This is a genomic window from Streptomyces griseus (genome assembly GCF_900460065.1).
GTDB lineage: Bacteria > Actinomycetota > Actinomycetes > Streptomycetales > Streptomycetaceae > Streptomyces > Streptomyces griseus.
On the sequence record NZ_UAVD01000031.1, the window covers coordinates 1 to 57,671 of the forward strand.

General features: G+C 72.0%; 42 protein-coding genes and 1 pseudogene (1 of these 43 running past the window's edge). 39 read left to right on the plus strand and 4 right to left on the minus strand.

The window, feature by feature from the left end; genetic code table 11:
• Window positions 1–1,215, minus strand: a pseudogene (locus DTB53_RS22750) (ATP-binding protein); the annotation flags it as partial.
• Between the two features lie 222 nt (window positions 1,216–1,437).
• Between DTB53_RS22750 and DTB53_RS22755 the strand changes: the two are divergent.
• From DTB53_RS22755 to nusB, 13 genes are all read left to right on the plus strand, one after another.
• A complete protein-coding gene (locus DTB53_RS22755) occupies window positions 1,438–1,899 on the plus strand; it encodes a DUF948 domain-containing protein (protein ID WP_030704446.1) in 462 nt (153 codons plus the stop codon).
• 7 nt (window positions 1,900–1,906) lie between these two features.
• The gene (locus DTB53_RS22760) at window positions 1,907–2,254 is read left to right on the plus strand and encodes a DUF6167 family protein (protein WP_042497530.1); all 348 of its coding nucleotides are present in this window, start codon (window positions 1,907–1,909) and stop codon (window positions 2,252–2,254) included.
• Window positions 2,254–4,923, plus strand: a complete 2,670-nt coding sequence (gene alaS, locus DTB53_RS22765) for an alanine--tRNA ligase (protein ID WP_003970347.1) — start codon at window positions 2,254–2,256, stop codon at window positions 4,921–4,923. Before DTB53_RS22760 ends, alaS begins: the two co-directional genes overlap by 1 nt.
• 8 nt (window positions 4,924–4,931) lie before the next feature.
• Window positions 4,932–5,405 carry a Holliday junction resolvase RuvX gene (ruvX, locus tag DTB53_RS22770; protein WP_030704444.1) on the plus strand — a complete coding sequence of 158 codons (474 nt, stop codon included), beginning with the start codon at window positions 4,932–4,934 and terminating at the stop codon, window positions 5,403–5,405.
• Between the two features lie 100 nt (window positions 5,406–5,505).
• The gene (gene mltG, locus DTB53_RS22780; RefSeq protein ID WP_012381679.1) at window positions 5,506–7,299 is read left to right on the plus strand and encodes an endolytic transglycosylase MltG; all 1,794 of its coding nucleotides are present in this window, start codon (window positions 5,506–5,508) and stop codon (window positions 7,297–7,299) included.
• Window positions 7,292–8,122: a shikimate dehydrogenase gene (locus tag DTB53_RS22785; protein ID WP_012381680.1), complete on the plus strand. Its 831-nt coding sequence runs from the start codon at window positions 7,292–7,294 to the stop codon at window positions 8,120–8,122. The genes mltG and DTB53_RS22785 overlap by 8 nt, the downstream gene beginning before the upstream one ends.
• 145 nt (window positions 8,123–8,267) lie before the next feature.
• The gene (gene aroC / locus DTB53_RS22790; protein ID WP_012381681.1) at window positions 8,268–9,452 is read left to right on the plus strand and encodes a chorismate synthase; all 1,185 of its coding nucleotides are present in this window, start codon (window positions 8,268–8,270) and stop codon (window positions 9,450–9,452) included.
• Complete coding sequence (gene aroB, locus DTB53_RS22795) at window positions 9,449–11,086, plus strand: 3-dehydroquinate synthase (RefSeq protein ID WP_012381682.1); 1,638 nt, start codon at window positions 9,449–9,451, stop codon at window positions 11,084–11,086. The genes aroC and aroB overlap by 4 nt, the downstream gene beginning before the upstream one ends.
• Window positions 11,083–11,523 (plus strand): type II 3-dehydroquinate dehydratase, encoded by a 441-nt coding sequence (gene aroQ / locus DTB53_RS22800; RefSeq protein WP_003970353.1) that lies wholly within the window; start codon window positions 11,083–11,085, stop codon window positions 11,521–11,523. The genes aroB and aroQ overlap by 4 nt, the downstream gene beginning before the upstream one ends.
• A 142-nt stretch (window positions 11,524–11,665) precedes the next feature.
• On the plus strand, window positions 11,666–12,583 hold the full coding sequence (locus tag DTB53_RS22805; RefSeq protein ID WP_012381683.1) for a Pro-rich N-terminal domain-containing protein: 918 nt from the start codon (window positions 11,666–11,668) through the stop codon (window positions 12,581–12,583).
• A 129-nt stretch (window positions 12,584–12,712) separates the two neighbouring features.
• Window positions 12,713–13,819, plus strand: a complete 1,107-nt coding sequence (locus tag DTB53_RS22810; protein WP_003970355.1) for a M24 family metallopeptidase — start codon at window positions 12,713–12,715, stop codon at window positions 13,817–13,819.
• A gap of 50 nt (window positions 13,820–13,869) precedes the next feature.
• Window positions 13,870–14,436, plus strand: a complete 567-nt coding sequence (gene efp, locus DTB53_RS22815; protein WP_003970356.1) for an elongation factor P — start codon at window positions 13,870–13,872, stop codon at window positions 14,434–14,436.
• A 2-nt stretch (window positions 14,437–14,438) separates the two neighbouring features.
• On the plus strand, window positions 14,439–14,870 hold the full coding sequence (gene nusB, locus DTB53_RS22820; RefSeq protein WP_003970357.1) for a transcription antitermination factor NusB: 432 nt from the start codon (window positions 14,439–14,441) through the stop codon (window positions 14,868–14,870).
• 227 nt (window positions 14,871–15,097) lie between these two features.
• On the opposite strand, the gene bldD is transcribed toward nusB, so the two are convergent.
• Entirely contained in the window at window positions 15,098–15,598 is a 501-nt protein-coding gene (bldD, locus tag DTB53_RS22825) for a transcriptional regulator BldD (RefSeq protein WP_003970358.1), read from the minus strand.
• Window positions 15,599–15,820: 222 nt separating this feature from the next.
• Here bldD and pyrR point away from each other — a divergent pair, with 222 nt between their 5' ends.
• From pyrR to DTB53_RS22895, 14 genes are all read left to right on the plus strand, one after another.
• Window positions 15,821–16,405 carry a bifunctional pyr operon transcriptional regulator/uracil phosphoribosyltransferase PyrR gene (gene pyrR / locus DTB53_RS22830; protein ID WP_003970359.1) on the plus strand — a complete coding sequence of 195 codons (585 nt, stop codon included), beginning with the start codon at window positions 15,821–15,823 and terminating at the stop codon, window positions 16,403–16,405.
• 94 nt (window positions 16,406–16,499) lie between these two features.
• Window positions 16,500–17,486, plus strand: a complete 987-nt coding sequence (locus tag DTB53_RS22835) for an aspartate carbamoyltransferase catalytic subunit (protein WP_003970360.1) — start codon at window positions 16,500–16,502, stop codon at window positions 17,484–17,486.
• Between the two features lie 2 nt (window positions 17,487–17,488).
• Entirely contained in the window at window positions 17,489–18,775 is a 1,287-nt protein-coding gene (locus tag DTB53_RS22840; RefSeq protein ID WP_003970361.1) for a dihydroorotase, read from the plus strand.
• Complete coding sequence (locus DTB53_RS22845; protein ID WP_012381684.1) at window positions 18,772–19,383, plus strand: PH-like domain-containing protein; 612 nt, start codon at window positions 18,772–18,774, stop codon at window positions 19,381–19,383. Before DTB53_RS22840 ends, DTB53_RS22845 begins: the two co-directional genes overlap by 4 nt.
• The gene (carA, locus tag DTB53_RS22850) at window positions 19,380–20,519 is read left to right on the plus strand and encodes a glutamine-hydrolyzing carbamoyl-phosphate synthase small subunit (RefSeq protein WP_003970363.1); all 1,140 of its coding nucleotides are present in this window, start codon (window positions 19,380–19,382) and stop codon (window positions 20,517–20,519) included. The genes DTB53_RS22845 and carA overlap by 4 nt, the downstream gene beginning before the upstream one ends.
• Window positions 20,512–23,820, plus strand: a complete 3,309-nt coding sequence (gene carB / locus DTB53_RS22855) for a carbamoyl-phosphate synthase large subunit (RefSeq protein ID WP_003970364.1) — start codon at window positions 20,512–20,514, stop codon at window positions 23,818–23,820. Before carA ends, carB begins: the two co-directional genes overlap by 8 nt.
• Before the next feature lie 92 nt (window positions 23,821–23,912).
• On the plus strand, window positions 23,913–25,025 hold the full coding sequence (locus tag DTB53_RS22860) for a quinone-dependent dihydroorotate dehydrogenase (RefSeq protein WP_003970365.1): 1,113 nt from the start codon (window positions 23,913–23,915) through the stop codon (window positions 25,023–25,025).
• The gene (gene pyrF / locus DTB53_RS22865) at window positions 25,022–25,861 is read left to right on the plus strand and encodes an orotidine-5'-phosphate decarboxylase (protein ID WP_012381685.1); all 840 of its coding nucleotides are present in this window, start codon (window positions 25,022–25,024) and stop codon (window positions 25,859–25,861) included. The genes DTB53_RS22860 and pyrF overlap by 4 nt, the downstream gene beginning before the upstream one ends.
• A gap of 244 nt (window positions 25,862–26,105) precedes the next feature.
• Window positions 26,106–26,429, plus strand: coding sequence for an integration host factor (locus tag DTB53_RS22870; protein WP_003970367.1), 324 nt, complete (start codon window positions 26,106–26,108; stop codon window positions 26,427–26,429).
• Window positions 26,430–26,467: 38 nt separating this feature from the next.
• On the plus strand, window positions 26,468–27,061 hold the full coding sequence (gene gmk / locus DTB53_RS22875; RefSeq protein WP_003970368.1) for a guanylate kinase: 594 nt from the start codon (window positions 26,468–26,470) through the stop codon (window positions 27,059–27,061).
• Window positions 27,062–27,122: 61 nt separating this feature from the next.
• A complete protein-coding gene (gene rpoZ, locus DTB53_RS22880) occupies window positions 27,123–27,395 on the plus strand; it encodes a DNA-directed RNA polymerase subunit omega (protein WP_003970369.1) in 273 nt (90 codons plus the stop codon).
• 148 nt (window positions 27,396–27,543) lie between these two features.
• Window positions 27,544–28,788: a bifunctional phosphopantothenoylcysteine decarboxylase/phosphopantothenate--cysteine ligase CoaBC gene (coaBC, locus tag DTB53_RS22885; protein WP_003970370.1), complete on the plus strand. Its 1,245-nt coding sequence runs from the start codon at window positions 27,544–27,546 to the stop codon at window positions 28,786–28,788.
• A 199-nt stretch (window positions 28,789–28,987) separates the two neighbouring features.
• Window positions 28,988–30,196 carry a methionine adenosyltransferase gene (metK, locus tag DTB53_RS22890; protein ID WP_003970371.1) on the plus strand — a complete coding sequence of 403 codons (1,209 nt, stop codon included), beginning with the start codon at window positions 28,988–28,990 and terminating at the stop codon, window positions 30,194–30,196.
• Window positions 30,197–30,329: 133 nt separating this feature from the next.
• Entirely contained in the window at window positions 30,330–32,474 is a 2,145-nt protein-coding gene (locus DTB53_RS22895) for a primosomal protein N' (protein ID WP_003970372.1), read from the plus strand.
• A gap of 111 nt (window positions 32,475–32,585) precedes the next feature.
• Here the strand turns inward: DTB53_RS22895 and DTB53_RS22900 are convergent, their stop codons facing one another.
• Window positions 32,586–33,149 carry a hypothetical protein gene (locus DTB53_RS22900; RefSeq protein ID WP_003970373.1) on the minus strand — a complete coding sequence of 188 codons (564 nt, stop codon included), beginning with the start codon at window positions 33,147–33,149 and terminating at the stop codon, window positions 32,586–32,588.
• A 331-nt stretch (window positions 33,150–33,480) separates the two neighbouring features.
• Between DTB53_RS22900 and fmt the strand changes: the two genes are divergently transcribed.
• The 4 genes from fmt (at window position 33,481) to DTB53_RS22920 (ending at window position 37,929) form a co-directional block, all read left to right on the plus strand.
• A complete protein-coding gene (gene fmt, locus DTB53_RS22905; RefSeq protein WP_012381687.1) occupies window positions 33,481–34,413 on the plus strand; it encodes a methionyl-tRNA formyltransferase in 933 nt (310 codons plus the stop codon).
• A gap of 121 nt (window positions 34,414–34,534) precedes the next feature.
• Window positions 34,535–35,968, plus strand: coding sequence for an RsmB/NOP family class I SAM-dependent RNA methyltransferase (locus tag DTB53_RS22910; RefSeq protein ID WP_012381688.1), 1,434 nt, complete (start codon window positions 34,535–34,537; stop codon window positions 35,966–35,968).
• 148 nt (window positions 35,969–36,116) lie between these two features.
• The gene (rpe, locus tag DTB53_RS22915) at window positions 36,117–36,800 is read left to right on the plus strand and encodes a ribulose-phosphate 3-epimerase (RefSeq protein ID WP_003970377.1); all 684 of its coding nucleotides are present in this window, start codon (window positions 36,117–36,119) and stop codon (window positions 36,798–36,800) included.
• A 133-nt stretch (window positions 36,801–36,933) separates the two neighbouring features.
• Entirely contained in the window at window positions 36,934–37,929 is a 996-nt protein-coding gene (locus tag DTB53_RS22920) for a sugar-binding transcriptional regulator (protein WP_030704417.1), read from the plus strand.
• Window positions 37,930–37,999: 70 nt separating this feature from the next.
• On the opposite strand, the gene DTB53_RS22925 is transcribed toward DTB53_RS22920, so the two are convergent.
• Window positions 38,000–39,076, minus strand: coding sequence for a terpene synthase family protein (locus DTB53_RS22925; protein WP_003970379.1), 1,077 nt, complete (start codon window positions 39,074–39,076; stop codon window positions 38,000–38,002).
• Window positions 39,077–39,374: 298 nt separating this feature from the next.
• Here DTB53_RS22925 and DTB53_RS22930 point away from each other — a divergent pair, with 298 nt between their 5' ends.
• The 8 genes from DTB53_RS22930 to DTB53_RS22970 all read left to right on the plus strand — a co-directional run.
• A complete protein-coding gene (locus DTB53_RS22930) occupies window positions 39,375–40,841 on the plus strand; it encodes a GuaB1 family IMP dehydrogenase-related protein (protein WP_030704411.1) in 1,467 nt (488 codons plus the stop codon).
• Window positions 40,842–41,007: 166 nt separating this feature from the next.
• Window positions 41,008–42,465, plus strand: a complete 1,458-nt coding sequence (locus tag DTB53_RS22935) for an aldehyde dehydrogenase family protein (RefSeq protein WP_012381691.1) — start codon at window positions 41,008–41,010, stop codon at window positions 42,463–42,465.
• A 140-nt stretch (window positions 42,466–42,605) separates the two neighbouring features.
• Window positions 42,606–43,064, plus strand: coding sequence for an Lrp/AsnC family transcriptional regulator (locus DTB53_RS22940; protein WP_003970382.1), 459 nt, complete (start codon window positions 42,606–42,608; stop codon window positions 43,062–43,064).
• A 184-nt stretch (window positions 43,065–43,248) separates the two neighbouring features.
• Window positions 43,249–44,046 carry a carbon-nitrogen hydrolase family protein gene (locus DTB53_RS22945; RefSeq protein WP_012381692.1) on the plus strand — a complete coding sequence of 266 codons (798 nt, stop codon included), beginning with the start codon at window positions 43,249–43,251 and terminating at the stop codon, window positions 44,044–44,046.
• Between the two features lie 46 nt (window positions 44,047–44,092).
• Window positions 44,093–45,787, plus strand: a complete 1,695-nt coding sequence (locus tag DTB53_RS22950) for a flavin monoamine oxidase family protein (RefSeq protein WP_012381693.1) — start codon at window positions 44,093–44,095, stop codon at window positions 45,785–45,787.
• Window positions 45,788–46,842: 1,055 nt separating this feature from the next.
• Window positions 46,843–49,704, plus strand: coding sequence for a helix-turn-helix transcriptional regulator (locus tag DTB53_RS22955; RefSeq protein WP_003970385.1), 2,862 nt, complete (start codon window positions 46,843–46,845; stop codon window positions 49,702–49,704).
• A 263-nt stretch (window positions 49,705–49,967) separates the two neighbouring features.
• The gene (locus tag DTB53_RS22960) at window positions 49,968–50,369 is read left to right on the plus strand and encodes a nuclear transport factor 2 family protein (protein ID WP_003970386.1); all 402 of its coding nucleotides are present in this window, start codon (window positions 49,968–49,970) and stop codon (window positions 50,367–50,369) included.
• Window positions 50,370–50,991: 622 nt separating this feature from the next.
• A protein-coding gene (locus DTB53_RS22970; protein WP_440862149.1) for a type I polyketide synthase crosses the window boundary here: on the plus strand, window positions 50,992–57,671 show its 5' end (the start). 8,746 nt of this gene lie beyond the right edge of the window; the window shows 6,680 of its 15,426 coding nt (coding positions 1–6,680); its start codon is at window positions 50,992–50,994; its stop codon lies beyond the right edge, outside the window.

Below are 57,671 nucleotides of genomic sequence, written 5' to 3' on the forward strand. Positions count from 1 at the left end.
GGGATCTCCATCGAACACTCCATCGCCCGGCGGAGATTGGGCAGCTCGCTGTCGACGCGCGCGGCCACCTCCGCCTGGCGCGGACTGAACCAGTCCAGCTCGCACCAGGTCGCGAGACCCAGGAACCAGTCCCGGTGGCGCCGCCGCAGACGCGGGGTGTCCCCGGCCGCCGCCAGCCACTGCGCCCCGTACTCGCTGACCGTGTCCAGCAGTCGGTAGCGGGCGCCGGCCGGGGCGTCCTCGCGCTCCACCACCGACTGGGCGAGCAGCTCGTCCAGCACATCGAGCACCGATTCGGCCGGCAGGTCCGGCCCGCCCGCAGATGTACTCGGCGGCCTCCAGGTCGAACTGTCCCGCGAACACGGAGAGCCGCGCCCACAGCAGCCGCTGCTCGGGGGTGCACAGCTCATGGCTCCAGCCGATCGCCGTACGCAGCGTCTGGTGGCGGGGCGGCGCACCCCGACGGCCCCCCGTCAGCAGCCGGAACCGGTCGTCCAGGCGCAGGAGCACCTGTTCCACCGAGAGGGCGCGCAGCCGCCCGGCCGCCAGTTCGAGGGCCAGGGGGATCCCGTCGAGGCGGCGGCAGAGCTCCAGCACGGACGTCCGCTCGGCCGCCGTCGGCTCCCAGCCCGGCCGGACCCCGCGCGCCCGCTCGGTGAAGAGTTCCACCGCGTCCCCGTCGGACATCGGGGCGAGCGGGAACGTCCGCTCCCCGTCCACCCGGAGGGGGCAGCGTCCGGCCGCGAGCACCTGGAGGCGCGGGGCCCGCCGCAGGAGTTCGGCGACGAGGTCGGCGCAGGCGTCGACGAGGTGCTCGAAGCCGTCGATCACCAGCAGCGTCCGGCGCTCGGAGAGGTGTTCGACGAGGACGGCGCGCGGGGGCCTGTTGGTGTGGTCGGTCAGGCCCAGGGCGTCGACCAGGGCGTGTTCCAGCAGATCGGGGTGGCCGACGGCGGACACCTCGGCCAGCAGCACCCCGTCGCAGTACCGTTTCTCCCGAAGCGCGGCCAGCCGGATGACGCACCGGGTCTTGCCCACGCCCGCCACCCCGGCGACGGTGACGAGCCTGGCCCCCTCCAGCAGCCCGCCCAGCTCGGCCAGTTCTGCCTCGCGCCCCACGAAGGGGTTCAGTTCGGCCGGGAGGTTGCCGGGCGCCGGTGCGGGGAGGGCGTCCGGATTGTCGGGATGCGGGCAGGGGTCGTGCAGGCGCCTCATGAAACACGGAGCGTACTGGCTTGAAAGCTCTCCGTACAATCTCGTTATGGCAACTCCCGCCCGGCCCGCGGAGAATGCGGTAGGGGAGGAGTTGCGCGGCGCGATAGGCTCGTGTGACGACGATCGGGCGTCGGGCCGGGGGCCCGGACGCGACCGACGGAGACAAGGCCCGGCAGGGCCCGAGCGACGAACAGAGAGCGGTGCACAGTGTCCGGTGGAGAGGTGGCCGGGATCCTCGTGGCCGTCTTCTGGGCGATCCTGGTCTCGTTCCTCGCCGTGGTGCTGGTGAGGCTCGCCCAGACGCTCAGGGCGACCACCAAGCTCGTGGCGGACGTGACCGATCAGGCCGTTCCGCTGCTGGCCGACGCGTCGGCGACGGTGCGCTCCGCGCAGACCCAGCTGGACAAGGTCGACGCCATCGCGAGCGACGTCCAGGAGGTCACCTCGAACGCCTCCGCGCTCTCCACGACGGTCGCCTCCACCTTCGGCGGCCCCCTCGTCAAGGTCGCCGCCTTCGGCTACGGCGTGCGCCAGGCCCTCGGCCGCCGCACCGCACCCGAGCCCGAGCCGGAACCGGCGCGGGGCCGCGGCTCCGCCCGCCGCACGGTGATCGTCGGCCGAACCGTACCCCCGGCGCGCGGACGCAGGCGCGAACGCCGAAACGCCCGCGGACAGAAGGACTGATCGAGCGATGTTCCGCCGCACCTTCTGGTTCACGGCCGGCGCAGCCGCCGGTGTGTGGGCCACCACCAAGGTCAACCGCAAGCTCAAGCAGCTGACCCCCGAGAGCCTCGCGGCGCAGGCCGCTGACAAGGCGATCGAGACCGGTCACAAGCTCAAGGACTTCGCCCTCGACGTACGCGAGGGCATGGTCCGGCGCGAAGCCGAACTCGGCGGCGCCCTGGGCCTGGAGGCGCCGGTCGACCCCGACCTCCCCGTACAGCGGTACTACGCCGTCGAAGCGGCCGAGCCGCCCGCCGACACGAACACGTACCGCAAGCTCCCCTACAACTCGAACAACCGGAATGAGGACCACTGATGGAGTCGGCCGAAATTCGCCGCCGCTGGCTGAGCTTCTTCGAGGAGCGCGGTCACACCGCCGTGCCTTCGGCGTCGCTCATCGCGGACGACCCGACTCTGCTGCTGGTCCCCGCGGGCATGGTCCCCTTCAAGCCGTACTTCCTCGGCGAGGTCAAGCCGCCCGCCCCGCGCGTCACCAGCGTGCAGAAGTGCGTCCGCACGCCGGACATCGAAGAGGTCGGCAAGACCACCCGCCACGGCACCTTCTTCCAGATGTGCGGCAACTTCTCCTTCGGCGACTACTTCAAGGAAGGCGCCATCCAGCTCGCCTGGGAGGCGCTGACCAACTCCGTCGAGGACGGCGGCTACGGCCTCGACCCCGAGAAGCTCTGGATCACGGTCTACCTCGACGACGACGAGGCCGAGCAGATCTGGCGCGACAAGATCGGCGTACCCGCCGAGCGCATCCAGCGCCTGGGCAAGAAGGACAACTTCTGGTCCATGGGCGTCCCCGGACCCTGCGGCCCCTGCTCGGAGATCAACTACGACCGGGGCCCCGAGTTCGGCGTCGAGGGCGGCCCGGCCGTCAACGACGAGCGCTATGTGGAGATCTGGAACCTGGTCTTCATGCAGTACGAGCGCGGCGCGGGCGACGGCAAGGAGGACTTCCCGATCCTCGGGGACCTGCCGTCCAAGAACATCGACACCGGCCTCGGCCTCGAACGCCTGGCGATGATCCTCCAGGGCGTACAGAACATGTACGAGACCGACACCCTGCGCGTCGTCATGGACAAGGCCACCGAGCTGACCGGCGTCCGCTACGGCGCCGAGAACTCCACGGACGTCTCCCTCCGCGTCGTCGCCGACCACATCCGTACGTCGGTGATGCTCATCGGCGACGGCGTCACCCCGGGCAACGAGGGCCGCGGTTACGTGCTGCGCCGCATCATGCGCCGCGCCATCCGCAACATGCGTCTGCTGGGCGCGACCGGCACGGTCGTCAAGGACCTCATCGACGTCGTGATCGACACCATGGGGCAGCAGTACCCGGAGCTGATCACCGACCGCAAGCGCATCGAGACGGTCGCGCTCGCCGAGGAGGCCGCTTTCCTCAAGGCCCTCAAGGGCGGCACCAACATCCTGGAGACCGCCGTCACCGAGACCAAGGCCGCAGGCGGCCAGGTCCTCGCCGGCGACAAGGCGTTCCTGCTCCACGACACCTGGGGCTTCCCGATCGACCTGACCCTGGAGATGGCCGCCGAGCAGGGGCTCTCCGTGGACGAGGACGGCTTCCGCCGCCTGATGCAGGAGCAGCGCGACAAGGCCAAGGCGGACGCCCGCGCCAAGAAGACCGGTCACGCCGACCTCTCCGCCTACCGCGAGGTCGCCGACACCGCCGGCGCCACCGAGTTCACCGGTTACGCCAGCCTCGCCGGCGAGTCCACCATCGTCGGCCTGCTGGTCGACGGCGTGCCCTCGCCCGCCGCCACCGAGGGCGACGAGGTCGAGGTCGTCCTCGACCGCACCCCCTTCTACGCCGAGGGCGGCGGCCAGCTCGCCGACACCGGCCGCATCCGGCTGGACACGGGCGCCGTGATCGAGGTCCGCGACGTCCAGAAGCCGGTCCCCGGCGTCCACGTCCACAAGGGCGTCGTCCAGGTCGGCGAGGTGACGGTGGGTGCCCCCGTCTTCGCCTCCATCGACGCCACCCGCCGCCGGGCCATCGCCCGCGCCCACAGCGCCACCCACCTCACGCACCAGGCGCTGCGCGACGCGCTCGGCCCGACGGCCGCCCAGGCCGGCTCCGAGAACTCGCCCGGCCGCTTCCGCTTCGACTTCGGTTCGCCCGCCGCCGTCCCCGGCACGGTCCTCACCGACGTCGAGCAGCGGATCAACGAGGTCCTCTCGCGGGAACTCGACGTCCAGGCCGAGGTCATGTCCATCGACGAGGCCAAGAAGCAGGGCGCCATCGCCGAGTTCGGCGAGAAGTACGGCGAGCGGGTCCGCGTCGTCACCATCGGCGACTTCTCCAAGGAGCTGTGCGGCGGCACGCACGTCGGCAACACCGCCCAGCTGGGTCTGGTGAAGCTGCTCGGCGAGTCCTCCATCGGCTCCGGCGTGCGCCGTATCGAGGCCCTGGTGGGCGTGGACGCGTACAACTTCCTCGCCAAGGAGCACACGGTCGTCGCCCAGCTCCAGGAGCTGGTCAAGGGCCGCCCCGAGGAGCTTCCGGAGAAGATCGCGGGCATGCTCGGCAAGCTCAAGGACGCCGAGAAGGAGATCGAGAAGTTCCGCGCGGAGAAGGTCCTCGCGGCCGCCGCCGGACTCGTCGAGTCGGCCAAGGACGTCCGGGGCACCGCCCTGGTCACCGGCCAGGTCCCCGACGGCACCTCCGCCGACGACCTGCGCAAGCTGGTCCTGGACGTGCGCGGGCGGATCCAGGGCGGCCGGCCGGCCGTCGTGGCCCTGTTCACCACCGCCAACGGCCGCCCGCTCACCGTCATCGCCACCAACGAGGCCGCCCGCGAGCGCGGTCTCAAGGCCGGTGACCTGGTGCGCACCGCCGCCAAGACGCTCGGTGGCGGTGGCGGCGGCAAGCCGGACGTCGCCCAGGGCGGCGGCACGAACCCGGCCGCCATCGGCGACGCGGTCGCCGCGGTCGAACGCCTCGTCACCGAGACGGCGTGACGGGCGGGATGACGGCGATGCGACGGGGCCGACGGCTCGCCGTCGACGTCGGGGACGCCCGGATCGGGGTCGCCTCGTGCGACCCCGACGGGATCCTGGCCACGCCGGTGGAGACCGTGCCGGGACGCGATGTCCCGGCCGCCCACCGGCGGCTCCGCCAGATCGTGGACGAGTACGAGCCGATCGAGGTCGTCCTCGGTCTGCCGCGCTCGCTCGGCGGCGGCGAGGGCCCGGCTGCGGCCAAGGTCCGGGAGTTCGCCCAGGTGTTCGCCCGCTCGATCGCACCCGTTCCGGTGCGCCTGGTGGACGAGAGGATGACCACAGTGACGGCCGCCCAGGGGATGCGCGCCTCGGGCGTGAAGTCCAAGAAGGGCCGGTCTGTCATCGACCAGGCTGCCGCTGTGGTGATCCTTCAGAACGCTCTGGAGTCCGAACGGGCGTCAGGCAATCCACCGGGTGAGGGCGTCGAAGTGGTTGTCTGATCGCGATACGGTAACGTTCCGCGCGATGCGGCGGTGTTCGAACAAACACCGCACAGCGAAGCGAAGAGACGGAACGTCGTCTCGCGGCTCTAGGGGATCGATGACTGAGTATGGCCGGGGCCCCGGCTCCGAACCGTGGCATCCCGAGGACCCCTTGTACGGGGACCAGGGATGGGGAGGCCGGCAGGCCGCCCACGGCCAGGGCCAGTACGGCGACCAGCAGCAGTCCTTTCCGCAGGACCCGTATGCCCAGCAGCACCAGAACCATCAGCAGGACCCGTACGCCCAGCAGCACCAGCAGCACCAGAACCATCAGCAGTACCCGCAGCAGCAGCCGTACGACCCGCACCAGCAGTACGGCCAGCAGCAGAGTCACCAGCAGCAGTACGGCGCGCCCCAGCAGGACCCGTACGCCCAGCAGCCGGGTTCCCAGCCGCAGTACAACGGCGGCTGGGACACCGGACAGCAGGCCGCCATGCCGTACGGGGCCGAGCCCCAGGACCCGTACGGCCAGCAGCCCGGCGGCTACGACCCGTCGCAGGACTACTACGGCACCCCGGACGCCTACCCGCCGCCGCAGCCCCCGGGCCGCCGCGACGCCGCGGCCGAGCAGCAGCGGCAGCAGCAGGACCAGCAGGCATCGACGGACTGGGACCCGGACGGGCCGCAGGAGGAGACGCACCCCTTCTTCACCGGTGCGGACGAACCGGCGGGCCGTGAGCCGCGCGACGACGACGATGACCCGGACGACGACGGATCGCGCGCCTCGCGCCGCGACCGCGGCGGCAGCGACCGCCGGGGCGGGAAGGGCAAGAAGAAGAGCCGCAGCGGTGTGGCCTGTCTGGTGGTCTCCGTCGTCCTGATCGGCGGCGTCGGCGGCGTCGGTTACGTCGGCTACACCTTCTGGAAGAAGCAGTTCGGCGCTCCGGCCGACTACGCCGGGACGGGAACAGGTGAGGTCGAGGTCGAGATCCCCGAGGGGTCGTTCGGCTACGACATCGCCAACATCCTGCGCAAGAACGGCGTCATCAAGTCCTCCGACGCCTTCGTCGCCGCGCAGAACGACAACCCCAAGGGCAAGCTGCTCCAGGCCGGCGTCTACCTCCTGAAGAAGGAGATGTCCGCCGCCAGCGCGATCGACCTGATGCTCGACCCCAAGAGCCAGAACGCCTTCGTGATCCCCGAGGGCACCCGTAACGTCGCGGTCTACGCGAAGATCGACGAACGGCTGGAGCTGGAGAAGGGCACCACGGCGAAGATCGCCAAGACCAAGGCGGAGTCCCTGGGACTGCCCGACTGGGTGGACGACAACCCGGACGTGAAGGACCCGCTCGAAGGCTTCCTGTATCCAGCGGCCTACCCCGTGTCCAAGGGGTCAAAACCCGAGGACGCGCTCAAGCGGATGGTCGCGCGGGCCAACAAGGAGTACGCGGACATCGACTTCGAGGCCACGGCCAAGAAGTACAACCTCGACGGACCGTGGCAGGTGCTCACGGTGGCGAGCCTGGTGCAGGCCGAGGGCCTCACACACGACGACTTCCGCAAGATGGCGGAAGTCGTCTACAACCGGCTCGAACCCGACAACATCGTCACCAACCGCAAGCTCGAATTCGACTCCGCCTTCAACTACCTGATGAAGCAGAGCAAGATCAAGATCAGCTCCAGGGAGATCCGGACCAACCCGGACCCGTACAACACCTATTACCACGCGGGTCTCCCGCCGGGGCCCATCAGCAACCCGGGCATGGACGCCATCAAGGCCTCGCTCAACCCGACCACGAACGGCTGGATGTTCTTCATCTCGCTCGACGGCAAGAAGACCGACTTCACGAAGACCGTCGAGGAGCACGAGAAGCTGAACGACAAGTTCAAGGAGCAGCAGGGACTTGGCTGAAATTCGCCGCCGGGCCGCAGTCCTCGGCTCGCCCATCGCCCACTCCCTCTCCCCGGTCCTGCACCGTGCCGCGTACGCCGAGCTCGGCCTCGACGACTGGTCCTACGACCGGTTCGAGGTCGACGAGGCGGCGCTGCCGGGCTTCGTCGCGGGGCTGGACGCCTCCTGGGCCGGGCTGTCGCTGACCATGCCGCTCAAGCGGGCGATCATCCCGCTGCTCGACGAGATCAGCGCGGCGGCGGCATCGGTGGAGGCCGTCAACACGGTCGTGTTCACCGAGGACGGCCGGCGGGTCGGCGACAACACCGACATCCCCGGCATGATCGCCGCCCTCCGGGAGCGCGGTGTCGACAAGGTCGAATCCGCCGCCGTCCTCGGAGCCGGAGCCACCGCCTCCTCCGCGGTCGCGGCGCTCGCCGCGGTCTGTACGGGCCCGGTCACCGCCTATGTGCGGGGCCCCGAGCGCGCGGCGGAGATGCGGGCCTGGGGGGATCGGCTCGGCGTCGACGTCGTGACCGCGGACTGGGCGGACGCGGCGGCGGCACTGACCGCGCCGCTCGTCGTCGCCACCACCCCGGCGGGCGCCACCGACGCCCTGGCCGGAGCGGTGCCGACAGCCCCGGGCATCCTCTTCGACGTGCTGTACGAGCCGTGGCCCACGGCACTCGCCGCCGCCTGGTCGGCGCGCGGCGGGGCCGTGGTCGGCGGCCTTGACCTCCTCGTGCACCAGGCCCTGCTCCAGGTCGAGCAGATGACCGGCCGGGCCCCGGCGCCGCTGGCCGCCATGCGGCAGGCCGGGGAAGCCGCGCTCGCGGCCCGCTGACGGGCCCGCCTGCCGGTACCGCCCGTCCGTCTGCTGGACCGGCGGCCGGATCGTGCCCCCGGTCGTGGGAGGATCAAAGGCGGCGGGCCAGGGCCGCGCACCCGGTGGCGCCGTTGGATTTCAGGCGCGAGCATGAGGAGCACCGTTGAGCAGGTTGCGCTGGCTGACCGCGGGGGAGTCGCACGGCCCCGCACTGGTGGCGACGCTGGAGGGCCTTCCCGCCGGCGTCCCGATCACCACGGAGATGGTGGCGGAGGCGCTGGCCCGGCGACGGCTCGGTTACGGCCGCGGCGCGCGGATGAAGTTCGAGAAGGACGAGGTCACCTTCATCGGCGGCGTACGCCACGGCCTCACCATGGGCTCCCCGGTCGCCGTCATGGTCGGCAACACCGAGTGGCCCAAGTGGGAGCAGGTCATGTCGGCCGACCCGGTCGACCCCGACGAGCTGGCCCAGCTCGCCCGCAACGCACCGCTGACCCGTCCCCGGCCCGGCCACGCCGACCTCGCCGGGATGCAGAAGTACGGCTTCGACGAGGCCCGGCCGGTCCTGGAGCGCGCCAGCGCCCGGGAGACCGCCGCGCGCGTCGCCCTCGGAGCCGTCGCCCGCTCCTACCTGAAGGAGACCGCGGGCATCGAGATCGTCAGCCATGTCGTCGAGCTGGCCGCAGCCAAGGCCCCGTACGGGGTCGTCCCCGTCCCCGGCGACGTGGAGAAGCTGGACGCCGACCCGGTCCGCTGCCTGGACGCCGACGCGTCCAAGGCGATGGTGGCCGAGATCGACCAGGCCCACAAGGACGGCGACACCCTCGGCGGGGTCGTCGAGGTGCTGGCCTACGGGGTGCCCGTCGGGCTCGGCTCGCACGTGCACTGGGACCGGCGCCTCGACGCCCGGCTCGCCGCCGCGCTCATGGGCATCCAGGCCATCAAGGGCGTCGAGGTCGGCGACGGCTTCGAGCTGGCCCGGGTCCCCGGCTCCCAGGCGCACGACGAGATCGTCGCCACCGAGGACGGCATCAAGCGCACCTCCGGGCGGTCCGGCGGCACCGAGGGCGGGCTCACCACCGGTGAGCTGCTGCGCGTGCGCGCGGCGATGAAGCCCATCGCGACCGTGCCGCGCGCCCTGGCCACCGTGGACGTCGTCACCGGCGAGGCCACCAAGGCCCACCACCAGCGCTCCGACGTCTGCGCCGTCCCGGCCGCGGGCATCGTCGCGGAGGCCATGGTCGCCCTGGTCCTGGCCGACGCGGTCGCGGAGAAGTTCGGCGGCGACAGCGTCGCCGAGACCCACCGCAACGTCCAGTCGTACCTCGACCACCTCCAGATCCGATGAGCGGCCCCCTGGTCGTCCTCGTCGGCCCGATGGGCGTCGGCAAGTCCACCGTCGGCGAACTGCTCGCCGCCCGGCTCGGCACCACCTACCGGGACACCGACGCCGATGTCGTCGCCGCGGCCGGCAAGCCGATCGCGGAGATCTTCTACGACGAGGGCGAGGAGCACTTCCGCGCCCTGGAGCGCCGGGCGGTCGAGGCGGCCGTCGCCGGACACACGGGCGTCCTCGCCCTGGGCGGCGGTGCCGTCCTGGACGCGGCGACCAGGGAGCTGCTGGCCGGCCGTCCGGTCGCCTACCTCTCCATGGACGTGGACGAGGCCGTCCGCCGTGTCGGTCTCGGCGCCGCCCGCCCCCTGCTCGCGGTCAACCCGCGCCGGCAGTGGCGCGAGCTGATGGACGCCCGCCGCCCCCTCTACGAAGAGGTCGCCCGGACCGTCGTCGCCACCGACGAGACAACCCCCGACGAGGTCGCCCAGGCGATCATCGACGCACTGGAACTGCCGGAGGGCGAAGCCGCCCCCGGCGTGGAGAACACCGGTATGACGCAGCAGGGCCCCACCCGCATCCAGGTCGCAGGCTCCGCGGGCTCCGACCCGTACGAGGTCCTCGTCGGCCACCAGCTGCTGGGCGAACTGCCCCAGCTGATCGGCGACCGCGCCCGGCGCGTCGCCGTGCTGCACCCGGAGGCGCTCGCCGAGACCGGTGAGGCGGTCCGTCAGGACCTCGCCGACCAGGGGTACGAGGCCATCGCCATCCAGCTGCCGAACGCCGAGGAGGCCAAGACCGTCGAGGTCGCCGCCTACTGCTGGAAGGCGCTCGGCCAGACCGGATTCACCCGCACCGACGTCGTCGTCGGCATCGGCGGCGGCGCCACCACGGACGTCGCCGGGTTCGTCGCCGCCAGCTGGCTGCGCGGGGTGCGCTGGATCGCGATCCCGACCACCGTGCTCGGCATGGTCGACGCGGCCGTCGGCGGCAAGACCGGCATCAACACCGCCGAGGGCAAGAACCTCGTCGGCGCCTTCCACCCGCCCGCCGGGGTCCTCTGCGACCTCGCCGCGCTGGACTCGCTGCCGGTCAACGACTACGTCTCCGGCATGGCCGAGATCATCAAGGCCGGCTTCATCGCCGACCCGGTCATCCTCGACCTCGTCGAGGCCGACCCCGAGGGCGCGCGCACCCCGGCCGGGCCGCACACCGCCGAGCTGATCGAGCGCTCCATCCGGGTCAAGGCCGAGGTCGTCTCCAGCGACCTCAAGGAGTCCGGACTCCGCGAGATCCTCAACTACGGCCACACCCTGGCCCACGCCATCGAGAAGAACGAGCGCTACAAGTGGCGCCACGGGGCGGCCGTCTCCATCGGCATGGTCTTCGCCGCCGAGCTGGGCCGGCTCGCCGGGCGCCTCGACGACGCCACCGCCGACCGGCACCGCACGGTCCTGGAGTCGGTGGGCCTGCCGCTCACCTACCGCGGCGACCAGTGGCCCAAGCTGCTGGAGAACATGAAGGTCGACAAGAAGTCCCGCGGGGACCTGCTGCGCTTCATCGTCCTCGACGGCATCGGCAAGCCCACCGTCCTGGAGGGCCCCGACCCGGCCGTGCTGCTCGCCGCCTACGGGGAGGTCTCCGCGTGACCCGCCGGGTCCTCGTCCTCAACGGCCCCAACCTCGGCCGGCTCGGCTCGCGCGAACCCGACGTCTACGGGGCCACCTCCTACGCCGGGCTCGTCGAGACCTGCACCGCGCTCGGCAAGGAGCTCGGCTTCGACGTCGAGGTCCGGGAGACCAACGACGAGGGCGAGCTGATCCGCTGGCTCCACGAGGCGGCGGACGGATCGATTCCGGTCGTCCTCAACCCGGGCGCCTTCACGCACTACTCGTACGGGATGCGGGACGCGGCCGCCCAGCGCACCGCCCCGCTGATCGAGGTGCACATCTCCAACCCGTACACCCGCGAGGAGTTCCGGCACACGTCCGTGGTCGCCGCGGTGGCCACGGGCACGGTGGCCGGGTTCGGCATCGGCTCCTACCGGCTCGCCCTGCGCGCCCTGGCCGACGAACTGACGGACTGACACCACGCGGATGCCCGTCGGCCCGCCGCGCGGCCGACGGGCACTTCGCACCCTCCCGGGCCGTTCACCCCGAGACGGCCCGGGAAGGTACGGTGGCCGTCCCATCAGCGTCAGTCGCAGTTACGAGACGGAGTGGCACCGGATGCAGCACGCAGTGGGGGCCCCGCTGCCGCCGCCCCACGGCCCCGGTATCGGGCACGTCGGCCGGCCGTACCAGGCCCAGCACGCCGGCCACCCCGGCCCGCCCCCCATATCCCCGCCGCCCGGCCAGGCCCCGCCTCCGCCGCCCGGCCAGGCGCCCCCCGCTCCCGGCCAGGCTCCGCCGGCTCCGGGCCGGCCCCAGCAGCCCCCCGCCCCGGGCCAGGCCCCGCAGCCGGGCTGGAGCGGCACCGGACCCACGCCGCCGCCCGCCGGGCAGACCGCCGGGCACACCGGGCACGTCCAACTGCCCCCGGGCGGCCCCGTGCCGCTGCCCGCGCCGCCCGCCGGGGCGGGCACCGGCGGCGCCACGCTCGCCGTCCTGCTCATCGGCCCGGCCGGAGCGGGCAAGACCACCGTCGCCAAGCTCTGGGCCGCGCGCCGCCGCGTGCCCACCGCCCATGTCTCGCTGGACGACGTCCGCGAGTGGGTCCGCTCCGGCTTCGCCGACCCGCAGGCCGGCTGGAACGACCACTCCGAGGCCCAGTACCGGCTGGCCCGCCGCACCTGCGGCTTCGCCGCCCGCAACTTCCTCGCCAACGGCATCTCCTGCATCCTCGACGACGCCGTCTTCCCCGACCGCCCGGTCGTCGGCCTCGGCGGCTGGAAGCGCCACGTGGGCCCCGGCCTGCTGCCCGTGGTCCTGCTGCCCGGCCTGGAGATCGTCCTGGAGCGCAACGCGGAGCGCAGCGGCAACCGCAGGCTCTCCGACGAGGAGGTCGCCCGCATCCACGGCCGGATGGCCGGCTGGTACGGCTCCGGCCTCCCGATCATCGACAACTCCACGTACGACGTCGAGACCACCGCCCGCGTCCTGGACGACGTGCTGGCCCGCTCCATCGCGAGCCCGCCCGCCTGGTAGCCGCCGACGGGCCCGCCCGGCCCGGCGGAGGCCCCTCGACGGCGGCCGGGCGCGCGGGGCCGGGGTCCCGGAACCCCGGTCGGGTGCGCTGGCCGGGCGGGCCGCCGCCCCCGCTCGTACGCTCGAACCATGTCAGAGGTGCACGCCGTCCGACGCGGGCTGCTCCGCGACCGGTGCGCCGCCGCGGGCTCCGCGGCCGCCCTGGTCTCCCGCCCCGCCAACGTCCGCTATCTCGCGGGCGGAGCGCCGCCCGGCGCCGCGCTGCTGCTCGGCCCCGGCGAGGACGTTCTGCTCTGCCCCCGCGCCCCGACCGGCGAAGGCGCCCACGGGCGGCCCGACGAGGCGCTCCGGATCGATCTCCTGCCGCTCCCGGACGGGGATCCGGTGGTCGCCGCCGCGGGCCTCGCCGCCTCGGCGGGCGCCGATGCGCTCGCCGTCGAGGAGCACGATCTGACCGTGGCCCGGCACCGCGCGATGGGGAAGGCCGCCCCACGCCTCCGGCTGGCCGACCTGGGCTTCACCGTGGAGCAGCAGCGGATCGTCAAGGACGAGGAGGAGATCGGCTGCCTCCGGATCGCCGCCGAGATCACCGACCAGGCACTCGGCGAGCTCCTCGAATCGATCCTGGTCGGCCGCACCGAGCGGCACCTCGCCCTCGAACTGGAACGCCGCCTCGTCGACCACGGGGCGGACGGCCCCGCCTTCGCCACCTCCGTGGCCACCGGTCCCCACTCCGGCCAGGGCCGCCACCGGCCCTCGGACCGCAGGGTGGAGGAGGGCGATTTCCTCTCCGTCCGGCTCGGCGCGAGCTACCACGGCTACCGCTGCGAGATCGGCCGGACCTTCGTCATCGGCACCGCCCCCGCCGACTGGCAGATCGAGCTCTACGACCTCGTTTTCGCCGCTCAGCGGGCCGGCCGGGAGGCGCTGGCGCCGGGAGCCGCCTACCGGGAGGTGGACCGCGCCGCCCGGCATCCGCTGGAGTCGGCGGGGCACGGAGAGGGGCTCCAACCGTGGACCGGGCACGGTGTGGGGCTCGAAATCGAGGAGGACCCGCAACTGGCACCGACAGCCATGGGTAAACTGGACGCTTGTGTGCCGGTCACCGTCGAACCGGGGGTCCACCTCCCGGGCCGGGGCGGTGTCCGGATCGATGACACGCTCGTCGTGCGCCCCGAGGCGGACGGCGGACCCGAGCTACTCACCATGACGACCAAGGAACTGCTCGCGCTCTAGCGCGCATCCCCGGTCGTTCCACCAGCTTCAGTCCAGGAGATTCCGCAACCGTGGCTTCCACGAACGACCTCAAGAACGGCCTGGTGCTCAAGCTCGACGGAGGCCAGCTCTGGTCCGTCGTCGAGTTCCAGCACGTCAAGCCCGGCAAGGGCCCCGCCTTCGTGCGCACCAAGCTCAAGAACGTGCTCTCCGGCAAGGTCGTCGACAAGACGTTCAACGCCGGCGTGAAGGTCGACACGGCCACCATCGACCGCCGTGACATGCAGTTCTCGTACATGGACGGCGAGTACTTCGTCTTCATGGACATGGACACCTACGACCAGCTCATGGTCGACCGCAAGGCCGTCGGCGACGCCGCCAACTTCCTGATCGAGGGCTTCACCGCCTCCGTCGCCCAGCACGAGGGCGAGGTGCTCTACGTCGAGCTGCCCGCCGCGGTCGAGCTGACGATCCAGCACACGGACCCGGGCGTCCAGGGCGACCGCTCCACCGGCGGCACCAAGCCCGCCACGCTGGAGACCGGTTACGAGATCGGCGTGCCCCTCTTCATCACCACCGGCGAGAAGATCAAGGTCGACACCCGCTCGGGCGACTACCTCGGCCGGGTGAACAGCTAACCGTGGCTGCCCGGAACAAGGCCCGCAAGCGCGCCTTCCAGATCCTCTTCGAGGCCGACCAGCGCGGCGAGTCCGTGCAGAGCGTGCTCGCGGACTGGGTTCGGCTCTCGCGGACCGACGACCGTCAGCCGCCGGTCGGGGAGTTCACGATGGAGCTCGTCGAGGGGTACGCGCAGTACGCGGACCGGATCGACGACCTCATCGTCACCTACGCCGTGGACTGGGAGATCGACCGTATGCCGGTCGTCGACCGGAGCATCCTGCGGCTCGGTGCGTACGAGTTGATCTGGATGGACGGGACCCCGGACGCCGTGGTGATCGACGAGGCCGTCCAGCTCGCCAAGGAGTTCTCGACCGATGACTCCCCGTCCTTCGTGAACGGCCTGCTGGCCCGTTTCAAGGACCTGAAGCCGAACCTCCGCCGGGAGCAGTAGCCCCGTCCGCGGCGGTTCGGTCGCACACCTGACGAAGGGCCCGTGGTCGGCCGACCACGGGCCCTTCGTCGTGTCCGGACGCCGCCCGTGCCGGGGCGGCCGTCCCCGGACAGGGGCGTGACACGGAGAAACCGGGTGGGCGGGGGCCACGGAAACGCCGGGCGGGCGGGGACCCGAAGGTCCCCGCCCGCCCGGCGGCACGTTTCTGCTGTGGGGTCCCGCCCCGCTCAGCCCTCGTCGTGGGAGACGGCGCGACGCGCGTCAGCGTCCAGCACGCCCCAGCTGATGAGCTGCTCCGTGAGCACGGAAGGCGACTGGTCGTAGATGACGGCGAGCGTGCGCAGGTCGTCCTGGCGGATCGAGAGCACCTTGCCGTTGTAGTCACCGCGCTGGCTCTGGATGGTCGCCGCGTAGCGCTGCAGCGGACCGGCCTTCTCCGGCGGGACGTGGGCGAGGCGCTCCAGGTCCAGGACGAGCTTCGGCGGCGGCTCGGCGGCCCCGCCCGGCGTCGTACCCGGCAGCAGCTCCTGCACCGGGACCCCGTAGAAATCCGCCAGCTCGGCGAGGCGCTGCACGGTCACGGCACGGTCGCCGCGCTCGTACGAACCGACCACGACGGCCTTCCAGCGACCCTGGGACTTCTCCTCCACGCCGTGGAGGGAAAGGCCCTGCTGGGTGCGGATGGCACGGAGTTTGGCCCCGAGCTGTTTTGCGTATTCGCTGGACATATGGCTCCCCGGACGCTGGAACAGTGTGCGGCTCCGCCGCGTGGCTGGTAACTCACTGTGAGGTTACGCAGCGTTACTTGGATGCGTCAAGCCGAATGGTCCGGACCGGCACCTCCCGGGGGCGGGGCCAGGGCCGAGCGCAAGCCCTGGTAGCGTGGATGACGCAATTTCGACGTCCTTTAACGATCCGTCCCGTGAGGCGGAGAAGGAGGTCCGTTTCTTATGGACGCACAGCACGACGACACCGGCAAGGCGGCACGCCCCGTTCTCGAGGCCCCCGACATCGCCCGTGTTCTGACCCGTATCGCCCACGAGATCGTCGAACGCGCCAAGGGCGCCGACGACGTGGTGCTGCTCGGCATCCCGACCCGGGGCGTCTTCCTCGCCCGCCGGCTGGCCGAGAAACTCCAGGAGATCACCGGCCGGAAGACGCCGGTCGGCTCGCTCGACATCACCATGTACCGCGACGACCTGCGGATGCGCCCGGCGCGCGCCCTGGCCCGTACCGACATCCCCGGCGAGGGGATCGAGGGCAGCCTGGTCGTCCTGGTCGACGACGTCCTCTTCTCCGGCCGCACGATCCGCGCCGCCCTCGACGCGCTCGGCGACATCGGCCGCCCCCGCGCGGTGCAGCTCGCGGTCCTCGTCGACCGCGGCCACAGGGAACTCCCGATCCGCGCGGACTACGTCGGCAAGAATCTCCCCACGTCGCTGCGGGAGACGGTCAAGGTCCAGCTCGCCGAGGAGGACGGCCGCGACGCCGTGCTGCTGGGCGTCAAGCAGGCCACCCCCGCGGACACGCAGTAGCCCGAGCCCTCCCGTACGCCCTTCCGGGGACGTACGGCGGCTCCCGCGCGCCCGCATGCCTGAAACCCCCTCCAGCAACCCGGAGAACCCCCAGATGAAGCGTCACCTCATCTCGGCCGCCGACCTCACCCGCGACGACGCCGTCCTGATCCTCGACACCGCCGAGGAGATGGCCAGGGTCGCGGACCGGCCGATCAAGAAGCTCCCCACCCTGCGCGGCCGCACCGTCGTCAACCTCTTCTTCGAGGACTCGACCCGCACCCGCATCTCCTTCGAGGCGGCTGCCAAGCGGCTGTCCGCCGACGTCATCAACTTCTCCGCCAAGGGCTCCTCCGTCTCCAAGGGCGAGTCCCTGAAGGACACCGCGCTGACCCTGGAGGCGATGGGCGCCGACGCCGTCGTCATCCGGCACGGCGCCTCCGGCGCCCCCTACCGGCTCGCCACCTCCGGCTGGATCGACGGCGCCGTGGTCAACGCCGGGGACGGCACCCACGAGCACCCCACCCAGGCCCTGCTGGACGCCTTCACGATGCGCCGCCGGCTCGTCGGCGCCGACACCGGACTCGGCCGCGACCTGGACGGCCGCCGCATCACGATCGTCGGCGACATCCTGCACAGCCGGGTCGCCCGCTCCAACGTCCACCTGCTCACCACGCTCGGCGCGCACGTCACCCTGGTGGCCCCGCCCACCCTCGTCCCCGTGGGCGTCGAGAAGTGGCCCTGCGACGTCAGCTACAGCCTCGACGACGTGCTGGCGAAGTCCGACGCGGTGATGATGCTGCGTGTGCAGCGCGAACGGATGAACGCCGCGTACTTCCCGACCGAGCGCGAGTACTCCCGCCGCTACGGCCTGGACGGCGAGCGGATGGCGAAGATGCCCGAACACGCCATCGTCATGCACCCCGGCCCGATGGTCCGCGGCATGGAGATCACCGCCGAGGTCGCCGACTCCGACCGCTGCACGGTCGTCGAGCAGGTCGCCAACGGCGTCTCCATCCGCATGGCCGTGCTCTACCTGCTGCTCGGCGGCTCCGACACCGCACTGTCCGCCGCTCCCGCCCGTACCGAGGAGAACAAGTAACCATGAGCAAGATCATCATCCGCGGAGCGCGGATCCTCGGCGGCGAGCCCGGGGACGTCCTGATCGACGGCGAGACCATCGCCGAGGTCGGTACCGGCATCGAGGCCGAGGGCGCCACCGTGATCGAGGCCGAGGGGCAGATCCTGCTGCCCGGCCTGGTCGACCTGCACACCCATCTGCGCGAGCCCGGCCGCGAGGACTCCGAGACCGTCCTCACCGGCACCAAGGCCGCGGCCGTCGGCGGCTTCACCGCCGTGCACGCCATGGCCAACACCTTCCCCGTCGCCGACACCGCCGGCGTCGTCGAGCAGGTCTGGCGCCTCGGCAAGGAGTCCGGCTACTGCGACGTCCAGCCCGTCGGCGCCGTCACCGTCGGCCTGGAGGGCAAGCAGCTCGCCGAGCTCGGCGCGATGCACGACTCCGCCGCCGGGGTGAAGGTCTTCTCCGACGACGGCAAGTGCGTCGACGACGCCGTGATCATGCGCCGCGCCCTGGAGTACGTGAAGGCCTTCGACGGCGTCGTCGCCCAGCACGCCCAGGAGCCCCGCCTCACCGAGGGCGCCCAGATGAACGAGGGCATCGTCTCGGCCGAGCTGGGACTCGGCGGCTGGCCCGCCGTCGCCGAGGAGTCGATCATCGCCCGCGACGTCCTCCTCGCCGCCCACGTCGGCTCCCGCGTCCACATCTGCCACCTCTCCACCGCCGGCTCCGTGGAGATCGTCCGCTGGGCCAAGTCCAAGGGCTGGAACGTCACCGCCGAGGTCACCCCGCACCACCTCCTCCTCACCGACGAGCTGGTCCGCACCTACAACCCGGTCTACAAGGTGAACCCGCCGCTGCGCACCGAGGCCGACGTCCTGGCCCTGCGCGAGGCGCTCGCCGACGGCACGATCGACTGCGTCGCCACCGACCACGCCCCGCACCCGCACGAGGACAAGGACTGCGAGTGGGCCGCGGCCGCCATGGGCATGGTGGGCCTGGAGACCGCGCTCTCCGTCGTCCAGCAGACGATGGTGGACACCGGCCTGATCGACTGGGCGGGCGTCGCCGACCGCATGTCCTTCCGCCCCGCGGCCATCGGCCGGCTCGAAGGACACGGCCGCCCCGTCTCGGCGGGTGAGCCCGCCAACCTCACTCTGGTCGATCCGGCATACCGTGGAGCCGTGGACCCCGCGGGCTTCGCGTCCCGCAGCCGCAACACCCCCTACGAGGGCCGTGAGCTGCCGGGCCGCGTCACCCACACCTTCCTGCGGGGCCGTGCCACGGTCGTCGACGGGAAGCTCGCGTGACAACTCTGACCCCCCTGTACCACCTGGCCGCCGAGCAGAAGTCGGCGGAAGTGACGGACTGGGCCGCCCGCATCGCCTGGGTGATCGGCCTCTTCGTCTTCATCGCCTTCGTCTACTGGCTGATGCGCCAGGGCTGGAAGTGGCGCGCCAGCCTCCAGTCGGACCTGCCGGAGCTCCCGGTCACCCCCGAGGACTTCACCGACGACGAGACCCTGCTGACGCTCCAGGGGCGCTACCACGCCTCCACCACCGCCGGCCAGTGGCTCGACCGGATCGTCGCGCACGGCCTCGGCACCCGCAGCCGCACCGAGCTCACGCTCACCGCCCGCGGCCTGGACGTCGTACGCCCCGGAGCGGCCGACTTCTTCATCCCGGCCGGCGCCCTGCGCGAGGCCCGCCTCGACAAGGCGCTCGCGGGCAAGGTCCTCCCCGAGGGCGGCCTGCTGATCATCACCTGGGCGCACGGCGAGACGCTGATCGACTCCGGCTTCCGCTCCGACCGCGCCGCCGAGCACCAGGCCTGGGTCGACGCCGTCGACCGGCTCACCGGCGCCCCGGCCGCCGCGGCACTCACCAGCACCACCACTACGGAAGGCACCGCACGATGACCCTCTCCACCCGGGGGGACCAGACCCCCGCCGTACTCGTCCTGGAGGACGGCCGCGCCTTCCGCGGCCGCGCCTACGGGGCCGTGGGGGAGACCTTCGGCGAAGCGGTGTTCTCCACCGGCATGACCGGCTACCAGGAGACGCTGACCGACCCCTCGTACCACCGCCAGGTCGTCGTCATGACGGCCCCGCACGTCGGGAACACCGGCGTCAACGACGAGGACCCCGAGTCCGCCCGCATCTGGGTCTCCGGCTACGTCGTCCGCGACCCCGCCCGCAAGCCCTCCAACTGGCGCTCGCAGCGCTCGCTGGACGAGGAGCTGGCCGCCCAGGGCGTCGTCGGCATCAGCGGCGTCGACACCCGCGCCCTCACCCGCCACCTGCGCGAGCGCGGCGCGATGCGCGTCGGGATCTTCTCCGGCAACGCGATCCCCGACGAGGGCACCCTCCTCGCCCGGGTCCGCCAGGCCCCCGAGATGACCGGCGCCGACCTCTCCGCCGAGGTGGCGACGAAGGAGGCCTACGTCGTCCCCGCGATCGGCACGAAGAAGTTCACCGTCGCCGCGATCGACCTCGGCATCAAGGGCATGACCCCGCACCGGATGGCCGAGCGCGGCATCGAGGTGCACGTGCTGCCCGCCACCGCCACCCTGGAGGAGGTGTACGCGGTCGCCCCCGACGGCGTCTTCTTCTCCAACGGACCCGGCGACCCGTCCACCGCCGACCACCCCGTCGCCCTCATGCGCGGCGTACTGGAGCGGAAGACCCCGCTGTTCGGCATCTGCTTCGGCAACCAGATCCTCGGCCGCGCGCTCGGTTTCGGCACCTACAAGCTGAAGTACGGCCACCGCGGGATCAACCAGCCGGTGCAGGACCGCACCACCGGCAAGGTCGAGGTCACCGCGCACAACCACGGCTTCGCCGTCGACGCCCCGCTCGACCAGGTCTCCGACACGGAGTTCGGCCGCGCCGAGGTCTCCCACGTCTGCCTGAACGACCAGGTTGTCGAGGGCCTCCAGCTCCTGGACCGGCCCGCCTTCAGCGTCCAGTACCACCCCGAGGCGGCCGCGGGCCCGCACGACGCCGCGTACCTCTTCGACCGCTTCGTTTCCCTGATGGAGGGCCAGCGTGCCTAAGCGCTCCGATATCCAGTCCGTCCTGGTCATCGGCTCCGGTCCGATCGTCATCGGCCAGGCCGCCGAGTTCGACTACTCCGGCACCCAGGCCTGCCGCGTCCTCAAGGCCGAGGGCCTGCGCGTCATCCTGGTGAACTCCAACCCGGCGACGATCATGACCGACCCGGAGATCGCCGACGCCACCTACGTCGAGCCGATCACCCCCGAGTTCGTCGAGAAGATCATCGCCAAGGAGCGCCCCGACGCGCTCCTGCCCACCCTCGGCGGCCAGACCGCGCTGAACACCGCGATCTCCATGCACGACAACGGCGTCCTGGAGAAGTACGGCGTCGAGCTCATCGGCGCCAACGTCGAGGCGATCAACAAGGGCGAGGACCGCGACCTCTTCAAGGGCGTCGTCGAGGCCGTCAAGGAGAAGATCGGCTACGGCGAGTCCGCCCGCTCCGTCATCTGCCACTCCATGGACGACGTCATCGCCGGCGTCGACACCCTCGGCGGCTACCCCGTCGTCGTCCGCCCCTCCTTCACCATGGGCGGCGCCGGCTCCGGCTTCGCCCACGACGAGGAGGAGCTGCGCCGCATCGCCGGACAGGGCCTCACGCTCTCCCCGACCACCGAGGTGCTCCTGGAGGAGTCCATCCTCGGCTGGAAGGAGTACGAGCTGGAGCTGATGCGCGACCGGAACGACAACGTCGTGGTCGTCTGCTCCATCGAGAACTTCGACCCGATGGGCGTCCACACCGGCGACTCCATCACCGTCGCCCCGGCGATGACGCTCACCGACCGCGAGTACCAGCGGCTGCGCGACGTCGGCATCGCGATCATCCGAGAGGTCGGCGTCGACACCGGCGGCTGCAACATCCAGTTCGCCATCGACCCCACCGACGGCCGGGTCATCGTCATCGAGATGAACCCGCGCGTCTCCCGCTCCTCGGCGCTCGCCTCCAAGGCCACCGGCTTCCCGATCGCCAAGATCGCCGCCAAGCTGGCCGTCGGCTACACCCTGGACGAGATCCCCAACGACATCACCGAGAAGACGCCGGCCTCCTTCGAGCCGACCCTCGACTACGTCGTCGTCAAGGCCCCGCGCTTCGCCTTCGAGAAGTTCCCCTCCGCCGACTCCAGCCTCACCACCACCATGAAGTCGGTCGGCGAGGCCATGGCCATCGGCCGGAACTTCACCGAGGCACTCCAGAAGGCCCTGCGCTCGCTGGAGAAGAAGGGCTCGCAGTTCGCCTTCACCGGCCCCGTCGGCGACAAGGCCGAGCTCCTCGCGGAAGCGGTGCGCCCGACCGACGGCCGCATCAACACCGTCATGCAGGCGATCCGGGCCGGCGCCACCCAGGAGGAGGTCTTCGACGCCACGAAGATCGACCCCTGGTTCGTCGACCAGCTGTTCCTGATCAAGGAGATCGCCGACGAGCTGGCCTCCGCCGAACGCCTGGACGCCGGCCTGATCGCCGAGGCCAAGCGGCACGGCTTCTCCGACGCCCAGATCGGCGGGATCCGCGGGCTGCGCGAGGACGTCGTCCGCGAGGTCCGGCACGCGCTCGGCATCCGCCCCGTCTACAAGACGGTCGACACCTGCGCCGCCGAGTTCGCCGCGAAGACGCCGTACTTCTACTCCTCCTACGACGAGGAGAGCGAGGTCGCGCCCCGCACCAAGCCGGCCGTGATCATCCTCGGCTCGGGCCCCAACCGCATCGGCCAGGGCATCGAGTTCGACTACTCCTGTGTGCACGCCTCCTTCGCCCTGAGCGACGCCGGCTACGAGACCGTCATGGTCAACTGCAACCCGGAGACGGTCTCCACCGACTACGACACCTCCGACCGGCTCTACTTCGAGCCGCTCACCCTGGAGGACGTCCTGGAGATCGTGCACGCCGAGTCGCTGGCGGGCCCGATCGCCGGCGTCATCGTGCAGCTCGGCGGCCAGACCCCGCTCGGCCTCTCCCAGGCGCTCAAGGACAACGGCGTACCCGTCGTCGGCACCTCCCCGGAGGCGATCCACGCCGCCGAGGACCGGGGCGCCTTCGGCCGGGTCCTGGCCGAGGCCGGACTGCCCGCGCCCAAGCACGGCACCGCCACCACCTTCGCCGAGGCCAAGGCCATCGCCGACGAGATCGGCTACCCGGTCCTGGTCCGCCCGAGCTACGTGCTCGGCGGGCGCGGCATGGAGATCGTGTACGACGAGACGCGCCTCGCCTCGTACATCTCCGAGTCCACCGAGATCAGCCCCACCCGGCCGGTCCTGGTCGACCGCTTCCTCGACGACGCCATCGAGATCGACGTGGACGCCCTCTACGACGGCACCGAGCTCTACCTCGGCGGCGTCATGGAGCACATCGAGGAAGCCGGCATCCACTCCGGCGACTCGGCCTGCGCCCTGCCCCCGATCACCCTCGGCGGCTTCGACATCAAGCGGCTGCGCGCCTCCACCGAGGGCATCGCCAAGGGCGTCGGCGTGCTCGGACTGATCAACATCCAGTTCGCGCTCTCCGGCGACATCCTCTACGTCCTGGAGGCCAACCCGCGCGCCTCCCGCACGGTGCCCTTCACCTCGAAGGCCACCGCCGTACCGCTCGCCAAGGCCGCCGCCCGCATCTCGCTGGGCGCGACCATCGCCGAGCTGCGCGCGGAGGGCCTGCTGCCGAGGACCGGCGACGGCGGCACCCTGCCGCTGGACGCGCCGATCTCCGTCAAGGAGGCCGTGATGCCGTGGTCGCGCTTCCGCGACATCCACGGCCGGGGCGTCGACACGGTCCTCGGCCCGGAGATGCGCTCCACCGGCGAGGTCATGGGCATCGACTCGGTCTTCGGCACGGCGTACGCCAAGTCGCAGGCCGGCGCCTACGGCCCGCTGCCCACCGCGGGCCGCGCCTTCATCTCGGTCGCCAACCGCGACAAGCGCTCGATGATCTTCCCGGCCCGCGAGCTGGTCGCCCACGGCTTCGAGCTGATGGCCACCTCCGGCACGGCCGAGGTCCTCAAGCGCAACGGCATCAACGCCACCGTCGTGCGCAAGCAGTCCGAGGGCACCGGCCCCAACGGCGAGAAGACGATCGTCCAGCACATCCACGACGGCGAGGTCGACCTCATCGTCAACACGCCGTACGGCACCGGCGGCCGGCTCGACGGCTACGAGATCCGCACCGCGGCCGTCGCCCGCTCCGTCCCGTGCCTGACCACGGTGCAGGCGCTCGCCGCCGCCGTCCAGGGCATCGACGCCCTCAACCACGGCGGTGTGGGGGTCCGTTCCCTCCAGGAACACGCGGAGCATCTGACCGCGGCGCGCGACTAGCCGCCCGAGAGGGGGACACCGGAAACGGTGTCCCCCTCTTCGCGAGCCCCGTCGAACCCCGCGAGCACCCCGAGCACCAAGGACATCTCCCCATGTACAAGATCTTCTTCCGGCTGGTCTTCAAGCGGATGGACCCCGAACGGGCCCACTACGCCGCCTTCCGCTGGATCCGCCTCGCCGCCCGGATCCCCGTCCTGCGCACCTTCGTGGCCGCCGCCCTCGCGCCCCGCCACAAGGAGCTGCGCACCGAGGCCCTCGGCCTGCGGATGCACGGCCCCTTCGGGCTCGCCGCCGGCTTCGACAAGAACGCGATCGCGATCGACGGCATGGCCATGCTCGGCTTCGACCACGTCGAGATCGGCACCGTCACCGGCGAACCGCAGCCGGGCAACCCCAAGAAGCGCCTCTTCCGCCTCGTCGCTGACCGCGCGCTGATCAACCGCATGGGCTTCAACAACGAGGGCTCCGCCGCCGTCGCCGCCCGCCTCGCCGCCCGCAACCCGGTCTTCCGCACCACGGTCGGCGTCAACATCGGCAAGACCAAGGTCGTCCCGGAGGACGAGGCCGCCGCCGACTACGTGAAGTCCACCGAGCGGCTCGCCGCCCACGCCGACTACCTGGTCGTCAACGTCTCCTCGCCCAACACCCCCGGCCTGCGCAACCTCCAGGCCACCGAGTCGCTGCGCCCGCTGCTCACGGCCGTGCGCGAGGCCGCCGACCGCACCGTCACCACCCGACGGGTCCCGCTGCTCGTCAAGATCGCCCCGGACCTCGCGGACGAGGACGTCGACGCCGTCGCCGACCTCGCCGTGGAGCTGGGCCTGGACGGCGTCATCGCCACCAACACCACCGTCGCCCGCGAGGGCCTCGGCCTGAAGTCGCACCCCGACCTGGTGGGGGAGGCCGGCGGACTGTCCGGCGCTCCGCTCAAGGACCGCTCGCTGGAGGTCCTGAGCCGCCTGTACGCCCGCGTGGGCGACCGGATCACGCTGGTCGGCGTCGGGGGCGTCGAGAACGCCGAGGACGCCTGGCAGCGCATCCTCGCCGGAGCCACCCTCGTCCAGGGCTACAGCGCCTTCATCTACGAAGGCCCCGCCTACGCCCGCGCGATCCACCAGGGCCTCGCCGCCCGGCTCGCCGCCTCCCCGTACGCCACCCTCGCCGAGGCCGTCGGCGCCGAGACCCGGAAGCAGGCCGCCGCGTGACCCCCGAACCCTTCGGCGCCCGCCTGCGCCACGCCATGGACACCCGGGGGCCGCTCTGCGTCGGCATCGACCCGCACGCCTCCCTGCTCACCTCCTGGGGGCTGAACGACGACATCGCGGGCCTGGAGCGCTTCACGCGGACCGTCGTGGAGGCGCTGGCCGACCGGGTCGCCGTGCTCAAGCCGCAGTCCGCGTTCTTCGAGCGCTTCGGCTCGCGCGGCATCGCCGTCCTGGAGAAGGCCGTCGAGGAGGCCCGGGCCGCCGGGGCCCTCGTCCTGATGGACGCCAAGCGCGGCGACATCGGCTCCACCATGGGCGCCTACGCGGCGACCTACCTGGACCAGGAGTCCCCCCTCTTCTCCGACGCGGTCACCGTCTCGCCCTACCTGGGCTTCGGCTCGCTGCGCCCGGCGCTGGACGCCGCCGCCGCCTCCGGCGCGGGCGTCTTCGTGCTCGCCCTCACCTCCAACCCGGAGGGCGCCGAGGTCCAGCGGGCCACCGCCGCCGACGGCCGGCCGCTCGCCCAGCTGATGCTCGACCACATGGCGGCGGAGAACGAGGGGGCCGCTCCGCTCGGCTCCGTCGGCGCGGTGGTCGGGGCGACGCTCGGCGACGCGGGAGTGAACCTGGCGATCAACGGACCGCTCCTCGCGCCCGGCATCGGCGCCCAGGGCGCGACCCCGGCGGATCTCCCGGCGGTGTTCGGCGACGCGGTGGGCAACGTGGTGCCCAGCGTGAGCCGGGGCGTGCTGCGCCACGGCCCGGACGCGTCCGGGCTGCGCGAAGCCGCCGAACGGTTCGCGGACGAGGTCCGCGGGGCCGTATCCGGCAGCTGACCCTGACACGTTTACAGCGTGTTGACGAATTACTGACGAGAAACCTGGTCGATATGTCGCGAAAATCCTGGTCGGCCACAGCTGACCAGGACTTTTCGTCTGTTCTCGCTGACTACAGCGGTCCTTGGCGCTAGTCTCCGTCGAGAGCGGCCGAGCACAGTGTGTTCTCCGCTCACCTGGTGGGTGGCGTCCAGCTTCCCCGCCGGTCCGTATCCGACAGATCGACATCCGAGGTGACGTAGGCGTGGCTCTTCCGCCCCTTACCCCTGAACAGCGCGCAGCCGCGCTCGAAAAGGCCGCCGCGGCTCGCCGGGAGCGGGCCGAGGTCAAGAATCGACTCAAGCACTCCGGCGCTTCCCTCCACGAGGTCATCAAGCAGGGCCAGGAGAACGACGTCATCGGGAAGATGAAGGTCTCCGCACTGCTGGAATCCCTGCCGGGCGTCGGCAAGGTCCGCGCCAAGCAGATCATGGAGCGTCTCGGCATTTCCGAGAGCCGCCGGGTCAGGGGTCTTGGCTCCAATCAGATCGCATCCCTGGAGCGTGAGTTCGGCGGCAGCCCCGCCTGACGTTCTCAGGCACTCCTGAGAACGGGGATAATCGCCCCATGGCTGCAACATCCCGGGGGACGTCCCCCGTACCCCCGGACGTACGTCCGCGGCTGACCGTGCTCTCCGGCCCCTCAGGGGTCGGCAAGAGCACGGTCGTCGCTCATATGCGCACCGTGCACCCCGAGGTCTGGCTCTCCGTGTCGGCGACGACGCGCAAGCCGCGCCCCGGGGAGCGCAACGGCGTGCACTACTTCTTCGTGGACGACGAGGAGTTCGACAAGCTCGTCGCCAACGGCGAACTGCTGGAGTGGGCCGAGTTCGCGGGCAACCGCTACGGCACGCCCCGGCGCGCCGTGCTCGACCGCCTGGAGGCCGGTGAACCGGTCCTGCTGGAGATCGACCTCCAGGGCGCCCGGCTGGTCCGCCAGTCGATGGACGACGCGCGTCTGGTCTTCCTGGCCCCGCCGAGCTGGGAGGAGCTGGTGCGCCGGCTCACCGGCCGGGGCACCGAGGCCCCCGAGGTCATCGAGCGCCGGCTCGCCGCCGCGAAGATCGAACTGGCCGCCGAGGCCGAGTTCGACACCACGCTCGTCAACACCTCCGTCGAGGACGTGGCGCGTGAGCTGCTAACGTTGATGCTTCAGGCCTAGATCTCTGCGATCGTCCAGATCACTTTGATCTTTGATCTACATCCCCTTCGGAAGGCAGAGAGTGTCCTCTTCCATCACCACGCCCGAGGGCATCATCAACCCGCCGATTGATGAGCTCCTCGAGGCCACCGACTCGAAGTACAGCCTGGTGATCTACGCGGCCAAGCGCGCCCGCCAGATCAACGCGTACTACTCGCAGCTCGGTGAAGGCCTCCTCGAGTACGTCGGTCCGCTCGTCGACACCCACGTGCACGAGAAGCCGCTGTCGATCGCACTCCGCGAGATCAACGCGGGCCTGCTGACCTCCGAGGCCATCGAGGGCCCCGCGCAGTAACGCAGGAGCACCACGGCACCCTCACTCCAGGCCCGGCGGCCCGTCCGCCGGGCCTGAGGTGTGTCCGGGGCCGGATGAACGCGTTCCGTGCGGTGAGGCAGCATGGGGCGCACACGTTGCCTTACGTTGCCGAGTGCGGGGAGACGCAGTGGACAAGCCGAAGGTCGTCCTGGGGGTCAGCGGGGGCATCGCCGCCTACAAGGCGTGCGAACTGCTGCGCCGGCTGACCGAGTCCGGCCACGACGTACGGGTCGTCCCGACCGCCGCGTCGTTGCACTTCGTGGGGGCCGCCACCTGGTCGGCGCTCTCCGGCCACCCCGTGTCCGACGAGGTCTGGCAGGACGTCCACGAGGTCCCGCACGTGCGGATCGGCCAGGGCGCCGACCTCGTGGTGGTCGCCCCGGCCACCGCGGACATGCTGGCCAAGGCGGCCCACGGGCTCGCCGACGACCTGCTCACCAACACGCTCCTGACGGCCCGCTGTCCGGTGGTCTTCGCCCCCGCGATGCACACCGAGATGTGGGAGCACCCGGCCACCCAGGAGAACGTCGCCACCCTGCGCCGCCGGGGAGCCGTCGTCATCGAGCCCGCCGTCGGGCGGCTCACCGGAGTCGACACCGGCAAGGGCCGGCTCCCCGACCCGGGTGAGATCTTCGAGGTCTGCCGCCGGGTGCTGGCGCGCGGTGTCACCGAGCCCGACCTCGCGGGCCGCCATGTGGTGATCAGCGCCGGCGGCACGCGCGAGCCGCTCGACCCGGTGCGCTTCCTGGGCAACCGCTCCTCCGGAAAGCAGGGGTACGCGCTGGCGCGCACCGCCGTGGCCCGGGGGGCGCGGGTCACCCTGATCGAAGCCAACACCGGTCTGCCCGACCCGGCCGGGGCGGACGTGCTCCGTGTCGGCACGGCGGTCCAACTGCGCGAGGCCGTGCTGAAGGCGGCTCCCGACGCGGACGTCATCGTGATGGCGGCGGCGGTGGCCGACTTCCGCCCCGCCGAGTACGCCTCAGGCAAGATCAAGAAGAAGGACGGCGAGGAGGCGCCCGCCGTCACCCTGGTCCGCAACCCCGACATCCTCGCCGAGGTCTCCGGTGACCGGGCCCGTCCGGACCAGCTTGTCGTGGGATTCGCCGCCGAGACCGACGACGTGCTGGTCAACGGCCGTGCGAAGCTCCGCCGCAAGGGCTGCGACCTCCTCGTGGTCAACGAGGTGGGGGAGCGCAAGACCTTCGGCTCGGAGGAGAACGAAGCGGTCGTCCTCGCCGCCGACGGCCAGGAGACACCGGTCCCGTACGGGCCGAAGGAGGCGCTTGCCGACACGGTCTGGGATCTGGTTTCGGGAAGGTTCCGGCCGATTTCACAATCAACCCTCCGGGCGAGCGAAATCGTCCCATAAAGCCCAAAACGCAGGCCGGGAAGGGCGGATTGTCCTACTGGAGCCCCGCGTGGCGCACGTCACGAACCTCCCAAAGGGCGAGACACCTGACCCGGTCACCGGATGCGACCGATAAACTGGCCGACGGTACGGCCCGAGCGCAGCTCTCGGACGTGCCACCCATGATCAGCCAGCAGCCGCTGCAACCCCAGGGAGCGATGTGTCCCGCCGTCTCTTCACCTCGGAATCCGTCACCGAGGGTCACCCCGACAAGATCGCTGACCAGATCAGCGACACGATTCTCGACGCGCTCCTGCGCGAGGACCCCACCTCGCGCGTCGCCGTCGAGACCTTGATCACCACAGGCCTGGTGCATGTCGCCGGCGAGGTCACCACCAAGGCCTACGCCGACATCCCCAACCTCGTGCGCAACAAGGTTCTGGAGATCGGCTACGACTCCTCCAAAAAGGGCTTCGACGGTGCTTCCTGTGGCGTCTCGGTGTCGATCGGCGCGCAGTCGCCGGACATCGCCCAGGGCGTCGACACCGCGTACGAGAAGCGGGTCGAGGGCGACGAGGACGAGCTCGACAAGCAGGGCGCCGGCGACCAGGGCCTGATGTTCGGCTACGCCTGCGACGAGACCCCGGAGCTGATGCCGCTCCCGATCCACGTCGCGCACCGCCTCTCCCGGCGGCTGTCCGAGGTGCGCAAGAACGGGACCATCCCCTACCTGCGCCCCGACGGCAAGACCCAGGTCACCATCGAGTACGACGGTGACAAGGCGGTCCGGCTGGACACGGTGGTCGTCTCCTCGCAGCACGCCTCCGACATCGACCTGGACTCGCTGCTCGCGCCCGACATCCGCGAGTTCGTCGTCGAGCACGTGCTCGCACAGCTCGTCGAGGACGGCATCAAGCTGGACACCGAGGGCTACCGCCTCCTGGTGAACCCCACCGGCCGCTTCGAGATCGGCGGCCCGATGGGCGACGCCGGTCTCACCGGCCGCAAGATCATCATCGACACCTACGGCGGCATGGCCCGGCACGGCGGCGGCGCCTTCTCCGGCAAGGACCCGTCCAAGGTCGACCGCTCCGCCGCGTACGCCATGCGCTGGGTCGCCAAGAACGTGGTGGCCGCCGGTCTCGCCGCCCGCTGCGAGGTCCAGGTCGCGTACGCGATCGGCAAGGCCGAGCCCGTCGGTCTCTTCGTGGAGACCTTCGGCACCGCCGCCGTCGACACCGAGAAGATCGAGAACGCGATCGGCGAGGTCTTCGACCTCCGCCCGGCCGCGATCATCCGTGACCTCGACCTGCTCCGCCCGATCTACGCCCAGACCGCCGCCTACGGCCACTTCGGCCGTGAGCTGCCCGACTTCACCTGGGAGCGCACCGACCGCGTCGACGCCCTGCGCGCCGCCGCCGGTCTGTAGCGGGACCCGCCCGCGTACGACAGCGGGGCGGGCGCCATCGAGCACGGCAGCGGGGCCCGGACACCGAACGCGGTGTCCGGGCCCCGCTGGCGTGCCCCCGCCGCTGTCCGTGCCCTCTGGTAGGAATGCAGCTGTGAGCAGCGAGAACGAGCGGTCCGCCGAACCGGGCGCCGGGGCGCCGGAGCAGCTTGCGCTGATCCGGGAGACCGTGCGCCGGGCCAAGGTGCCGCGTGCCAAGCCGCGGACCTGGCGCGGCGCCGCCCTCGCCGAGGAGCTGCCCGTCGCCCGCGTCCTGGTCAACAAGGGCGTCCTCCACCTCGACCAGTACTTCGACTACGCGGTCCCCGAGGAACTGGACGCCGACGCCCAGCCGGGCGTCCGGGTGCGGGTCCGGTTCGGCGCCGGAGGACGCAACATCCAGGGCGGACGGCGCGAGGGCGGCGGGCTGATCGACGGGTTCATCGTCGAGCGCCGCGCCGACTCCGACTACCAGGGCGCACTGGCCGCCCTCGCCTCCGTGGTCTCCCCGGAACCGGTCCTCGGCCCCGACCTGCTGGCCCTCTGCCGCGCCGTCGCCGACCGCTACGCGGGCAGCCTCGCGGACGTCCTCCAGCTCGCCGTCCCGCCCCGCAACGGCCGCGCCGAGTCCAAGCCCTCCCCGGACCCGCTGCCCCCGCCGCCCGCCCCGGAGCCGGGCACCTGGGAGCGGTACGGCCAGGGCCCGGCCTTCCTGCGCGCACTGGCCGAGGGCGGTGCGCCCCGCGCGGTGTGGACGGCCCTGCCCGGCCCGCACTGGCCCGCCGAGATCGCCGGAGCCGTCGCCGCGACGCTCTCCTCGGGGCGCGGCGCGCTCGTCGTCGTCCCGGACGGCCGGGCCGCCGGACGGGTCGACGCGGCCCTGACCGAGGCGCTCGGCACCGGCCGGCACGCCCTGCTGACCGCCGAATCCGGCCCCGAGAAGCGCTACCGGCAGTGGCTCGCGGTGCGCCGGGGCTCGGTGCGGGCGGTCGTGGGGACCCGGGCCGCCATGTTCGCCCCCGTCCGGGACCTCGGGCTGGTCGTCGTCTGGGACGACGGGGACTCCAGCCACAGCGACGACAACGCCCCCTTCCCGCACGTCCGCGAGGTCCTGGAGCTGCGGTCGGCCCAGGGCCGCTGCGGCTTCCTGCTCGGCGGGCACAGCTGCACGGTCGAGGCCGCCCAGCTCGTGGAGAGCGGCTGGGCGCTGCCCCTCCTCGCGGACCGCGAACGGCTGCGCCGGGCGGCGCCCCTCATCCGTACGGTCGGGGACGGCGAGCTGGCCCGGGACGGCGCCGCCCGTACCGCCCGGCTGCCCAGCCTCGCCTGGGGGGCCGTGCGCGACGGGCTGCGCAGCGGTCCGGTCCTGGTCCAGGTGCCCCGCCGGGGTTACGCCCCCCGCCTCGCCTGCGAACGCTGCCGCACCCCGGCCCGCTGCCGGCACTGCGCGGGTCCCCTGGAGGCGCCGGACCAGCAGGATCTGAACTGCGCCTGGTGCGGGCGGGCCGAGCGGGCCTGGCAGTGCGCGGAGTGCGGCTCCGTCCGGCTGCGGGCCCGGATCGTCGGCGCCCGCCGCACGGCGGAGGAGCTGGGCCGCGCCTTTCCGGCCGTGCCCGTCCGCACCTCGGGGCGCGACCACATCCTGGACGCGGTGCCGGACTCCCCGGCCCTCGTCGTCTCCACGCCCGGCGCAGAGCCCGTCGCCGAGGGCGGCTACGCGGCGGCCCTGCTCCTGGACGGCTGGGCCATGCTCGGCCGGCCCGATCTGCGGGCCGGGGAGGAGGCGCTGCGCCGGTGGACGGCGGCGGGCGCGCTCGTCCGGGGCCAGGACGAGGGCGGCACGGTGGTGATCGTGGCCGAGCCGACCGAGCGCGCGGTGCAGGCGCTGGTCCGCTGGGACCCGGCCGGATTCGCCCGGCGGGAGTTGGCGGAGCGGGCCGAGCTGGGGTTCCCGCCGGTCTCCCGGATGGCCTCGGCGACCGGCCCCGCCGAGGCCCTGGCAGCGTTCCTCCGGACCGCCGGGCTGCCGCCCGGGGCCGAGATCCTGGGGCCGGTGCCGGTCCCGTCGGCCGGACCCGGCCGACCCCGCCGGCCGGGGGACGCGCCGCCGGGCGAGACCTGGGAGCGGGCCCTGATCCGGGTGGTCCCGGGGCGCGGGGCGGCCCTCGCCCGCGCGCTGAAGACGGCGCTCGCCGCCCGCACGGCCAAGGGGGCATCCGACCCGGTCCGCATCAGGATCGATCCGCCCGACATCGGCTGAGGCGGGGGAGCCCCCTGCGGGGACCGTGGGGCCCCGGGCAGGCTGCGGGCCGCGGGCAGGGGACTGCCCCGCCGTGCGACCGGCACGGTGGGGCAGAGGGGTGGCACGCGGTCAGCCGTTGCGCGGGCCGGGGAAGGCGCCGGGGCGCACGTCCTCGCGGACCGGCTGGACCGCCGACGGCTGCGGCGGCATCGAGCGGGCCGCCGGGACCGCGTGCACCGGGGAGCCGGGCCCTCCGGTGGAGGAACCGGCCGGCCCGCTCCCGACGGAGACCGGGCGCGGCGCGGCCGCGCTCTCGCCGCCCGTCTCGGCGGCGGGCTGCGGCGTGGCCCGGCGCGTTCCGTAACGGCGGTGCACGGCCTGCTTGGTGACGCCGAGGGCGGAGCCCACCGCGTCCCAGGAGAAGCCCAGCGAGCGGTCGAAGTCCACCGCGGCCGTGACCAGCGTCTCGACGCTGTCCCGCAGTTCCTGCGCGAGGCGGACGGTGGGGGCCGGGGCCCTGCCGTAGACGACGAAGCCCGCGGAGGGGCCGGAGCGGCGCGGACGGTAGACGTTGCCCAGCTGGGCGGTGAGGGTGCGCAGCGCGTCCACCTGCCGCCGGACCCGCTCGATGTCCCGCACCAGAAGATGCAGACTGGCCCGCGCTTGGGCGTCGTGCGTTGCGTGGTCGGCCATGAAGAAGCCTCTCGAACCGGCGTTGAAAGGGATCGGGCCGCACCGGGCGGCCCGCTTCGGTCAATCTCCTTTGACCAACGCCCGAGCCGGGTATGTGGTCACGCTATCGGGGCGTATGTGCATATGCACGGGGCGTGCGCGGCGCGCGTACGCCCCCTGGTCGCCGCCCCCCGCGCAGGCTCGGGTACGACCCGCACCCGGCACACACCGAGAGCGCGCACCGACCCCGCGGGTGCCGACCTTCGGGCGACGACGGCAGTGTGACGACAGGACCTAGACTGGTGTGCTGCTCGTCACCGTACGTCCTGGCCCGAGAGGCAGTCAGCCACCCATGAAGCTCGTCTTCGCCGGCACCCCCGAAGTCGCCGTCCCCGCACTGGACGCCCTGATCGCCTCCGACCGCCACGAGGTGGCCGCCGTCGTGACCCGTCCGGACGCCCCGGCCGGGCGGGGCCGCAGGCTCGTCGCGAGCCCGGTGGCCGAGCGGGCGCAGGAGGCCGGGATCGAGGTGCTCAAGCCCGCGAAGCCGCGGGACGAGGAGTTCCTCGCCCGGCTGCGCGAGATCGCCCCGGACTGCTGCCCGGTCGTCGCCTACGGGGCCCTGCTGCCCAAGGTCGCCCTGGACGTGCCCGCCCGGGGCTGGGTCAACCTGCACTTCTCGCTGCTGCCCGCCTGGCGGGGCGCCGCGCCCGTCCAGCACGCGGTGATGGCCGGGGACGAGGTGACCGGCGCGTCGACCTTCCTGATCGAGGAGGGCCTGGACTCCGGCCCGGTCTACGGCGTCCTCACCGAGGAGGTCCGCCCCACCGACACCAGCGGCGACCTGCTCACCCGCCTCGCCTTCGCGGGCGCGGGGCTGCTCGCCGCCACCATGGACGGCATCGAGGACGGCACGCTGCACGCCGTCCCCCAGCCCCACGAGGGCGTCACCCTGGCCCCGAAGATCACCGTCGAGGACGCCCAGGTCCAGTGGTCCGCGCCGGCCCTGCGGGTGGACCGGGTGGTGCGCGGCTGCACCCCGGCCCCCGGCGCCTGGACCGTGTTCCGCGGCGAGCGGCTCAAGCTGATCCAGGCCACGCCGGTCCTGGACCGCACGGACCTGGCCCCCGGCGAGCTGTCGGCCGCCAAGAACAACGTGTACGTGGGCACCGGCTCGCACGCGGTCGAGCTGCTCTGGGTCCAGCCGCAGGGCAAGAAGCCGATGCGGGGAGCCGACTGGGCGCGCGGCGTCCGCATCGCCCACGGCGAGCTGCTGGGCCCGTAGCGCGCTTCAGGGGGAGGGCGGGGCGGCCCCCCTGGCCCCCGGGCCGCCGTTCGGGCGCCCGGGGGCGGCGACGTACGCTGGGAGGGTTCGCACCTCTCACCGTCAGCGGAGCACCTTTCACGTGAACGACCAGCCGCGTCGCCGTCCCGCCAAGCCCCATCGCCGGCCGAAGAAGGACCCGGTCCGTTTCCTCGCCTTCGAGGCGCTCCGGGCGGTCGACGAGCGTGACGCGTACGCCAACCTCGTACTGCCCCCGCTGCTGAAGAAGGCCCGTGCCAAGGGCGACTTCGACGCCCGGGACGCGGCGCTGGCGACCGAGCTGGTCTACGGGACGCTCCGCCGCCAGGGCACGTACGACGCGATCGTGGCGGCCTGCATCGACCGGCCGCTGCGCGAGGTCGACCCGCCGGTCCTCGACGTCCTGAACATGGGCGTCCACCAGCTGCTCGGCACCCGTATCCCCACCCACGCGGCCGTCTCCGCCAGTGTGGAGCTGGCCCGGGTGGTGCTGGGGGAGGGTCGTGCGAAGTTCGTCAACGCGGTGCTGCGCAAGGTCACCGCGCACGACCTCGACGGCTGGGTCGAGAAGGTCGCCCCGCCCTACGACGAGGACGCCGAGGACCACCTCGCCGTCGTACACTCCCACCCGCGCTGGATCGTCTCCGCCCTCTGGGACTCCCTGGGCGGCGGCCGGGCGGGCATCGAGGACCTGCTGGAGGCCGACAACGAGCGGCCCGAGGTGACGCTGGCGGCCCGCCCCGGCCGCTCCACCACCGGCGAGCTGGTCGAGGCCCTGGGCGAGGACAACTCCCTGCCGGGCCGCTGGTCCCCGTACGCCGTGCGGATGGCCGAGGGAGGCGAGCCCGGCGCGCTGGCAGCCGTCCAGGAGGGCCGGGCGGGCGTCCAGGACGAGGGCAGTCAGCTCGTGGCCGCCGCCCTGGCCGCCGCCCCCGTCGAGGGCCGTGACGCCCGCTGGCTGGACGGCTGCGCGGGCCCCGGCGGCAAGGCCGCCCTGCTCGCCGCCCTCGCCGCCGGGCGGGGCGCCGCCCTGCTCGCCGCGGAGAAGCAGCCGCACCGCGCCCGGCTGGTCGAGCGGGCGCTCGCCGGCAACCCCGGCCCCTACCAGGTGATCACCGCGGACGGCACCCGCCCGCCCTGGCTGCCCGGTAGCTTCGACCGGATCCTGATGGACGTGCCCTGCTCCGGCCTGGGCGCTCTGCGGCGTCGTCCGGAGTCCCGCTGGCGGCGCCGGGCCGAAGACCTGGAAGCCTTCGCCCCGCTCCAACGAGGCCTGCTGCGCGAGGCGTTGAAGGCCGTACGGGTCGGTGGCGTGGTCGGCTACGCGACCTGCTCGCCGCATCTCGCGGAGACCCGCGTGGTGGTCGAGGACGTCCTCAAGGGGCGGGGCGGGGAGCCGGTGGAGGCGGAGTGGATCGACGCCCGCCCGCTGATGCCCGGAGTGCCCGCGCTGGGGGACGGCCCCGACGTCCAGCTCTGGCCGCATCTGCACGGCACGGACGCGATGTATCTGGCGCTGCTGCGCCGGACCGGCTGAATATCACCGCGTCAGCACACCCGCCCGTACGGCAAAGGAACGGTAAAGCGCTGGCAAAATGCGCAGAATGTGCGAAGTGTGATGGCCCTGTGAGGCTTCGGAGCGCATCGAGGCGGGGAACCGGCGGGAGACGTGGCAGGCTTGGGTCATGGCGCAGATCAACCCCAGCATCCTGTCCGCCGATTTCGCGCGTCTCGCCGAGGAGGCGAAGGCCGTCGAAGGCGCGGACTGGCTCCATGTCGATGTCATGGACAACCACTTCGTGCCCAACCTGACCCTCGGCGTGCCGATCGTCGAGGCGATCGGCAAGGCCACGGACATCCCGCTGGACTGCCACCTCATGATCGAGGACCCGGACCGCTGGGCACCCCAGTACGTGGAGGCGGGGGCCGGGTCCGTCACCTTCCACGCGGAGGCCGCGGCGGCTCCGGTGCGCCTGGCGCGGGAGATCCGGGCGAAGGGGGCGCGCGCCTCGATGGCGCTCAAGCCCGCGACACCCATCGAGCCGTACGAGGACCTGCTCCCCGAGCTGGACATGCTGCTGATCATGACGGTCGAGCCGGGCTTCGGCGGCCAGGCCTTCCTGGACATCATGCTGCCGAAGATCCGCCGCACCCGGGAGCTGATCGGCAAGCACGGCCTGGAACTGTGGCTCCAGGTCGACGGCGGGGTCTCGGCCACCACCATCGAGCGCTGCGCCGAGGCCGGCGCCGACGTCTTCGTGGCGGGTTCCGCCGTCTACGGGGCGCAGGACCCGGCCGCGGCGGTGCGGGAGCTGCGGGCCCAGGCGGACGCGGTCACGGCCGCCGCCCCCTGGGCGTGCGGACACTGAACCAAGAGCAGATGAACGCGGTCCGACAGGGCCGATCAAGGACCGCCGGATCTGACAGGATGAACGGCGTATCGGGCGTGTGAACAGCAGTGAGGAGATCGCGGTGTCTGGCATCTCGGCGGGTCGGTCAGCCATGCGGATGGGACCCGCGGAGCTGGTGCAGGCGGCGGCCATGGCCCGCCGGTTCTACCTGGAGGGCAAGTCCAAGATCCAGATCGCCGAGGAGTTCGGCGTGAGCCGCTTCAAGGTGGCCCGGGTCCTGGAGACGGCCCTGGAACGCGATCTCGTACGCATCGAGATCCGGGTACCGGCCGAGCTGGACGCCGAACGCTCCGACGCCCTGCGGGCCCGTTACGGGCTGCGGCACGCGGTGGTCGTCGAGTCCCCGGCCGAGGAGCAGGAGGACGCCCCCGACCCGGAGAACCTCGGCGAGGTCGCGGCCGACCTGCTCGGCGAGCTCGTCGTCGAGGGCGATGTGCTCGGCCTGGCCTGGGGCCGCTCCACCATCCACATGGCGGCCGCCCTCGACCGGCTCCCGCCGTGCACGGTCGTCCAGCTGACCGGCGTGTACGACGCGGGCACGGCCGAGCGCGGCTCGGTCGAGGCGGTCCGCCGGGCGGCCCAGGTCTCCGGGGGCGAGGCGCACCCCATCTACGCGCCGATGCTGCTGCCCGATCCCGCGACGGCCGCCGCGCTGCGCGAGCAGACCGGCATCGCCCGGGCCTTCGAGTACTTCGACAAGGTGACCGTCGCCGCCGTCTCCATCGGTTCCTGGGAGCCGGGCATCTCCACGGTCCACGACATGCTCTCGGACGCCGAGCGCGCCCATTACGCCTCGCTCGGCGTCGCCGCCGAGATGTCCGCGCACCTCTTCGACTCCGACGGCCGCCGGGTCGGCCGTGACCTGGGGGAGCGGTGCATCACCGTGGAGGCGGACCGGCTGCGCCGGATCCCCGAGGTCGTCGCGATCGCGGGCGGTCAGCGCAAGGCGGCGGCGATCGGCGCGGTGCTGCGCTCCGGGCTGGTCACCAGCCTGGTGACGGACACCGCCGCGGCCGACTTCCTGCTCACCGAGTCCCCCGCGGGCGTCCGTCCGGCACTGGAGCGGGCCGACCCCGACGGGGAGTGACACCGGCGGGAGCGCGTCGGGGGCCTCGCACCGGATCCGGTGCGAGGCCCCCGATCCGTTCCGACCCGCGTCAGCGGGCCCGGGGAGCCTCGGCCCCGCACGGGGCAGGGGCGGCGGTCTCGCTGCGCGCGGGCGGCACGCCCAGCACCGTCTCCTCCAGATACTCCTCGGGTTCCTCGTACTGGCCCACGTCGGCGGGGTTGTAGCGCGGCGTCTGCCGGGACCAGTCCAGGTTGCCGCGCATCCAGCTCCGCATCCCGTCAAGGTAGGGAACCAGCATCCCGGACAGCTCCGGATACAGCTCCAGCAGCTCGTCCTCGGCGGTCAGGAACCGCTCGGTCTCCATCGCGAGGCGCTCCGCGACGTGGTCCAGCGCCTGCTGTTCCCCGAGCCCCCGGTGGTGGCGGACCAGGTGGACGAGGTTGTGGATCTCGCCGAGCACCTGCTCCTTCTCGAAGGAGTACACGTCGTTGGCCCAGCACACGTGGTTGCAGGCGGCTTCCAGCGCGGTGATGAAGCGGGGGTCGTTGTGGACCGACTCCGGGGCGTCGATGCCCGCGACGATCTCTATGAGGTCCATGCAGACGTGGATGGCCCCGGTGTGACGGCGCTTGGCGATGTACGTCTCCTCCGAGGGCACCACGTCCTCGGCGCGGTTCCCCGCCTCCCAGGTCGTGGCGGTCGTGAGGTAGGTGACCAGGTGCCAGGCGAACCGGGTCCGCCAGTGCGGGGCCGCTTCCGGCATCGTGCGTTTCCACAGGTCCACCAGGGCCGTCACGGCGGCCGGGGCGTCCTCGTCCGGCAGCACCTCGGGGGCGGAGCCGTCGACCACCGCGCGCATCCGGTCGACGACATCTCTCACCCGGTCGGGTGAACGCCCGAGGTGGCCGTCGTCGAGCTGGTCGTCGACGAGGAACAGCCAGACGAACCAGTCGGCCACCAGATCGAGGTGTTCCTCGTCGGCCGTCGGGTAGACCATGCCGACGAACGCCCCGAAATCGGCTTGTTCGAATCGGTTCCTCGCGGACTCGCGGTGGACCAGACCCGTCCGTCTGGTCCAGCTGTCCAGATGCCCACGGGTGTGCGCCACGTGCGGGTTGGTCCGCTGCGGGAACGGGCAGTAGATGTCCGGCAGTTCGCTGTCCACAGGCGGATCGGGATCCTCTCCGGTCAAACGGTGTGCCCCAGGGTGCCGACGAGCCGGATCGACACTCCGGACACCCCCGAGACCTGCGGGTTTGAAGCTACCTGACCCCTTGTCACGCGGTCCAGAGACGGTGATCACGAATGATTCGAATCCCGTTCGGGTAGGGTCCGTGGGTAAGGCAGGTTCCACTTGCCCGGAGCCCCCGGCCGCCTCTTCGGAGGAAGAGACGAACGCGGGGGTCTTTTGTTGTGTCTTCGTGGAAACGACCTGCACCGTTTCGTATGAAAAAATGAGTGTTATGCGTTTTCTTGAGCCGGGCACCGGTCGCTACACAGAGTCCCCCGCGGTCCCGTACGACCTCACGTACGACGATGTCTTCATGGTCCCGGGCCGCTCCGCGGTCGGCTCCCGGCAGGGTGTGGACCTCTCGTCGCCCGACGGGACCGGCACCACGATTCCGCTCGTGGTCGCCAACATGACCGCCATCGCGGGCCGCCGGATGGCCGAAACCGTCGCCCGCCGGGGCGGCCTCGTCGTCATCCCCCAGGACATTCCGATCGAGGTCGTCACCGACGTCATCTCCTGGGTGAAGACGCGCCACCTCGTCCTCGACACCCCGATCGAGCTGGCCCCCGGCCAGACCGTCGCCGACGCGCTGTCCCTGCTGCCCAAGCGGGCCCACGGCGCGGGCGTCGTCGTCGACGCCGACCGCCGTCCGGTGGGCGTCGTCACCGACCACGACCTCACGGGCGTCGACCGCTTCACCCAGCTCTCCGAGGTCATGTCCAAGGACCTGGTGCTGCTCGACGCGGACATCGACCCGCGCGACGCCTTCAACAAGCTCGACGGCGCCAACCGCAAGCTCGCCCCCGCGGTCGACGCGCAGGGGCGCCTCGTCGGCATACTCACCCGCAAGGCCGCCCTGCGCGCCACGCTCTACACCCCCGCCACCGACGCCGAGGGCAAGCTGCGCATCGCGGCCGCCGTCGGCATCAACGGGGACGTGGCCGGCAAGGCCGAGCAGCTCCTGGACGCGGGCGCCGACGTCCTGGTCGTGGACACCGCCCACGGCCACCAGGAGTCCATGATCAGCGCGGTGAAGGCCGTCCGGGCGCTCGACCCGCGGGTGCCGATCGTCGCGGGCAACATCGTCGCCGCCGAGGGCGTGCGCGACCTGATCGAGGCGGGCGCGGACATCATCAAGGTCGGCGTCGGCCCGGGCGCCATGTGCACCACCCGGATGATGACCGGCGTCGGCCGCCCGCAGTTCTCCGCCGTCCTGGAGTGCGCCGCCGAGGCGAGGAAGCACGGCAAGCACGTCTGGGCGGACGGCGGCGTCCGGCACCCGCGCGACGTCGCGATGGCGCTCGCCGCGGGCGCGTCCAACGTGATGATCGGCTCCTGGTTCGCGGGGACGTACGAGTCGCCCGGCGACCTCCAGCAGTCCGCCGACGGCCGCTTCTACAAGGAGTCCTTCGGGATGGCCTCGGCCCGCGCCGTGAAGAACCGCACCTCGGACGAGTCCGCGTACGACCGCGCCCGCAAGGCCCTCTTCGAGGAGGGCATCTCCACCTCGCGGATGTTCCTCGACCCGACCCGCCCGGGAGTCGAGGACCTCATCGACTCGATCATCGCGGGCGTCCGCTCCTCCTGCACCTACGCCGGGGCCGGCTCCCTCGCGGAGTTCGCCGAGAAGGCGGTCGTCGGCGTCCAGAGCGCCGCCGGATACGCCGAGGGCAAGCCGCTCCACGCCAGCTGGAGTTGATCCCCGAATCGCCGCAACGCCCCTGCCCCTTCCGGAGCTTCCAGCCGGAGGGGGCAGGGCCGTTTCCGGGACTTCGGACACGGGTCGGGGCCGCGCTTCAACTTCGTTTAATGGTAAGTAATATGAAGCGCACTCAGCTACCCGCCTCTCTGCGGTAAGGGATCTCATGTCCTTCTTCACTGACCTGGCCCACCAGTACATCGACGGCGAGTGGAGGCCGGGGAAGGGGTCCTGGGACATCATCGACTTCAACCCGTTCGACGGGGAGAAGCTCGCCTCGATCCCCGTCGCCACGGCCGACGAGGTCGACCAGGCCTACCGCGCCGCCGAGCGCGCCCAGCAGGCGTGGGCGGACACCAACCCGTACAGCAGGCGGACCGTCCTGGAGAAGGCGCTGCACCTCGTCGAGGAGCGTGAGCCGGAGATCAGCGACGCGATCGTCGCCGAGCTCGGCGGCACCCGGCTGAAGGCCGCCTTCGAACTCCACCTGGCCAAGGAGTTCCTCCGCGAGGCCATCCAGCTGGCGCTGCGCCCCGCCGGACAGATCCTCCCCTCGCCGACCGAGGGCAAGGAGAACCGGGTCTACCGGGTGCCCGTCGGGGTCGTCGGCGTGATCAGCCCGTTCAACTTCCCGTTCCTGCTCTCCCTCAAGTCCGTCGCCCCCGCGCTGGCCCTCGGCAACGCCGTCGTCCTCAAGCCGCACCAGAACACCCCCATCTGCGGCGGCACCCTGCTGGCCAGGATCTTCGAGGACGCCGGGCTGCCCGCCGGGCTGCTGAACGTCGTGATCACCGACATCGCGGAGATCGGCGACACCCTGCTGGAGCACCCCGTGCCCCAGGTCATCTCCTTCACCGGCTCGGACAAGGTCGGCCGGCACGTCGCCACGGTCTGCGCCCGGAACCTCAAGCGCGCCGTCCTCGAACTCGGCGGCAACAGCGCCCTGATCGTGCTCGACGACGCGGACGTGGACTACGCCGTCGACGCGGCGGTCTTCAGCCGGTACGTCCACCAGGGCCAGGTCTGCATGGCCGCCAACCGCATCCTGGTCGACCGTGCGGTGGAGGCGGAGTTCACCGAGAAGTTCGTCGCCAAGGTCGCCTCGCTCACCGTCGGCGACCCGGCCGACCCGGCCACCCAGATCGGCCCGCTGATCAACTCCTCGCAGGCCGAGTCCATCTCCAAGCTCGTCGACCAGACCGTGGCGGCCGGGGCGACGGCCCTGCTGCACGGCACCGCCGACGGCAACCTGGTCAGCCCCTCCGTGCTGACCGGCCTCGCCGCCGACTCACCCGTCCTGCACCAGGAGATCTTCGGCCCCGTCGCCCTGCTGGTGCCCTTCGACGGCGAGGACGAGGCCGTCCGCATCGCCAACGACACCCCGTACGGCCTCAGCGGAGCCGTCCACACCGGCAACATCGAGCGCGGGGTGCGGATCGGCCAGCGCATCCACACCGGCATGATCCACATCAACGACGGCACCGTCCACGACGAGCCGATCGTCCCCTTCGGCGGCGAGAAGGGATCCGGCCTGGGCCGTCTGAACGGCGACGCGATGGTCGAGGCCTTCACCACCCAGAAGTGGATCTCCATCCAGCACGGCCGCTCGCGGTTCCCCTTCTGAGCGCCTCCCCGCCCGGTCCCGGCCGGGCGGGGCCATCGCGCCGGGCACGCCCGGGACGGCGGCGCATGGTCTACTGCGGGAGGCGGCACGTTCCGCCTCCCGCAAGCCGACCCCATCGCAGAGATAGTGAACCGCCCGACGTGCGCCTGAACGACCTCGACGAACGCATCGTCCACGCCCTCGCCGAAGACGCCCGGCGCTCCTACGCCGACATCGGCGCGATCGTCGGCCTCTCCGCCCCCGCCGTGAAACGCCGCGTCGACCGGCTGCGGGCCGAGGGTGCGATCACCGGCTTCACCGTGCGGGTCGACCCGGCGGCGCTCGGCTGGGAGACCGAGGGCTTCATCGAGATCTACTGCAGCCGCAACACCTCCCCGGACGCCATCAAGCAGGGCCTCGCCCGCTACCCGGAGATCGCCTCGGCCTCCACGGTGACCGGCGAGGCGGACGCCGTGGTGCAGGTCTTCGCCGCCGACATGCGCCACTTCGAACAGGTCCTGGAGCGCATCGCGGGAGAGCCGTACGTCGAGCGGACCAAGTCCGTCCTGGTGCTCTCGCCGCTGCTGCGCCGATACTCCGCAGAGGCCCCGCCGGCCTGAAACGGGTGGCGCACATCACCCGGCTGACCTGCGGCGATGCCCGACGCAACGATTCGCCGCCCGGAACCCTCGCCGCGCAACGAATCGACGGTCGACGCGCAACACTCGCGCCTTGTCCGGGCCGATCCGGGCCGCGTACCTTCGATACGTCTCCCCACCCCGCCCGCACCGTCCGAGGTCAGCCATGCCGTCGTTGCGCACCGCCCTGCTCCAGAGCTCCGGACGGCCCGGCGCCGTCGCCGAGAACCTGAAGACGCTCGACGAGGCCGCCGCCCGGGCCGCCGACGCGGGAGCCCGGCTGCTGGTGGCGCCCGAGCTGTTCCTCACCGGATACGCCATCGGCGACGCCGTGCCCGAGCTGGCCGAGCCCGCCGAAGGCCCCGGCGCCCGGGCGATCGCCGAGATCGCCGTACGCCACGGCCTCGCCGTCCACTACGGCTACCCGGAGCGCGACGGGGAGCGGATCTTCAACGCCTCCCAGCTCATCGGCGCCGACGGCGTCCGGCTCGCGAACTACCGCAAGACCCACCTGTTCGGCTGCTTCGAGCGGGAATGGTTCACCCCCGGCGAGCAGACCGTCGTCCAGGCCGAGCTCGACGGCCTCCGCATCGGCCTGCTGATCTGCTACGACGTCGAGTTCCCGGAGAACGTCCGAGCGCACGCCCTGGCCGGCACCGATCTGCTGCTGGTGCCCACCGCGCAGATGCACCCCTTCCAGTTCGTCGCCGAATCCGTCGTCCCCGTACGGGCCTTCGAGAGCCAGATGTACGTGGCGTACGTCAACCGCACCGGTCCGGAAGGGGAGTTCGAGTTCGTCGGCCTCAGCTGCCTGGCCGGCCCCGACGGGGTGGTGCGCACCCGCGCCGGACGCGGCGAGGAGCTGGTGATCGGCGAGGTGGACCCGGAGTTCCTGACCGCGTCGCGCGCCGCCAACCCGTACCTCGCGGACCGCCGCCCCGGCCTCTACGGCTCCCTCACCTGAGCCGCCCCCCCCCGAACTTCCGTACCGCGCAAGGAGTCCGTACCCCATGACGTCCACGGTGCCCAACGCCGTCCAGCACACCGACGCCGCCGCCCCGCCGATCACCATGTTCGGGCCGGACTTCCCCTACGCGTACGACGACTTCCTCGCCCACCCGGCGGGCCTCGGGCAGATACCGGCGACCGAGCACGGCCAGGAGGTCGCCGTCATCGGCGGCGGGCTCTCCGGGATCATCGCCGCGTACGAGCTGATGAAGATGGGCCTCAAGCCCGTCGTCTACGAGGCCGACCGGATCGGCGGCCGGCTGCGCACCGTCGGCTTCGACGGCTGCGACCCCTCGCTCACCGCCGAGATGGGCGCCATGCGCTTCCCGCCGTCCTCCACGGCGCTCCAGCACTACATCGACCTGGTGGGCCTGGAGACCCGGCCCTTCCCCAACCCGCTCTCCCCGGCCACGCCCTCGACCGTCGTGGACCTCAAGGGCGAGTCGCACTACGCGGAGACCATCGACGACCTGCCGCAGGTCTACCGCGACGTGGCCGAGGCCTGGAGCGCCTGTCTGGAGGAGGGCGCCGACTTCTCCGACATGAACCGGGCGCTGCGCGAGCGCGACGTCCCGCGGATCCGGGAGATCTGGTCCCAGCTCGTCGAGCGGCTCGACAACCAGACCTTCTACGGCTTCCTCTGCGACTCCGACGCCTTCACGTCCTTCCGGCACCGTGAGATCTTCGGCCAGGTCGGCTTCGGCACCGGCGGCTGGGACACCGACTTCCCCAACTCCATCCTGGAGATCCTGCGCGTCGTCTACACCGAGGCCGACGACCACCACCGGGGCATCGTCGGCGGCAGCCAGCAGCTTCCGCTGCGCCTGTGGGACCGCGAGCCGCGGAAGATCGTGCACTGGCCGCTCGGCACCTCGCTCTCCTCCCTGCACGGCGGCGAGCCGCGCGGCGCCGTGACCCGGCTGACCCGTACCGCGGGCAACCGCATCACGGTCACCGACGCCACCGGCGACATCCGCACCTTCCGGGCCGCGGTCTTCACCGGCCAGTCCTGGCTGCTGCTCTCCAAGATCGACTGCGACGACGCGCTTTTCCCGATCGACCACTGGACGGCGATGGAGCGCACCCACTACATGGAGTCGTCCAAGCTGTTCGTCCCGGTCGACCGGCCGTTCTGGCTGGACAAGGACGCGACCACCGGCCGCGACACCATGTCGATGACGCTCACCGACCGGATGACCCGGGGGACCTACCTGCTGGACGACGGCCCGGACAGGCCCGCCGTCATCTGCCTCTCCTACACCTGGTGCGACGACAGCCTGAAGTGGCTGCCGCTCTCCTCGAAGGAGCGCATGGAGGTCATGCTCAAGTCGCTCGGGGAGATCTACCCGAACGTCGACGTCCGCAGCCACATCATCGGCAACCCGGTGACCGTCTCCTGGGAGAACGAGCCCTGGTTCATGGGCGCGTTCAAGGCCAACCTGCCGGGCCACTACCGCTACCAGCGGCGGCTGTTCACCCACTTCATGCAGGACCGGCTGCCCGAGGACAAGCGGGGCCTCTTCCTCGCCGGGGACGACATCTCCTGGACGGCGGGCTGGGCCGAGGGCGCGGTGCAGACCGCACTGAACGCCGTGTGGGGTGTGATGCACCAGTTCGGCGGGGCGACCGACGCGACCAACCCGGGGCCCGGCGACGTCTTCGACGAGATCGCCCCGGTGGAGCTCCCCGAGGACTGAGCAAAGGGCGGGGCGGCGGGGAGCCGTCTTCCGCCGACGACACGGGCATGCGGCGGGGAGCCGCCTCCCGCCGACGACACAGGCGAGCCCCCGGTGGGGTCGCCGCGTGCGCGCTCACCGGAGTGGCCGGCTTTCGACCCAACGAAAACCGGCCTTCCGGCGTCCGCCGGTCGGTCGCGCCGGAGTGCGCACCCGGTCCGCCGCCCGTCGTGGCCGCGACGTCAGGGCGACGAGGTGCGTGCGCCCGAGGGGGGCCGGCCCTGTGGCATATCCGGCCTGACGGTGGGATTTCGGCCATGGTCGTGGCCTGCGAGGGGCCCGCGCCGAGGCCGGCCGGCGGGGTGCCTCCCGACATGGGGCCCGGCGCGCGACATCGCGCGGGAAACCCGTGCCCTGGCGAGGGAACCGCAGCCCCGGGGGCCGACTGGTTCCCGGTCGAGAGCAAAAAGTCGCCACGCCGCAACTTTTCAGCCATCCTCGACGACTTCGAGCCCGCGGTTGTGGAACCCCGCTGTTGATGTTGTGGCTGCTCATGCGGGATGGCCATCGATACGCACAGTGGGTTCCGATCACAGGTGGTCAACAAAAGTCGTCTAGATCCCGCCACTCGCAAAGTGTTGGTCATATTCGTTCCTTATGATGGCCAAGCCTTGCCATGAGGGCTGTCGCCCCTCCCGGCCTCTGGGGTCTCGCACCGGAAGCAGCGCGAGTGACCGCAGGTCAGAGGGTGTTCCGACGCCGCGCGGCAAGACGCTTGACGGGGTGCGCTGAGAACCAGACGGTTGGGGGAGTCGTTGTGGTTCGTACGACGGTGAGTGAACGTTTCACGCCGATCCGCGGCACACGGTGCGCCGGATACCGCCGGCGTGCACCCCGCCCCATGCCCGGGCCGCCCCCGACGCCACACCCTTCCGGCCCGGCAAAACGGAAGCCTCTCGCGCCGTCCGATCGTCCTCCCCGACTCCACGGGTAAGGCCGGAGCTGCGCGGACATCACCGGTGGGCCCGTTCACGGGCGCCCCGGGTCGAATCAGAAGAAGAACGGGGGTTCCTCATTTGTTGCGCCACAGGGAATCGGCAGGGTCGAACGACTTTCCTCTGATCGAACGGCAACACCACATCCAGAACCTCGACGACGCCGTTCGCGAGTGTCGGAAGAGCAACGGCGGCCTGCTTCTCGTCGAAGGCAGGTTCGGCACCGGTAAGACCTCCCTGTTAAGGACAGTCCGAGCGCTGCCGTCCGTCGAAGGCTTCAGCGTCCTGCACGCCCGGGGCAACGAGACCGAGTCCGGATTCTCCTACGGACTGGTGCGACAGCTTTTCGAGTACCTGCTCGCCTCCGCGACACCGGAGGAGCGCACCGTCCTCCTGGCGGGACCCGCCGCCATGGCGGCCACCCTCTTCGAACACGCCGACGGCGGTGTCCGGGGCGGGGTCGCCGTCGACCGCGAGCACGACCTGCTGCGCGGCCTCTACTGGATGCTCGTCAACCTGTCGCAGCGCCAGCCCGTGCTCGTACTCGTCGACGACCTCCACTGGGCGGACGAACCCTCCCTCCGGTTCCTCCAGTACATCGAGTGCCGCCTGGGCCAGCACCCCATCCTCTGCGTCGCCGTCACCGCACTCGTGCACCACGGCAACGCCCCCGAGGCCGAACACTTCATCACCATGCCCAGCATGCCCGCCATCTGCCTCGACGACCTGAGCCGGGACGGCGTGCGCGACCTGTTCTCCGCCGTGTTCAACCGCGACCCCGATCCCGACGTCGTCCGGATGCTCCACGAGGCCACCGGCGGCAACCCCTTCTTCCTCAGCGAACTCCTCACCGAGTTCCGGCGCCAGGGCGAGGACACCCCCGGCATCGGCGCAGCCGCCCGCACCGCCCCGCGCACCCTGGCCCGCGCCCTGCCCCGCTGGGTCGGTCTCGTGCCACCCGAGTACCGCGAGAACGCCCACGTCCTCGCGCGCAGCCTCGCCGTACTCTGCACCAGCGGCGACTTCGCCCAACTGGCCTCCGCCACCGGCCTCCACCAGGACGAGGTCACCGACGCGGCCAGCGCCCTGATGGACATAGGCCTCCTCGCCCAGGGCACCCCCCTGCGCTTCCGCCACTCCGTCATGCGCAACGCCGTCTACGCCCATCTCCCCAACACCTTCCGCTTCCGCGCCCACTCCAGCGCCGCCAAGGCCCTCGACCGCGACGGCGCCCCCGCCGAACACGTGGCCGAGCACCTCCTGCACGCACCGCCCAGCGAGGACCGGCGCGCCGTCGACATCCTCGTCGCGGCCGGCGAGAAGGCACTCGCCAACGGCAACCCCTCCGCCGCGGTCGCCGTCCTGCGCCGCGCCATGCAGGAGAAGGCCCCCGACGACATGCTCGCGGACCTCCTCCTCCGGCTCGGCGAGGCCGAACACCGGGCACGCGACCCCAAGGCCGTCGAGCACCTCACCCAGGCCATGAGCCTGGCCAAGACGCCGGCCGCCCGCGCCTCCATCGCCTTCAGCCTCAGCGGCGCCCTCAGCATGGCCATGCGCTTCGGGGACGCCCTCGACCTGCTGCGCAGCGTGCACGCCGAGGTCGAACCCCACGACCGCCAACTCGCCCTGCGACTGCGCTCCGAACTCATCAAGCTCGCCAGTCTGTCCCCCAACACCAAACCCGCCGCCGAGCAGGACCTCGCCGCGATCATCGGGGCGGACGGCACCGAGAACTCCACCAGCCTCATCCGTGCCCAACAGGCCCAGGCGGCCCTGCTCAACGGCGAGCCGGCCAAGAAGGTCGCCGACCTGAGCGAGGAGGCCCTGCCCTCCGGCGCCCTCGTCGCCGAGCCGGACGGCGGCGCCCAGGCCTCCTGGATCGCCGCCTTCTGCCTCCTGTGCTGCGGCCGGCTCACCCAGGCGCTCAGCATCCTCGACGAAGCCCTCCAGGAGGCGGAGGCCAAACACCTCCGGCTCGCCGCCGAGGACATCCGGGCCCTGCGCGCCCTGGTCAACATGCGCCGCGGCGCGCTCGGCGAGGCCGAGGTCGACGCGCTGAGCGCACTCAAGGGCCTGGGCGCCGGATCGGTCCCCGCCCTCGGCCGCCCCCTCGCCGTACTCTCCCTGGTCGGCGTGCTCCTCCACCGCAATCAGCTCGGCGCCGCGGTGGAGGCGTACGAGCGGTACGGCATCCCCACCCACATACCCCAGTTCTCCATCTTCCTGCCCTTCATGATCGCCCGCGGCCAGCTCCGCATCGCCCAGGGGGAGATCGAGTCCGGCATGGGCGAACTACTGCGCACCCACGAGCTGTTGCAGGAGTGGGGAGCCCGATGCCCCGCCTTCTCCCCGGCGACCGAGGCCGTCCACGCCCTGTGCGCCCTCGGACGGCGGGAGGAGGCCCACGCCCTCGCCGAGAAACAGCTGGAGGTCGCCCGCGCCTTCGGCAGCGACCGGGAGGTCGCGCTCGCCCTGTGCGCCCGGGCTCGGGCCACCGGCGGGGCGACGCACCTCGAAGACCTCGAACAGGCCGTCGAACTCTTCAGCGGGACGGCCGACGCCCTCGACGAGTGCGCCGCCCTGATCCAGTACGGCACCGCCCTGCGCATCGCCGGCCAGCCGTCGGCGGCCCGCCGAAGACTCAGGGCGGCCAGCGACCTCGCCGACGGCATGGGGGCCACCGCACTGAGCAAGCAGGCCCGGCAGGAACTCGCCGTCATGGGGGTACGGGTCCGTGAATCGGCCCGCACCGGTGTCTCCGGGCTCACCCCCAGGGAGCACCGGGTCTGCCTGCTCGCGGCCGAGGGCAAACGCAACCAGGAGATCGCCCACATGCTGTTCGTGACCGTCAAGACCGTCGAGTGGCATCTCAGCCAGGTCTACCGGAAGCTGGGCGTCGCCTCACGCATCGAACTCCGCGACGCCCTGGGCCAGAACTGATGCGGATGGGACCCGTCTGACCCGGAACGGACCCGGCCGACCCGGAACGCCCGCAAGCGACCGGTATCCGGCCCCGGCACACGCGGCCGTACCGCTGCCCCGGGGCCGAATACTGGGGGCTGGCTGGGGGCGAACCCGGACCTGCCGCTCCGAACGGCCCACGAGAATCTCAGCGCGGCCACCGCAGACCTGACGGTGTCGGTGGCCGCGCGAGCGACCGGTCGTGTCGCCTCGCAGGCAATCGAAAGGCACTGGAGAACCCCGTGATCGACGAGACTCAGCGCAAGGCCACCGTCCTGGAGTACTTCGAGCGCGTCAACGCCAAGGACCTCGACGGCGTCGTCAAGCTGTTCGCCACCGACGCCGTCGTGGCCGACCCGGTCGGCGCCCCTCCCGTCGCCGGTGAGGAGGCCCTCCGCGCCTACTTCCAGCGCGTCCTCCACGAGTTCGACACCCACGACGTCCCCGGTGTGCCCAGCGGGGCCCAGGACGGACAGAGCGTCGCCCTGCCGCTCAAGGCCACCATCAACAACCCGCAGGACCCCACCGGCGGCGTCCGCCTCGACGTCAACCTCGTCTCGGTCTTCACCATCGGTGAGGACGGTCTCATCAGCGAGATGCGCGCCTACTGGGGTCTGACCGACATCGCACCCGCCGGCGCCTGACAAACCCCTGGGTGCTCACGTGCCCCCAGGGATACGCCTGGGGCAGGTGGGACCAACGATGCTGGGGTGGCGGCCAGGGGTGAACCCCGAGGCCAGGCCGCCACTTCTGGCGCAGAATCGATCCGTAGAACAGAACAGAACGTCACACTGAGGCCGGAGGCCGAGGACAGAGGGCCGGACACCGGCCGAGACACCCTTGCGGCCGTGGCCCGCCATCGGCCCGGAACCCGAACCCACGACACCACGCCCGCCAGGGCCGCCGCACCGTACGCCTGTCGACCCGCCTCACCGGGGGCCGGAAGGGGTCCGGCAGCGGCCGACAGGGCCCGACGCGCACCAGCACGGTGCGCACGGCCCCACGTACAGCACCAACCATCGACACCGCACGACTCGGGGGACCACCAGTGAAGGATCATCCGCTCCGGCATGCCCAACCGTCGCCGCGACCAGGGTCCGTCGCGGGAGCCCGGTCCCGGTAAGAGGACCGCCATCCACCGCATGCCGTGACCTTCCGGCAGCGGACTTTTCACCGACACCGCGGGTCGCCGTGAGGCCTCCGCGCGCCCTGCCGCCGTGCCGGAGATCTCCCCACCGCCGTGCCGTCCCCGTGCCCCTTCCGCCTGTGGAGTTGTGTTACATGCCCGCCACCTCGCCCAACGAAGAGAAGCTCCGCGACTACCTGAAGCGCGTCACGGCCGATCTCCGGCAGGCCCGGCAGCGTCTGAGCGCGGCGGAGGCCCGCAACCGCGAGCCCATCGCCATCGTGGGCATGGCCTGCCGCTTCCCCGGCGGCATCGGCTCCCCGGAGGACCTGTGGCGCATGGTCGCCGACGGGGCCGAGGGAATCTCCGAGCTGCCCACCGACCGCGGTTGGGACCTCGACGCACTCTTCGACGCCGACCCGCTCCGGGTCGGCACCAGCTACATCCGCGGGGGCGGTTTCCTGCACGGCGCGGCCGAGTTCGACGCGGGGTTCTTCGGGATCTCGCCGCGTGAGGCGCTGGCGATGGACCCGCAGCAGCGGCTGCTGCTGGAGACCGCCTGGGAGACCGTGGAGCGCGCCGGCATCGTCCCCGCCGCACTGCGCGGCGAGAACGTCGGCGTCTTCGTCGGCGCGGTCCCGCAGGACTACGCCCCCCGCCACGGCGACCCGGCAGCCGAGGACGTGGAGGGCTACCTGGCCGTCGGCAACACCACCAGTGTGATGTCCGGCCGGGTCGCGTACACCCTCGGCCTGCGCGGCCCCGCCGTGACCGTCGACACCGCGTGCTCGTCGTCGCTGGTCGCCCTGCACCTCGCCGTACAGGCGCTCCGCCAGGGCGAGTGCACCATGGCCCTGGCCGGCGGTGTCACGGTGATGGCCGCCCCCAACTGGATCGTCGATCTCAGCCGCCAGCAGGGCCTGGCCCCCGACGGCCGTTGCAAGGCGTTCGCCGAGGGCGCCGACGGCTTCGGCCCCGCCGAGGGAGTCGGCCTCCTCCTGGTGGAGCGCCTCTCCGACGCACTGCGCAACGGGCACCGGGTGCTGGCGGTGGTGCGGGGTTCGGCCGTGAACCAGGACGGCGCGTCCAACGGCCTCACCGCCCCCAACGACGAGGCGCAGGAGGACGTCATCGTCCGCGCCCTCGCCAACGCCGGCGTCTCCCCCCGCGATGTGGATGCGGTGGAGGCGCACGGTACGGGGACGCGGTTGGGTGATCCGATCGAGGCGCAGGCGTTGTTGGCGACGTACGGGCAGGGGCGTGAGGAGGGTGCTGCGCTGCTGTTGGGTTCGTTGAAGTCGAACATCGGTCATGCGCAGGCGGCTGCGGGTGTGGCTGGTGTGATCAAGATGGTGATGGCGATGCGGCACGGTGTGTTGCCGCGGACGTTGCATGTGGATGAGCCGTCGTCGCATGTCGACTGGTCCGCGGGTGATGTGTCGTTGCTGACGGAGTCCCGGGAGTGGCCGGAGACGGGCCGTCCGCGCCGCGCGGGCGTCTCCTCCTTCGGTATCAGCGGCACCAACGCCCACGTCATTCTCGAACAGGCCCCCCGCCCGGACGCGCCGGACGAGGCCGAGCCCGGGGCCGTGTCGGAGTCGATGCCGGAGCCGACGCCGGAGTCCGCGTCGGGCACGACCGCCCCCTCCCCGGCCGTTCCCTGGACGCTGTCCGCCCGCACGGCCGAGGGCTTGCGCGAGCAGGCCGCCCGCCTGCTCGCCCACGTGGAGGAGCACACCGGCACCCGTCCGGCAGACGTCGGCCACTCGCTCCTCGCCACGCGGTCGCTGTGGGACCACCGCGCCGTGGTCGTCGGCACCGACGACACCTCCCTCCGCACCGCCCTGGCCGCTGCTGCGGCGGGTGAGCCGGGTGTGGTGTCGGGTGTCGCGGGTGGGGGTGCGCGGCCGGTGTTCGTGTTTCCGGGGCAGGGTGCGCAGTGGTCGCGTATGGGGTTGGAACTCGCTGATGCGTTCCCGGTGTTCGATGCGTCGTTGCGGGAGTGTGCTGCGGCTCTTGCGCCGTTCGTGGGGTGGGATCTGCGGGTGGAGTTGGCGGGTGGTCTGGGCCGGGTGGATGTGGTGCAGCCCGCGTCCTGGGCGGTGATGGTGTCGCTGGCCCGGTTGTGGGAGTCGTTCGGTGTGGTGCCGGCTGCGGTGGTGGGTCATTCGCAGGGTGAGATAGCCGCGGCCGTCGTCGCCGGTGCGCTCTCCCTGGAGGACGGTGCCCGGATCGTTGCTGAGCGCAGTCGGGTGATCGGTGAGCGTCTGGCGGGGCGTGGGGGTATGGCGTCGGTCGCGCTGCCCGCCGAGACGGTACGGGAGAGGGTTGCGGGCTTCGGTGACCGCTTGGCGGTTGCCGCCGTCAACGGCCCTTCGTCGACGGTGGTGTCGGGTGAGCCGGCTGCGTTGGACGAGCTGCTGGCGGCCCTGGAGGGTGAGGAGGTACGCGTCCGGCGTATCGCGGTCGACTACGCGTCGCATTCCTCGCACGTGGAGTCGATCCGTGAGGAACTCCTCGATGTCCTGGTCCCGATCGTTCCGCGTTCGGCGACGGTCCCGTTCTATTCGACGGTGACCGGTGGTCTGCTGGACACCGAGCAGCTCGATGCCGCGTACTGGGTGCGGAACCTCCGGCAGACCGTCGAGTTCGAGGCGACGACGCGGGCGTTGATAGCCGATGGGCTGTCCGCCTTCGTGGAGTGCAGTGCTCACCCGGTTCTGGCTGTGGGTGTGGAGGAGTCCGGTGCGTCCACGGTGGTCGGGTCCCTGCGCCGTGAGGACGGTGGGGCTCAGCGGTTCGTGACGTCCCTGGCACAGGCCTTCGTCAACGGACTGCCCGTCGATCTGGCACCCCTCGTCGCTGACGGACGCGCCGTCGACCTGCCCACGTACGCCTTCCAGGGCACGCACTACTGGCTGCGCCCGACGGCCGGCCGAACCGACTTCAACGCCGCCGGACTGGGCGCCGCCCACCATCCGCTGCTCGGAGCCGTCGTCAGGCTCGCCGACACCGACGGCGCCCTGTTGACCGGGCGCCTCTCGCTCGCCGACCACCCGTGGCTCGCCGACCACACCGTCGACGGACACGTCATCCTGCCCGGCGCGGCCTACGTGGAACTCGCGGTGCGCGCGGGCGACGAGGTCGGTTGCGGACGGCTCGCCGAGCTCACGCTCCAGGCGCCGCTGGAACTGGTCGACGGCAGGCCCGTCGCCGTCCAGGTCGCCGTGGGCACCGCCGAGGCGGACGGCAGCCGCCCCCTGACCGTGCACGCCCGCAGGGACGACTCCGGCGACGCCTCGTGGACGTGCCACGCCACCGGCACCCTCGTTCCGGCCGACGCCGCCGAACCGTCCTTCGGCCTCACCGCCTGGCCGCCGCCCGGTGCCTCCGCCGTCCCTGTCGACACCTTCTACGACGACGTCACCGCCGCAGGGTACGGATACGGCCCCGCCTTCCAGGGGCTGCGCGCCGTGTGGACCGCCGGAGACGAGGTGTACGCCGAGGTCACCTCGGTCGCGCCCGAGGAAGCCGAACGATTCCTGCTGCACCCGGCGGCCCTCGACGCGGCGCTCCACGCGATCCTCGTCCGGACCGGCGACGCCGGAGACACCGCCGCCCTGCGGCTGCCGTTCTCGTGGAGCGGCGTCGAGGTGTACGCCACCGGTACGGCCGACCTGCGCGTCCAGCTCACCCGGACCGGCGACGACACCGTGAGCGTGCGCCTCACCGACACCGACGGGACCCCCGTCGCCCGCGTGGAGTCGCTCGCCCTGCGCGCTCCGGCCACCGACACCCTCGGCACGAAGGGCGCCGCCGACCTCCTGCACGTCGTGTGGGAGCCGATCGCCGGCCTCCCGGCCCCGACCGACGCGGCCGACATCGTCTTCCTGGACACCGGGGCCCCGGATCTCGACACCGTCGCTACCCCCGACGGCCCGGCTCCCGACGTCGTCGCGCTCGCCCTGCCCGACGACGCCACCGACGTGCGCGACCTCGTCGGCTCGGTACTCGCACTGGTCCGTCGTTGGCTCTCCGACGACCGCTGGAGCACCTCGCGGCTCGCCTTCGTCACCCGCCGCGACTCCCTCGCGCACGCCGCCGTCCGGGGTTTCGTACGGTCCGCGCAGACCGAGCACCCCGGTCGCTTCCAACTCCTCGAAACCGAGCGGGACTCCGAGCCGTCGCCGGACGCCGTGGCCGCCGCCCTCGCCACCGGCGAACCGCAGCTCGCCCTCGGCCCGACCGGCGTCAGCACACCTCGCCTCACCCCCGTACCCGCCGACCCCGACACCACCAGCACCCCCATCGACACCGAGGGCACCGTCCTCGTCACCGGCGGCACCGGCACCCTCGGCAGCCTCCTCGCCCGGCACCTCGTCACCGCACACGGCGTGCGCCACCTGCTGCTCCTCAGCCGAGGAGGCCCCGACGCCCCCGGCGCACCCGAACTGGCCGCCGACCTCGCGGCCCACGGAGCCGACGCGCACATCGTCGCCTGCGACGCGGCAGACCGTGACGCCCTCGCCGCAGTCCTCGCCGACATCGACCCCGCGCACCCGCTGACCGCCGTCGTCCACACCGCCGGCGCGCTCGCCGACACCGTCGTCACCTCCCTCACCGACGACCACGTCGACCAGGTGCTCCGCCCCAAGTCCGACGCCGCCCAGCACCTCCACGACCTCACCGCGCACCTCGGCCTCTCCGCCTTCGTGTTCTTCTCCTCCGCCGCCGGCGTCCTCGGCACCGCCGGCCAGGCCAACTACGCGGCTGCCAACGCCTACCTCGACGCCCTCGCCGTCCGGCGCCGGCAGGACGGCCTGCCCGCCGTCTCCCTGGCCTGGGGCTACTGGGAGCAGGCCAGCGGCCTCACCGGCCACCTGGACCGCGGCGACGTGCTGCGCCTCGCCAGGACCGGCGTGGCACCCATGACCACCGCCCAGGGCCTCGCCCTCTTCGACGCAGGCCTGCGCACCCCGCACCCGGCGGTCATTCCGCTCGTACTGGACCGTGCCGCCCTGCGCGACGCCGCCCGCAGCGAGACTCTGTCACCGCTCCTGCGCACGTACGCGCCCCGCCCTCGGCGCCGCACCACCACCGCCGGTGCCGCCCGGGGGGCCTCCGCCGTCAGCGACCTCGCGCGTGCCCTCGTCGGGCTGACGCCCGAGCAGCGGGAGCACACCCTGACGGAACTGGTGCGCGCCCAGGCCGGCGCGGTGCTCGGCCACGACTCGACCGCCGCCGTCGACGCCGGGCAGCCGTTCCGTGCCCTCGGCTTCGACTCACTCGCCGCCGTCGAACTGCGCAACCGCCTCAACACGGCGACCGGCCTGCGCCTGCCGGCCACCGCCGTCTTCGACCACCCGACACCGGACCGCCTCGCCGCCCACATCGGCACCCTGCTCGACGGCGGCCCGGAGGCGCGCACACAGCCGAGTGCCCCAGGTGGCCCGGGTGCCGCGCGCGCCTCCGCCGTCGACGAGCCGATCGCCATCGTCGGCATGGCATGCCGTCTTCCCGGCGGTGTGGGCTCCCCGGAGGAGCTGTGGCAGCTCGTCGCCGACGGTGTCGACGCCGTGTCCCCGTTCCCCACCGACCGCGGCTGGGACATGGACGCGCTGCTCGGAGCCACCGACGGGACCGGCGGCACCTCCTACGTCCGCGAAGGCGGATTCCTCTACGACGCCGCCGACTTCGACGCGGGGTTCTTCGGGATCTCACCGCGTGAGGCGCTGGCGATGGACCCCCAGCAGCGGCTGCTGCTGGAGACGTCCTGGGAGGCGCTGGAGCGGGCCGGAATCGACCCCACGTCGCTCAACGGCACCCGTACCGGCGTTTTCACCGGCGTCATGTACCACGACTACGCCAGCCGTCTCGACCGCGTCCCGGAGGAGGTCGGCGGCTACCTCGCCACCGGTACCTCCGGCAGCGTCGCCTCGGGCCGGGTCGCGTACACCCTGGGCCTCGAAGGCCCGGCCGTGACCGTCGACACCGCGTGCTCGTCGTCGCTGGTCGCCCTGCACCTGGCGGCGCAGGCCCTGCGGCAGGGCGAGTGCACGATGGCCCTCGCCGGCGGCGTCACCGTCCTCTCCAGCCCCAGTGTCTTCTCCGAGTTCAGCCGACAGCAGGGCCTCGCCACCGACGGACGCTGCAAGTCGTTCGCCGACGCCGCCGACGGCACCGGCTGGGCCGAGGGCGTCGGCGTGCTCCTCGTGGAGCGCCTCTCCGATGCCCGCCGCAACGGGCACCGGGTGCTGGCGGTGGTGCGGGGTTCGGCCGTGAACCAGGACGGTGCGTCCAACGGCCTCACCGCCCCCAACGGCCCGGCCCAGCAGCGCGTCATCCGCCAGGCACTGGAGAGCGCCCGCCTGTCCCCGACCGATGTGGATGCGGTGGAGGCGCACGGTACGGGGACGCGGTTGGGTGATCCGATCGAGGCGCAGGCGTTGTTGGCGACGTACGGGCAGGGGCGTGAGGAGGGTGCTGCGCTGCTGTTGGGTTCGTTGAAGTCGAACATCGGTCATGCGCAGGCGGCTGCGGGTGTGGCTGGTGTGATCAAGATGGTGATGGCGATGCGGCACGGTGTGTTGCCGCGGACGTTGCATGTGGATGAGCCGTCGTCGCATGTCGACTGGTCCGCGGGTGATGTGTCGTTGCTGACGGAGTCCCGGGAGTGGCCGGAGACGGGTCGTCCGCGCCGCGCGGGCGTCTCCTCCTTCGGCGTCAGCGGCACCAACGCCCACGTCATCCTCGAAGCCGTCGAGCACACGGACGCCCCCGCGCACTCCACGCCCGCCGTTGGCGGGGGAGCGGCCCCGTG

Excerpts from the sequence above, each read along its gene's own strand:
- DTB53_RS22760 (WP_042497530.1), top strand. The coding sequence starts at position 1,907 with ATGTTCCGCCGCACCTTCTGGTTCACGGCCGGCGCAGCCGCCGGTGTG.
- alaS (WP_003970347.1), top strand. The coding sequence starts at position 2,254 with ATGGAGTCGGCCGAAATTCGCCGCCGCTGGCTGAGCTTCTTCGAGGAG.
- ruvX (WP_030704444.1), top strand. The coding sequence starts at position 4,932 with ATGACGGCGATGCGACGGGGCCGACGGCTCGCCGTCGACGTCGGGGAC.
- mltG (WP_012381679.1), top strand. The coding sequence starts at position 5,506 with ATGACTGAGTATGGCCGGGGCCCCGGCTCCGAACCGTGGCATCCCGAG.
- aroB (WP_012381682.1), top strand. The coding sequence starts at position 9,449 with ATGAGCGGCCCCCTGGTCGTCCTCGTCGGCCCGATGGGCGTCGGCAAG.
- DTB53_RS22805 (WP_012381683.1), top strand. The coding sequence starts at position 11,666 with ATGCAGCACGCAGTGGGGGCCCCGCTGCCGCCGCCCCACGGCCCCGGT.
- DTB53_RS22810 (WP_003970355.1), top strand. The coding sequence starts at position 12,713 with ATGTCAGAGGTGCACGCCGTCCGACGCGGGCTGCTCCGCGACCGGTGC.
- bldD (WP_003970358.1), bottom strand. The coding sequence starts at position 15,598 with ATGTCCAGCGAATACGCAAAACAGCTCGGGGCCAAACTCCGTGCCATC.
- pyrR (WP_003970359.1), top strand. The coding sequence starts at position 15,821 with ATGGACGCACAGCACGACGACACCGGCAAGGCGGCACGCCCCGTTCTC.
- DTB53_RS22835 (WP_003970360.1), top strand. The coding sequence starts at position 16,500 with ATGAAGCGTCACCTCATCTCGGCCGCCGACCTCACCCGCGACGACGCC.
- DTB53_RS22840 (WP_003970361.1), top strand. The coding sequence starts at position 17,489 with ATGAGCAAGATCATCATCCGCGGAGCGCGGATCCTCGGCGGCGAGCCC.
- carA (WP_003970363.1), top strand. The coding sequence starts at position 19,380 with ATGACCCTCTCCACCCGGGGGGACCAGACCCCCGCCGTACTCGTCCTG.
- DTB53_RS22860 (WP_003970365.1), top strand. The coding sequence starts at position 23,913 with ATGTACAAGATCTTCTTCCGGCTGGTCTTCAAGCGGATGGACCCCGAA.
- gmk (WP_003970368.1), top strand. The coding sequence starts at position 26,468 with ATGGCTGCAACATCCCGGGGGACGTCCCCCGTACCCCCGGACGTACGT.
- DTB53_RS22900 (WP_003970373.1), bottom strand. The coding sequence starts at position 33,149 with ATGGCCGACCACGCAACGCACGACGCCCAAGCGCGGGCCAGTCTGCAT.
- fmt (WP_012381687.1), top strand. The coding sequence starts at position 33,481 with ATGAAGCTCGTCTTCGCCGGCACCCCCGAAGTCGCCGTCCCCGCACTG.
- rpe (WP_003970377.1), top strand. The coding sequence starts at position 36,117 with ATGGCGCAGATCAACCCCAGCATCCTGTCCGCCGATTTCGCGCGTCTC.
- DTB53_RS22920 (WP_030704417.1), top strand. The coding sequence starts at position 36,934 with ATGCGGATGGGACCCGCGGAGCTGGTGCAGGCGGCGGCCATGGCCCGC.
- DTB53_RS22930 (WP_030704411.1), top strand. The coding sequence starts at position 39,375 with ATGCGTTTTCTTGAGCCGGGCACCGGTCGCTACACAGAGTCCCCCGCG.
- DTB53_RS22935 (WP_012381691.1), top strand. The coding sequence starts at position 41,008 with ATGTCCTTCTTCACTGACCTGGCCCACCAGTACATCGACGGCGAGTGG.
- DTB53_RS22945 (WP_012381692.1), top strand. The coding sequence starts at position 43,249 with ATGCCGTCGTTGCGCACCGCCCTGCTCCAGAGCTCCGGACGGCCCGGC.
- DTB53_RS22950 (WP_012381693.1), top strand. The coding sequence starts at position 44,093 with ATGACGTCCACGGTGCCCAACGCCGTCCAGCACACCGACGCCGCCGCC.